This window comes from Luteibacter jiangsuensis (assembly GCF_011742555.1).
GTDB lineage: Bacteria > Pseudomonadota > Gammaproteobacteria > Xanthomonadales > Rhodanobacteraceae > Luteibacter > Luteibacter jiangsuensis.
This window is the reverse complement of record NZ_JAAQQR010000006.1, coordinates 56,184-111,457: the sequence shown is the minus strand read 5'-3', so window position 1 is coordinate 111,457 and position 55,274 is coordinate 56,184. Positions and strand designations below refer to the sequence as shown.

At 66.3% G+C, this 55,274-nt stretch carries 56 protein-coding genes and 1 tRNA gene (2 of these 57 cut by a window edge); 27 read left to right on the top strand and 30 right to left on the bottom strand.

Translation table 11 applies throughout. The annotated features are described in order from the left end of the window. The 3 genes in view from HBF26_RS13930 to adhP are tightly spaced (at most 45 nt apart) and all read left to right on the top strand, a layout consistent with a single transcriptional unit that may run on beyond the window. A protein-coding gene (locus tag HBF26_RS13930) for an NAD(P)(+) transhydrogenase (Re/Si-specific) subunit beta (protein ID WP_167127643.1) crosses the window boundary here: on the top strand, window positions 1-890 show its 3' portion. Its footprint begins 526 nt before the window's first position; the window shows 890 of its 1,416 coding nt (coding positions 527-1,416); the start codon falls outside the window, past its left edge; it ends in the stop codon at window positions 888-890. Between the two features lie 45 nt (window positions 891-935). Beyond that, on the top strand, window positions 936-2,327 hold the full coding sequence (locus HBF26_RS13925; protein WP_167127640.1) for an NAD-dependent succinate-semialdehyde dehydrogenase: 1,392 nt from the start codon (window positions 936-938) through the stop codon (window positions 2,325-2,327). Between the two features lie 15 nt (window positions 2,328-2,342). Further along, entirely contained in the window at window positions 2,343-3,371 is a 1,029-nt protein-coding gene (adhP, locus tag HBF26_RS13920) for an alcohol dehydrogenase AdhP (protein ID WP_167127637.1), read from the top strand. A gap of 85 nt (window positions 3,372-3,456) precedes the next feature. Here the strand turns inward: adhP and HBF26_RS13915 are convergent, their stop codons facing one another. After that, a complete protein-coding gene (locus HBF26_RS13915; RefSeq protein WP_167127634.1) occupies window positions 3,457-4,575 on the bottom strand; it encodes a ribonuclease D in 1,119 nt (372 codons plus the stop codon). Between the two features lie 108 nt (window positions 4,576-4,683). Between HBF26_RS13915 and HBF26_RS13910 the strand changes: the two genes are divergently transcribed. Both HBF26_RS13910 and HBF26_RS13905 read left to right on the top strand, forming a co-directional pair. After that, entirely contained in the window at window positions 4,684-6,639 is a 1,956-nt protein-coding gene (locus HBF26_RS13910; protein WP_167127631.1) for a formylglycine-generating enzyme family protein, read from the top strand. A 479-nt stretch (window positions 6,640-7,118) separates the two neighbouring features. Further along, window positions 7,119-10,172, top strand: a complete 3,054-nt coding sequence (locus HBF26_RS13905; RefSeq protein ID WP_240151359.1) for a TonB-dependent receptor — start codon at window positions 7,119-7,121, stop codon at window positions 10,170-10,172. 154 nt (window positions 10,173-10,326) lie between these two features. On the opposite strand, the gene HBF26_RS13900 is transcribed toward HBF26_RS13905, so the two are convergent. Next, on the bottom strand, window positions 10,327-10,782 hold the full coding sequence (locus tag HBF26_RS13900; RefSeq protein ID WP_167127628.1) for a carboxymuconolactone decarboxylase family protein: 456 nt from the start codon (window positions 10,780-10,782) through the stop codon (window positions 10,327-10,329). A gap of 124 nt (window positions 10,783-10,906) precedes the next feature. Then, complete coding sequence (locus tag HBF26_RS13895; protein ID WP_167127625.1) at window positions 10,907-11,254, bottom strand: hypothetical protein; 348 nt, start codon at window positions 11,252-11,254, stop codon at window positions 10,907-10,909. Between the two features lie 79 nt (window positions 11,255-11,333). Between HBF26_RS13895 and HBF26_RS13890 the strand changes: the two genes are divergently transcribed. Together HBF26_RS13890 and HBF26_RS13885 are read left to right on the top strand one after the other, a co-directional pair. Beyond that, window positions 11,334-11,618 (top strand): hypothetical protein, encoded by a 285-nt coding sequence (locus HBF26_RS13890; RefSeq protein WP_167127623.1) that lies wholly within the window; start codon window positions 11,334-11,336, stop codon window positions 11,616-11,618. Window positions 11,619-11,788: 170 nt separating this feature from the next. Continuing rightward, entirely contained in the window at window positions 11,789-12,652 is an 864-nt protein-coding gene (locus HBF26_RS13885) for an aspartyl protease family protein (RefSeq protein ID WP_205287652.1), read from the top strand. Between the two features lie 18 nt (window positions 12,653-12,670). Here the strand turns inward: HBF26_RS13885 and HBF26_RS13880 are convergent, their stop codons facing one another. From HBF26_RS13880 to ccmA, 13 genes are all read right to left on the bottom strand, one after another. After that, window positions 12,671-14,197: a serine hydrolase domain-containing protein gene (locus tag HBF26_RS13880; RefSeq protein WP_167127620.1), complete on the bottom strand. Its 1,527-nt coding sequence runs from the start codon at window positions 14,195-14,197 to the stop codon at window positions 12,671-12,673. 132 nt (window positions 14,198-14,329) lie between these two features. Then, window positions 14,330-14,416 (bottom strand) — tRNA-Leu (locus tag HBF26_RS13875). Between the two features lie 24 nt (window positions 14,417-14,440). Continuing rightward, window positions 14,441-15,019 (bottom strand): cysteine dioxygenase family protein, encoded by a 579-nt coding sequence (locus HBF26_RS13870; protein ID WP_167127617.1) that lies wholly within the window; start codon window positions 15,017-15,019, stop codon window positions 14,441-14,443. A 104-nt stretch (window positions 15,020-15,123) separates the two neighbouring features. Next, window positions 15,124-16,227, bottom strand: coding sequence for a homoserine O-acetyltransferase MetX (gene metX, locus HBF26_RS13865; protein ID WP_167127614.1), 1,104 nt, complete (start codon window positions 16,225-16,227; stop codon window positions 15,124-15,126). 11 nt (window positions 16,228-16,238) lie between these two features. After that, window positions 16,239-16,940, bottom strand: a complete 702-nt coding sequence (locus HBF26_RS13860; protein WP_167127611.1) for a TPR domain-containing protein — start codon at window positions 16,938-16,940, stop codon at window positions 16,239-16,241. Continuing rightward, window positions 16,937-17,374 carry a cytochrome c-type biogenesis protein gene (locus HBF26_RS13855; RefSeq protein ID WP_167127608.1) on the bottom strand — a complete coding sequence of 146 codons (438 nt, stop codon included), beginning with the start codon at window positions 17,372-17,374 and terminating at the stop codon, window positions 16,937-16,939. The genes HBF26_RS13860 and HBF26_RS13855 overlap by 4 nt, the downstream gene beginning before the upstream one ends. After that, entirely contained in the window at window positions 17,374-17,916 is a 543-nt protein-coding gene (locus tag HBF26_RS13850) for a DsbE family thiol:disulfide interchange protein (RefSeq protein ID WP_167127605.1), read from the bottom strand. Before HBF26_RS13850 ends, HBF26_RS13855 begins: the two co-directional genes overlap by 1 nt. Beyond that, complete coding sequence (locus HBF26_RS13845; protein ID WP_167127602.1) at window positions 17,913-19,901, bottom strand: heme lyase CcmF/NrfE family subunit; 1,989 nt, start codon at window positions 19,899-19,901, stop codon at window positions 17,913-17,915. The genes HBF26_RS13850 and HBF26_RS13845 overlap by 4 nt, the downstream gene beginning before the upstream one ends. Beyond that, entirely contained in the window at window positions 19,898-20,365 is a 468-nt protein-coding gene (gene ccmE / locus HBF26_RS13840; RefSeq protein WP_167023888.1) for a cytochrome c maturation protein CcmE, read from the bottom strand. Before ccmE ends, HBF26_RS13845 begins: the two co-directional genes overlap by 4 nt. Then, window positions 20,349-20,549, bottom strand: coding sequence for a heme exporter protein CcmD (gene ccmD, locus HBF26_RS13835; protein WP_167127599.1), 201 nt, complete (start codon window positions 20,547-20,549; stop codon window positions 20,349-20,351). Before ccmD ends, ccmE begins: the two co-directional genes overlap by 17 nt. Next, window positions 20,546-21,310, bottom strand: coding sequence for a heme ABC transporter permease (locus HBF26_RS13830; RefSeq protein WP_167127597.1), 765 nt, complete (start codon window positions 21,308-21,310; stop codon window positions 20,546-20,548). The genes ccmD and HBF26_RS13830 overlap by 4 nt, the downstream gene beginning before the upstream one ends. 67 nt (window positions 21,311-21,377) lie before the next feature. Continuing rightward, window positions 21,378-22,064 carry a heme exporter protein CcmB gene (ccmB, locus tag HBF26_RS13825; protein WP_167127594.1) on the bottom strand — a complete coding sequence of 229 codons (687 nt, stop codon included), beginning with the start codon at window positions 22,062-22,064 and terminating at the stop codon, window positions 21,378-21,380. Further along, a complete protein-coding gene (gene ccmA, locus HBF26_RS13820) occupies window positions 22,061-22,696 on the bottom strand; it encodes a cytochrome c biogenesis heme-transporting ATPase CcmA (RefSeq protein WP_167127591.1) in 636 nt (211 codons plus the stop codon). Before ccmA ends, ccmB begins: the two co-directional genes overlap by 4 nt. Window positions 22,697-23,291: 595 nt before the next feature. Between ccmA and HBF26_RS13815 the strand changes: the two genes are divergently transcribed. Beyond that, the gene (locus HBF26_RS13815) at window positions 23,292-24,242 is read left to right on the top strand and encodes an IS110 family RNA-guided transposase (protein WP_167127588.1); all 951 of its coding nucleotides are present in this window, start codon (window positions 23,292-23,294) and stop codon (window positions 24,240-24,242) included. A gap of 174 nt (window positions 24,243-24,416) precedes the next feature. Here HBF26_RS13815 and HBF26_RS13810 read toward each other — a convergent pair whose 3' ends face one another. The 7 genes from HBF26_RS13810 to HBF26_RS13780 all read right to left on the bottom strand — a co-directional run bounded on the left by HBF26_RS13810 (window position 24,417) and on the right by HBF26_RS13780 (window position 32,061). Next, entirely contained in the window at window positions 24,417-25,784 is a 1,368-nt protein-coding gene (locus HBF26_RS13810) for an FAD-dependent oxidoreductase (RefSeq protein WP_167127585.1), read from the bottom strand. Between the two features lie 85 nt (window positions 25,785-25,869). After that, complete coding sequence (gene phaR, locus HBF26_RS13805; RefSeq protein ID WP_167127582.1) at window positions 25,870-26,370, bottom strand: polyhydroxyalkanoate synthesis repressor PhaR; 501 nt, start codon at window positions 26,368-26,370, stop codon at window positions 25,870-25,872. Between the two features lie 107 nt (window positions 26,371-26,477). Continuing rightward, window positions 26,478-28,046: a DHA2 family efflux MFS transporter permease subunit gene (locus tag HBF26_RS13800; RefSeq protein ID WP_240151358.1), complete on the bottom strand. Its 1,569-nt coding sequence runs from the start codon at window positions 28,044-28,046 to the stop codon at window positions 26,478-26,480. Beyond that, the gene (locus HBF26_RS13795) at window positions 28,043-29,242 is read right to left on the bottom strand and encodes an HlyD family secretion protein (protein ID WP_167127579.1); all 1,200 of its coding nucleotides are present in this window, start codon (window positions 29,240-29,242) and stop codon (window positions 28,043-28,045) included. Before HBF26_RS13795 ends, HBF26_RS13800 begins: the two co-directional genes overlap by 4 nt. After that, complete coding sequence (locus tag HBF26_RS13790) at window positions 29,239-30,699, bottom strand: efflux transporter outer membrane subunit (protein ID WP_167127575.1); 1,461 nt, start codon at window positions 30,697-30,699, stop codon at window positions 29,239-29,241. Before HBF26_RS13790 ends, HBF26_RS13795 begins: the two co-directional genes overlap by 4 nt. Beyond that, on the bottom strand, window positions 30,696-31,223 hold the full coding sequence (locus HBF26_RS13785; RefSeq protein ID WP_167127571.1) for a MarR family winged helix-turn-helix transcriptional regulator: 528 nt from the start codon (window positions 31,221-31,223) through the stop codon (window positions 30,696-30,698). The genes HBF26_RS13790 and HBF26_RS13785 overlap by 4 nt, the downstream gene beginning before the upstream one ends. 73 nt (window positions 31,224-31,296) lie before the next feature. Then, a complete protein-coding gene (locus tag HBF26_RS13780; RefSeq protein WP_167127568.1) occupies window positions 31,297-32,061 on the bottom strand; it encodes a TatD family hydrolase in 765 nt (254 codons plus the stop codon). 140 nt (window positions 32,062-32,201) lie between these two features. Here HBF26_RS13780 and HBF26_RS13775 point away from each other — a divergent pair, with 140 nt between their 5' ends. After that, window positions 32,202-32,798, top strand: a complete 597-nt coding sequence (locus tag HBF26_RS13775; protein ID WP_167127565.1) for a glycine zipper 2TM domain-containing protein — start codon at window positions 32,202-32,204, stop codon at window positions 32,796-32,798. Between the two features lie 32 nt (window positions 32,799-32,830). Further along, window positions 32,831-33,298, top strand: coding sequence for an outer membrane lipoprotein (locus tag HBF26_RS19790; RefSeq protein ID WP_167023925.1), 468 nt, complete (start codon window positions 32,831-32,833; stop codon window positions 33,296-33,298). Window positions 33,299-33,445: 147 nt separating this feature from the next. Here HBF26_RS19790 and HBF26_RS13765 read toward each other — a convergent pair whose 3' ends face one another. Continuing rightward, a complete protein-coding gene (locus HBF26_RS13765) occupies window positions 33,446-33,880 on the bottom strand; it encodes a cell wall hydrolase (RefSeq protein WP_167127561.1) in 435 nt (144 codons plus the stop codon). Window positions 33,881-34,312: 432 nt separating this feature from the next. Continuing rightward, window positions 34,313-35,104, bottom strand: coding sequence for a CAF17-like 4Fe-4S cluster assembly/insertion protein YgfZ (gene ygfZ, locus HBF26_RS13760; RefSeq protein ID WP_167127558.1), 792 nt, complete (start codon window positions 35,102-35,104; stop codon window positions 34,313-34,315). A gap of 127 nt (window positions 35,105-35,231) precedes the next feature. Here ygfZ and HBF26_RS13755 point away from each other — a divergent pair, with 127 nt between their 5' ends. The 9 genes from HBF26_RS13755 (at window position 35,232) to lolD (ending at window position 41,789) form a co-directional block, all read left to right on the top strand. Then, complete coding sequence (locus HBF26_RS13755) at window positions 35,232-35,399, top strand: DUF1674 domain-containing protein (RefSeq protein WP_167023934.1); 168 nt, start codon at window positions 35,232-35,234, stop codon at window positions 35,397-35,399. A 60-nt stretch (window positions 35,400-35,459) separates the two neighbouring features. After that, window positions 35,460-35,852, top strand: a complete 393-nt coding sequence (sdhC, locus tag HBF26_RS13750) for a succinate dehydrogenase, cytochrome b556 subunit (RefSeq protein WP_167127555.1) — start codon at window positions 35,460-35,462, stop codon at window positions 35,850-35,852. After that, window positions 35,849-36,235: a succinate dehydrogenase, hydrophobic membrane anchor protein gene (gene sdhD, locus HBF26_RS13745; protein ID WP_167127552.1), complete on the top strand. Its 387-nt coding sequence runs from the start codon at window positions 35,849-35,851 to the stop codon at window positions 36,233-36,235. Before sdhC ends, sdhD begins: the two co-directional genes overlap by 4 nt. Before the next feature lie 3 nt (window positions 36,236-36,238). Continuing rightward, window positions 36,239-38,023 carry a succinate dehydrogenase flavoprotein subunit gene (gene sdhA / locus HBF26_RS13740; RefSeq protein WP_167127549.1) on the top strand — a complete coding sequence of 595 codons (1,785 nt, stop codon included), beginning with the start codon at window positions 36,239-36,241 and terminating at the stop codon, window positions 38,021-38,023. 21 nt (window positions 38,024-38,044) lie between these two features. Continuing rightward, on the top strand, window positions 38,045-38,830 hold the full coding sequence (locus tag HBF26_RS13735; RefSeq protein WP_167023946.1) for a succinate dehydrogenase iron-sulfur subunit: 786 nt from the start codon (window positions 38,045-38,047) through the stop codon (window positions 38,828-38,830). Window positions 38,831-38,974: 144 nt separating this feature from the next. Further along, window positions 38,975-39,223, top strand: a complete 249-nt coding sequence (locus HBF26_RS13730; protein ID WP_167127546.1) for an FAD assembly factor SdhE — start codon at window positions 38,975-38,977, stop codon at window positions 39,221-39,223. Continuing rightward, window positions 39,195-39,608: a hypothetical protein gene (locus tag HBF26_RS13725; RefSeq protein ID WP_167127542.1), complete on the top strand. Its 414-nt coding sequence runs from the start codon at window positions 39,195-39,197 to the stop codon at window positions 39,606-39,608. The genes HBF26_RS13730 and HBF26_RS13725 overlap by 29 nt, the downstream gene beginning before the upstream one ends. Before the next feature lie 251 nt (window positions 39,609-39,859). Then, on the top strand, window positions 39,860-41,101 hold the full coding sequence (locus tag HBF26_RS13720; protein WP_167127539.1) for a lipoprotein-releasing ABC transporter permease subunit: 1,242 nt from the start codon (window positions 39,860-39,862) through the stop codon (window positions 41,099-41,101). After that, window positions 41,094-41,789 (top strand): lipoprotein-releasing ABC transporter ATP-binding protein LolD, encoded by a 696-nt coding sequence (lolD, locus tag HBF26_RS13715; RefSeq protein ID WP_167127536.1) that lies wholly within the window; start codon window positions 41,094-41,096, stop codon window positions 41,787-41,789. The genes HBF26_RS13720 and lolD overlap by 8 nt, the downstream gene beginning before the upstream one ends. A 154-nt stretch (window positions 41,790-41,943) precedes the next feature. Here the strand turns inward: lolD and HBF26_RS13710 are convergent, their stop codons facing one another. After that, window positions 41,944-42,690 carry an anti-sigma factor family protein gene (locus HBF26_RS13710; RefSeq protein ID WP_167127533.1) on the bottom strand — a complete coding sequence of 249 codons (747 nt, stop codon included), beginning with the start codon at window positions 42,688-42,690 and terminating at the stop codon, window positions 41,944-41,946. After that, window positions 42,687-43,199: an RNA polymerase sigma factor gene (locus HBF26_RS13705; protein WP_167127530.1), complete on the bottom strand. Its 513-nt coding sequence runs from the start codon at window positions 43,197-43,199 to the stop codon at window positions 42,687-42,689. The genes HBF26_RS13710 and HBF26_RS13705 overlap by 4 nt, the downstream gene beginning before the upstream one ends. Before the next feature lie 126 nt (window positions 43,200-43,325). Between HBF26_RS13705 and HBF26_RS13700 the strand changes: the two genes are divergently transcribed. Genes HBF26_RS13700 through HBF26_RS13690 form a run of 3 tightly spaced genes read left to right on the top strand, consistent with a single transcriptional unit; the run spans window position 43,326 to window position 46,077 of the window. Continuing rightward, a complete protein-coding gene (locus HBF26_RS13700; protein WP_167127527.1) occupies window positions 43,326-44,414 on the top strand; it encodes a catalase family peroxidase in 1,089 nt (362 codons plus the stop codon). After that, window positions 44,411-44,953, top strand: coding sequence for a cytochrome b (locus tag HBF26_RS13695; RefSeq protein ID WP_167127524.1), 543 nt, complete (start codon window positions 44,411-44,413; stop codon window positions 44,951-44,953). The genes HBF26_RS13700 and HBF26_RS13695 overlap by 4 nt, the downstream gene beginning before the upstream one ends. A 20-nt stretch (window positions 44,954-44,973) precedes the next feature. Then, on the top strand, window positions 44,974-46,077 hold the full coding sequence (locus HBF26_RS13690) for an aminopeptidase (protein WP_167127521.1): 1,104 nt from the start codon (window positions 44,974-44,976) through the stop codon (window positions 46,075-46,077). A gap of 147 nt (window positions 46,078-46,224) precedes the next feature. On the opposite strand, the gene HBF26_RS13685 is transcribed toward HBF26_RS13690, so the two are convergent. Then, window positions 46,225-47,034, bottom strand: coding sequence for a c-type cytochrome (locus HBF26_RS13685; RefSeq protein WP_167127518.1), 810 nt, complete (start codon window positions 47,032-47,034; stop codon window positions 46,225-46,227). Between the two features lie 82 nt (window positions 47,035-47,116). On the opposite strand from HBF26_RS13685, the gene HBF26_RS13680 reads away from it, so the two are divergent. Next, window positions 47,117-47,500 (top strand): thioredoxin family protein, encoded by a 384-nt coding sequence (locus tag HBF26_RS13680; protein WP_167023978.1) that lies wholly within the window; start codon window positions 47,117-47,119, stop codon window positions 47,498-47,500. Next, the gene (pncB, locus tag HBF26_RS13675; RefSeq protein WP_167127515.1) at window positions 47,497-48,678 is read left to right on the top strand and encodes a nicotinate phosphoribosyltransferase; all 1,182 of its coding nucleotides are present in this window, start codon (window positions 47,497-47,499) and stop codon (window positions 48,676-48,678) included. Before HBF26_RS13680 ends, pncB begins: the two co-directional genes overlap by 4 nt. Before the next feature lie 96 nt (window positions 48,679-48,774). Here the strand turns inward: pncB and HBF26_RS13670 are convergent, their stop codons facing one another. Next, window positions 48,775-49,224 (bottom strand): glycine zipper 2TM domain-containing protein, encoded by a 450-nt coding sequence (locus HBF26_RS13670; protein WP_167127512.1) that lies wholly within the window; start codon window positions 49,222-49,224, stop codon window positions 48,775-48,777. Window positions 49,225-49,340: 116 nt separating this feature from the next. Here HBF26_RS13670 and HBF26_RS13665 point away from each other — a divergent pair, with 116 nt between their 5' ends. Continuing rightward, entirely contained in the window at window positions 49,341-50,789 is a 1,449-nt protein-coding gene (locus HBF26_RS13665; RefSeq protein ID WP_167127509.1) for a cryptochrome/photolyase family protein, read from the top strand. 25 nt (window positions 50,790-50,814) lie between these two features. Here HBF26_RS13665 and HBF26_RS13660 read toward each other — a convergent pair whose 3' ends face one another. Further along, on the bottom strand, window positions 50,815-52,287 hold the full coding sequence (locus HBF26_RS13660) for an MFS transporter (RefSeq protein WP_167127506.1): 1,473 nt from the start codon (window positions 52,285-52,287) through the stop codon (window positions 50,815-50,817). A gap of 100 nt (window positions 52,288-52,387) precedes the next feature. On the opposite strand from HBF26_RS13660, the gene ligA reads away from it, so the two are divergent. Then, the gene (ligA, locus tag HBF26_RS13655) at window positions 52,388-54,778 is read left to right on the top strand and encodes an NAD-dependent DNA ligase LigA (RefSeq protein WP_167127503.1); all 2,391 of its coding nucleotides are present in this window, start codon (window positions 52,388-52,390) and stop codon (window positions 54,776-54,778) included. Then, window positions 54,775-55,274 carry the 5' portion of an EF-P lysine aminoacylase EpmA gene (epmA, locus tag HBF26_RS13650; RefSeq protein WP_167127500.1) on the top strand. 451 nt of this gene lie beyond the right edge of the window, so 500 of the gene's 951 nt are visible here — the first part of the coding sequence; its start codon is at window positions 54,775-54,777; its stop codon lies off the right edge, out of view. The genes ligA and epmA overlap by 4 nt, the downstream gene beginning before the upstream one ends.

Sequence of the window (55,274 nt, the reverse complement as noted above, 5' to 3'; positions counted from 1 at the left end):
CGGTCCTCTTGGGCATCGCGCTCGTTGTGTCTTCAGGCAGCCCGCATTTCGCACTGTTGGCGATCCTGTTCTTCGCTGGCGCCCTGGCGTTCGGTGTCATGATGACCTTGCCCATCGGCGGCGCCGACATGCCGGTGGTGATCTCGCTGTACAACGCGTTCACCGGTCTGGCCGTGGGCCTCGAAGGCTTCGCGCTGCAGAATCCGGCGCTGATGATCGCGGGCATGGTGGTGGGTTCGGCGGGCACGCTGCTGACCCTGCTGATGGCGAAGGCGATGAACCGCTCGCTCGCCAATGTGCTGTTCTCCAACTTCGGCGATGGCGCCGCCCACGGTGGCAGCGAAGCGCACGGGGAGATGAAGAGCGCCGATGCCAGCGATGCCGCCGTCGCCATGCGGTATGCGTCGTCCGTCATCATCATTCCCGGCTATGGCCTTGCCGTGGCTCAGGCGCAGCAGAAGCTCTACGAGTTCGTGAAGCTGTTGCAGGCCGCGGGCGTAACCGTGAAGTTCGCGATCCATCCGGTGGCGGGTCGCATGCCCGGCCACATGAACGTGCTGCTTGCCGAAGCCGGCGTGCCGTACGACATCATCTTCGACATGGAAGATATCAACGCCGAGTTCCCCGCGACCGACGTCGCGCTGGTCATCGGCGCCAACGATGTCGTGAATCCGGCCGCACGTACCGACACATCGTCGCCGATCTATGGCATGCCGATCCTCGATGCCGACAAAGCCCATCAGGTCTATGTCGTCAAGCGCGGCCAGGGCAAGGGCTACTCGGGCGTCGAGAACCTCCTTTTCTTCGAAGACAACTGCAGCATGGTTTACGGCGATGCCCAGGCCGTGCTGACGCAAATGGTTCAGGCAGTGAAGGATCTGGCGGCCTGACCGCTCTCGAGATCGCAGCTCCCTACTCACAAAGGACAAAGTCAGATGGCCTATGCAACCACCAATCCGTATACCGGCGAAACCATTGCGACATTTCCCGATGCAACGGACACCGAAGTCCGCACCGCTCTGGACAAGGCGGATGCGGCGTTCCAAAAGTGGCGGGACACGTCGTTCGCCGAGCGCGGGCGCATCCTGCAGAATGCCGCGAACATCCTGCGCCGCGACAGCGACGCCTTCGCGAAACTGCTGACGCTGGAAATGGGCAAGCTCGTTGCCGAGGCGAAGGCCGAAGTGGAACTGTCCGCGAAGATCTTCGAGTACTACGTGCAGCACGCGGAGGAACTGCTGAAGCCGGAGAAGCTGCCCGTGCTCGACCCCGCGGAAGGGGATGCGATGCTCGTGCACGAACCGCTGGGCGTTCTGCTGGCGATCGAACCCTGGAACTTCCCGTATTACCAGATCGCACGCATCCTGGCGCCGCAGCTTTCGGCGGGCAACACGCTGATCCTCAAGCATGCGTCGAACGTTCCGCAAAGCGCGGCCGCGTTCGAGAAGCTGATGGCCGAAGCGGGCCTTCCGGACGGTGCGTTCAAGAACCTCTATGCCACCCGTGAGCAGATCAACCTGATCATCAACGATCCCCGTGTCCACGGGGTGGCGCTGACGGGCTCGGAAGCCGCCGGTGCCGTGGTCGCCTCCGAGGCCGGCAAGGCGCTGAAGAAGTCGACGATGGAACTGGGCGGCGCCGACGCCTTCGTCGTCCTGGCCGATGCGGATATGCCCAAGACGATCGACTGGGCGGTGTTCGGTCGCCACTGGAATGGCGGCCAGGTATGCGTTTCTTCCAAGCGCATGATCGTCGTCGACAAGGTCTACGACGCCTTCCTCGACGCCTATCGCAAGGGGGTGGCGAAGCTGGTGGCCGGCGACCCGTCCGATCCGAAGACCACGCTTGCTCCGCTGTCGTCGCAGAAGGCGGCCGACGACATCAAGGAACAGATCCGCAAGGCGGTCGAACTGGGCGCGAAAGCGGAAGAGGTCGGTCCGCCCGTGCCGAGCCAGGGCGCCTTCGTGCAGCCGACCATCCTGACCGACGTCGGCGAAGACAATCCGGCACGTTATTGGGAGTTCTTTGGCCCGGTGTCCATGCTGTTCCGCGCGAAGGACGAAGAGGATGCAGTGCGCATCGCCAACGATTCGCCGTTCGGCCTGGGCGGCTCCGTCTTCACGTCCGACACGAAGCACGGCGTGGAAGTGGCGAAGCGCATTTCCACCGGCATGGTGTTCGTCAACCACCCGACGAAAGTGGAAGCCGATTTGCCGTTCGGCGGCGTCCGCCGCTCCGGTTATGGCCGCGAACTTCTCGGCCTGGGGCTGAAAGAGTTCGTCAACCACAAGCTGATCGACGTCGTCGATATCGACGCGCACTTCTAAAGCGAGGAACAAGCCATGGACAGAACGATGAAAGCCGCGGTCGTCCGCGAATTCGGAAAGCCGCTCGTAATGGAAGAGGTGGTCGTGCCACGGCCCGGCACGGGGCAGATCCTCGTGAAGATCGCCGCCACGGGCGTTTGCCATACCGACCTGCACGCCGCGGAAGGCGACTGGCCGGTGAAGCCCAATCCGCCCTTCATCCCCGGCCATGAGGGTGTGGGCCATGTGGTCGCGGTCGGTGCCGGCGTCACGCACGTCAAGGAAGGCGACCGCGTGGGTGTGCCGTGGCTCTACGACGCCTGCGGCCATTGCGTCCATTGCCTGGGCGGCTGGGAAACCCTCTGCGAGCAGCAGCACAACACCGGTTACTCGGTCAACGGCAGCTTCGCCGAATACGTGGTCGCCGACCCCAACTACGTGGGACACCTGCCCGACAACGTGTCGTTCATCGACATCGCGCCGATCCTGTGCGCTGGCGTCACGGTCTACAAAGGACTCAAGGTGACGGACACCAAACCCGGTGACTGGGTGGTCATCTCCGGCATCGGCGGGTTGGGGCACCTTGCCGTCCAGTACGCGAAGGCCATGGGCCGAAACGTCATTGCGGTGGATGTCGACGACCGGAAGCTCGAGCTCGCCAGGTCGCTCGGCGCGTCGCTCGCGGTGAACGCGCGCAACGAAGACCCGATGGCGTTCGTGAAGAAGCACGTGGGCGGTGCCAAGGGCGTGTTGGTCACCGCGGTATCGCCCAAGGCCTTCGAGCAGGCGATGGGCATGGTGGGCCGCGGGGGCACGGTGTCGCTGAACGGTTTGCCGCCGGGCGATTTCCCGCTGCCGATCTTCGACACGGTGCTGAACGGCGTGACGGTGCGCGGATCGATCGTCGGCACGCGGCTCGACCTGCAGGAAGCGTTGAACTTTGCGGGCGAGGGCAAGGTGAAGGCCACGATCTCGACCGACAGGCTCGAAAACATCAACGACATCTTTGCGCGCATGCACAAGGGCGACATCCAGGGGCGCGTCGTGATCGATTTCGAGCACTAGCCGGCGGATTGGCCGTCGGGTCGTCTTCGTCGACGGTCCGGCGGCCCCGGAAGCGAATTCCCGCCCGCCCGTGGGCGGGGATGCTTCAGCCCGGCAACAGCGGCGCAAGCCGCTCGTGAAGCACGCCGCGGCGCCAGCCTTCGAGGGCTTCCGGCCACGTGCCCGTCATCACGTACTCTTCCATCGAGCGGCGTGCGCAGAGCAGGCCGGGCGGGATGTCGAGTTGCACGGCCAGGGTGTCCACCGCGCTGCGCATTTCGTTGATGGCACGCTTGGCGTCGCCCACGGGGTGCCCGACGACCGGTGCCGTTGCCTCTATTTCTTCGGCGTCCAGCGGGCGGCGGAGCAGTTCGAACAGTTCCTGGCGCTGAGCCGAGCGCAGGGCCCGCGTGCCGCGGGTGCGCTCGTCGAACCTGGCCGGCGCATCGGGCACATTACCCACGAGATCCAGCGCCTGCACGTCTTCGAGCAGCCACGACCGTGGTTTGTCGAGTTCGCGGGCCGTGACCTCGCGCCAGCGCAGCACGCGGCGGAGCAGGGCCTGCTTCTCGCGCGGCCATTCGCTGGCCGCCTTGAAGCCGCGTTGCGGCTGCGGGTCGCCCTCGCGATGGCTGGCGCGGCGCTTCATGCGGGCGCAGTCTTCCGCGTGCCATGCCGTGCGGCCGCGCTCCGCCAGCCGTTCGGCCAGGATCGCGTGCACGGGGTGAAGGTGAACCACGTCCAGCGTGGCGTAGAGCTTCTGCGAGTCCGTGAGCGGGCGCTGCAGCCAGTCGCTGCGTGTTTCGCCCTTGTCGAGCTCCGCGCCGACCAGCTCCGCGACCAGCGCCCGATAACTGATGCCCAGGCCCATGCCCACGAAGGCGGCTGCGATCTGCGTGTCGAACAAGGTGTGCGGGCCGTCCGGCAGGTTGGGCGCCAGGGCTTCCAGGTCCTCGCCGGCGCTGTGCATCACGGTGACCACGGGTTGCGCGGCGAACACGGGCTCCAGCGCTTCGCGCAGGGGAACGGCGAGCGGGTCGATGAGCGCATAGCGTTCGTCGTGGGCGAGCTGGAGCAGGGCCAGCTGCGGGTAGAACGTGTTCCGTCGCATGAATTCCGTGTCGAGGCCGACGATGGCGTGCGGCCCTATCGGGGCCAGCCAGGCGTCCAGTGCCTCGCGGCGTTCGATCCAGGGGGCGTCGGGGGCGACGTCGCTCGATGTCATGCGGATTCCTCGAAATTCCGGGCCGCGTCGACGCCTCGTGTTGCCCTGCCGCGCGCGATTCCCTAAGGTGGCAGCGCACGATAGCAGGCCAGCACGGAACCGCCCACCATGCCGAATACCGAGACCGTCCGCCGACAGCGCGCCATAGGTGGGGCGCTCGGTGTCGCCGTGCTCGCGTTCGCGCTGTTTTATCACTTCTTCCCGCAGGCGCTGCATGTGCAGCGCACGCAGAACACGCCACGCTCCGCCCTGCGTGGTCAGCCGGCGGTCATGGGCTTCGACCAGCGTCCGCAGGCGGCGCCCCCGTCCGTCGCATCCGAGATCGATGCAGGTCCGCCCATCATGTTGGCGCCCGCCGCCGTGATCGCCGCGCGGCATCGCGAGAAGAGCACCGATATCCAGTTGCCCGCGCAGAAGACGCCCGACTCGCCCGAACTGGCCGCCTTGCTCGACCGGGGCGACAAGGCGCTGGCGGCCGACCGGCTCGTGGGGGGCAAGGACAGCGCCGCGGCGCTCTTCGCCAGCGCGCTCAAGCAGCAGGCGGACAGTCACCGGGCCCTTGCCGGCATGGACGAGGTGCGTGCGCGGCTGGCCGCCGGTATCGAGCAGGACATCGCGCTCGGGGACGCCGACGCCGCCAGGGAATCCCTGGCGGCGCTGAAGGCCCTGCCGTCGTCGGCACCCGTCGCCGCGCCGTTGCAGCAGAAGCTCGAGGTGCTCGACAAGGTACGGCCGCTGCTGGGTCAGGCCGCGGCACAGCTGCAGGCAGGAAAAACCACGCAACCGCGGGGCGACAGCGCCCTCGATACCTACCGCACGGTGCTTGAGCTGGATCCGGAAAACGCGGTGGCGGAGCAGGGTATCAACACCGTGCAGCGCTCCGTGCTCGACAAGGCTCTGGCCGCCGTCGCGCAGAACGATTTCGCCGCCGCGGACGCCGCACTGGCGGAAGCGGCGACGATCCTGCCCGAATCGCAGGCGCTGCAGGACACGCGGGGGCGCATCGAGGGCATGCGGCGGCAGAACGCCACCACCATGCTTGCCCAGGCGCGCTCGGCGCTGGATGCCGGCAACATCGATCTTGCCGCACAGCTTGCCGCCAAGGCGCAGCAGATCAGCCCCGACCTCGCCGGCATCGACGACTTCAACGAGCGGATGACCAACGCACGCCTGTATGCGAGCTACAAACCGGGGCAGGTGTTCGCCGACCGCTTCCTGGACACCGCGGGCCAGGCGCCCGCGATGGTCGTCGTGCCGACGGGCACCTTCACCATGGGCTCGCCTGAAAGCGAGAACGGCCACGACGCCAACGAGGCGCCGGCGCACGAAGTGCAGGTAAGCAAGGGCTTCGCCATGGCGCGCAGCGCCGTCACCATCGGCCAGTTCCGCGACTTCGTCAGGTCGTCGGGCTATGTGCCACAGTCGCAGAGTCTCGGCGGCGGCAGCGTCTACGACGAGCAGAGCGGCGGCCTGCGCGACGACGCCTCCGCCACCTGGCAGGACGACTACGCGGGCAAGCCGGGGCAGGATCGCCTGCCGGTCATCAACGTCTCCTGGAACGACGCCAAGGCCTACGCCGACTGGCTGTCCAAACGCAGCGGCAAAACCTATCGCCTGCCCAGCGAGGCGGAATTCGAATACGCCCTGCGCGCCGGCAGCACCACGCGCTACTGGTGGGGCGACGGCAATCCCACGTCCCGTGTGGAAAACCTCACGGGCGGCAACGACCGTTCCGGCTCGGGCCGCCGCTGGAGCAACGCGTTCACCGGTTACAAGGACGGCTACTGGGGTCCGGCACCGGTCATGAGCTTCGCACCCAATCCGTTCGGCCTGTACGACATGGGCGGCAACGTGTCCGAATGGGTGGCCGACTGCTGGCACGACAACTACGTGCGCGCGCCGCGCACCGCCGAGGCCTGGGTGAACCCGGGTTGCGCGCGCCGCGTGATCCGCGGCGGTTCCTGGGGCAGCGCACCGAACATGGTGCGCTCGGCGTATCGGCAAGGCGCATCGGCGGACTTGCGCAATGCGCGCGTAGGATTTCGCGTGGTGCGGGAACTCTGACGGGTCGCAGCCCTTACTCTCGGTTCATCGCGTATTTCCGGGGTGCGTGGCGTGACCGCACCGACGGCTGCCGGTTTTTCGACCACGTACGAGAGCCGCGCGATCCGCGGTAGCTCCTGGCGCAGCGCAAAGAGCATGGTGCGCCCGGCCTGTCGCCAGGGCACCCGCGCCGACTTGCGCAATGCGCGTAGGATTTTGCGTCGTGTGTGATCGCCCACCATGCGATTTCGCAAGTTATTGCCGACGTTAAAAATTACTTCTGAAATCTATTGACTTGTCATCATATGGACGCCTAGTCTCGCCCTCGGCCCGCAAACGATTTGGACGTCCGAATAGTTTGCTTGGTTAACCGATACCTCTGTTCGGCGCGATGAGACATCGTTGCTTGGGGAAGCAGTTGCGTCGCACTGACGGTATCGCCTGAAACGCGGGTGTAACCCAACTTTTTCATTTCGAATCACTTTCCTTTGGGGGAGAGCATGGAATTCTTTAGAAGCGAGCGGCGCACGATCGTGCGGCCGTCGGTGCTGGCTGTCGCGCTGGCACTGGGCATGGGGGCTACCTGCACGGTTTTTGCGCAGGCAACAACGGGTTCCATCTTCGGTCAGGCGCCGGCCGCGGCGGGCGAATCCGTCACCGTGACGAGCGACAGCGGTTTTACGCGCGATGTGCCGGTCGATGCGGATGGCCGTTACCGTGTCGGCAACCTGCCGCTGGGCAATTACACCGTCAGCCTGAAACGCGACGGTGCGGTGGTGGATTCGCGCAAGAACATCCAGATCAAGGTGGGTGGCGCCTCGGACGTCTCGTTTGCGAGCGCCGCGACTGCAGCGAATGCGCAGTCGCTGGAATCCGTCACCGTCTCCGCCAATACCTTGCCTCCCATCGATACCTCGACGGTCGATTCGCGCACCGTCGTGTCTGCCCAGACACTGGCTCGTTTGCCGTTGGGTCGTAACGCGGAAGCCATCGCGCTGCTCGCCCCAGGCGCCGTCGCCGGCCAGAGCACGCTCGGCAATGGCCGCTTCCGCACGGTGTCGTTCGGTGGTTCCGGTGCCTCGGAGAATGCGTACTACATCAACGGCTACAACACGACCGATCCTTACAAGGCCCTCGGCGGCGTCGGCCTGCCGTACGGTGCGATCGACCAGCAGGAAGTCTATACCGGCGGCTATTCGGCCAAGTACGGCCGTTCCGACGGTGGCGTGATTTCGCAGGTCGGCAAGCGCGGTACCAACGAGTGGCATTTCGGAGCGCAGATTCTCTGGGAGCCGAAGTTCGCCGCGTCCAATCCGGGCAGCGTCTATTACGGCAGCCGTCCTCTGCCGGCCGGCTACGGCTACCAGGACACCAGCAAGGTAGGCGCCATCTACCGCAACGGTGAAGACAATACCAAGTGGACGCAGACCTACAGCGCCTACGTCGGCGGTCCGCTCATCAAGGACAAGCTGTTCTTCTTCGTCGCGGCCGAGGCCGAAAAGTCGGAAGGCACCAGCACCTCGAATGTCGAGGCCAACCCGGTCGCGAACAACCACTATACGTACAACCTGCCGAAGATCTACGCGAAGATCGACTGGAACATCAACGACAGCAACATCCTCGAGTTGACGGGGATCCACTCGACCGACGAGCAGCGCGGCTACTACACCGGCTACGATTACGATACCCGTACCAGCACGGGTCGTACCGGCGCGGATGCGGATACATCGAAGATCACGTCGAAGTATGCGATCGCCAAGTACACGTCCTACATCACCGATGACGTCACGCTCACGGCGACCTATGCGAAGGGGTGGACGGACGATTACCTGCAAAACCCGACACCGGACATCGACCAGCAGCCGTACATCTACAACCCGGCGCTGCAGAATCCCGCGCTCAACGGCGGCACCCCCATCACGAACCTGAACTCGTCGCAGACCACCCAGGATCCGCGCGCGGGTAGCCGTACCCACGGTCTCCGCCTCGACCTCGAATGGCAGCTGGGCGATCACCACCTCGCCGGTGGTATCGACAACATGCATTACAAGGGTATCGACGAAGGTACGTTGACGAGCGGCCCGGGGTATTACTGGCGTTACTTCCACTCCGCCAATCCGGGCACTCCCATCAGTGTGGGGCAGGGTATCGGTGCGCCGGGCGGCGACGGCTATTACGTGCGCCGTGTAGTCTTCTCGAGCGTGACGAACATGTCGCTCGACCAGCGCGCGCAGTACCTCGAGGATCGCTGGCAGGTCAACGACAAGGTTCTGTTGAGCATCGGCTTGCGTAACGACGGCTTCAAGAACTTCAACGACAAGAACAAGCCGTACGTCAACAACCAGGCACAGTGGGCACCCCGCCTCGGTGCGTCGTGGGATGTGTTCGGCGACTCATCGCTGAAGATCTACGGCAACCTCGGCCGCTATTACCTGGCGTTGCCGAACAACGTCGCAGTGCGTGGTGCTTCGTCGTCGACCTATACGTACGAGTATTTCAACTACACCGGTATCGACCAGAATGGCCGCCCGACCGGTCTTACCCAGCTGGGTGGCCTCGTGTCGCCGGACGGCGAGTTTGGCCAGCCGATCGACGCCCAGTCGGTCGCGGCGCGCGACCTGAAGTCCCAGTACCAGGATGAAGCGATCCTGGGCTTCGACAAGACCCTGGGTTCCGACTGGGTCACCGGCGCCAAGGTCACGGTACGCAAGCTGCGTACGGCGATCGACGACGTCTGCGATACGGGCAAGATCGCCGACAAGATGACCCGCGAGGGTCTCGACCCGGATTCCGTGGTCATCCCGAACTGCGTCATCTTCAATCCGGGCGACACCAATACGTTCAGCCTGGCCAACGTCGATGGCTCCGGCCGCACCGACGTGAAGATGAACCAGGAAGACTGGGGCTTCACACAGAAGGCCAAGCGTTCCTATTACGCGCTGGACCTCTACCTGGAACATCCGTTCGACGGCAAGTGGCAGGGGCGCCTCGACTACACGTTCTCGCGTTCCTACGGCAACACGGAAGGCCAGACGAAGTCGGATATCGGCCAGACGGACATCTCGAAGACGCAGGATTGGGATTCCGCCGAGCTGATGCGTTATGCCAATGGTCTCCTGGCCAATGACCGTACGCACCAGATCAAGGCTTACGGTGCCTACCAGATCACGGACGAATGGCTGGTCTCGGGTAACCTCCGTCTTGCCTCCGGCGCGCCGAAGTCGTGCCTGGGCTTCGAGGACGGCGAGGCGGATCCGGATCCGATCGGTTACGGCTCGTCGTACCACAACTGCAACGGTATGCCGTCGCACCCGGGCGACAAGCGCAATCCCTGGTACCGCCAGCTCGACCTCGCGGTGACCTACCGTCCGTCGTACTTCGAAGGCAAGCTCGCCTTCGGCCTGTCGGTCTTCAATGTCACCAACGAGCGTAAGCCGCTCAACAGCTACGCGACGTATGAAGCGCTGCCGCAGACCGTGCTCAACAACTACGGTCTCGGTCAGTACTTCCAGAACCCGCGCTACGCCCGCCTGACGGCGACGTACGACTTCTAAGCGACGCTTCGCCCATAACTAGAAATGTCCCGTGAGGGTCATCGCGTGTTTCCCCAGTGCCGCCTGCTACCGCAGGCGGCCTTTTTATTGGGAAGCCGGCATCGGACGGTGAGCTGGTGTGTTGTGTAGTGCGTGGACGTCACGCACGCATCCGTCAGGCGTCGGGCTTGGCGCGAGGCTTCAAACGGAAGCTGATGCCCATGCGGTTGATGGCATTCATGGCCGCGATGGTCAGCGTGAGGTCGACGAGGTCCTTCTCCGTGAAAGCCGCAGCGGCCGCTGCGTACGCCTCGTCGGAGGCATGCGTTTCACTGACGCGCGTGACCTCCTCGGCCCAGGCCAGGGCAGCGCGCTCCTGGTCCGAAAAGAGATAAGCCGCCTCATGCCACACCGGCACTAGTACCACGGTATCGATCGACATGCCGGCCTTGATGAGATCGCGGGTGTGGATATCGATGCAGTGTGCGCATCCGTTGATCTGCGACACGCGCAGGAACACCAGGTGAATCAGCTTGGGCGGCAGCGCCGTTCCCGTCGTCACGAAGTGATGCAGCGCCCCGATGGCCTTGGCGCCTTCGGGGGAAGCAGTAAACCAGTTTGCGCGATTCATGAAGAGACTCCTCGGTGGGGACGTTGGCGCCCGGCACGGTGCCAGGCGTACGTCACCTAGACGATTGAGCGAGGGCGTCTGTGACATGCGCATGCGCTGCGTATGTCTGTTGCTCCCGAAAGTGCTATGAACCCGGAAAGGGCACGGGCTTCACCCGTGACCCAAGATCGAGCCTCAACTCCGCGAGGAGGTAATCGATATCGGCCTTGCGATCCGGCCACGCCTCCAGAAGATACTTGAGGCGATATGCCTTGCCTGCGGCCGGAAGGTTGTTCAGGGCCATGGCCAGGCCGGCCACGATGACAAGTCCCGTGGAGGCCGCGGCGAACTCGCCGCCGCAGACCGCACGTTCAACCTGATCGAGCGCGCCCGTGACTACGTCATCCGGCGGGAAAATGTGATCGAGGTGCGAGCTATTGCTTTCAAGATCCGACATTGGCGGCAACCCCATGTGCAGGAACGGAGAACCCATCTGTCATACGAAATTTCCAGTGCTTTGGATGCGGTAGGCGACCGCCCGCGGGGGCGTTAACATCCACGGGATGAGAGCGATGATGGATTGCGTGGACAACTGTCTTGACGGCGTCACGCGTGAGGCCGCAGCGGCCACCGACGCGGCGCTTGGGCAGGATTTCGAAGAGGCACGATTCCGTGCCGGTGCCGTGGCGACACGCGCAGATGCGTTGGGCTTCGCTGGGATCGCTGCTGCGGCAGCGGCGCTGTTCGAGTATCTGGGACCGCCAGGCGGATCCCCCCGGGCTGGCTACACGGCAGCCATCCTGAATCTCGCGCTCGAACTGGAAGCTGCTAACTCGCCCCTTTTGTGGTCAAGCTGATCGTCCACCCGAATGGGGACCGATCATGACTGCATCGCGCTCGCCATGGGTTACGCGCATTGTTACGCCTCGGTGCGTTCCTGCCATCCGTTGGGTCGAAGGTACCGCCGAGGTGGGTTACGTTCGACCTTCAACCGGGGGAGAACGATGAAATGACGAGCTCATGGCCCATGACCTTGGTGGCTTGCCTGGCGATGACCGCCTTCGCCAGCGCCCCCGTGCGGGGAAAGGACGCTTGCTCCGTGGTACGCGCACCGGATGCCCGCGCAATTGCCGTTCCCTTCTCGGTGGTTGACGGTCGCATCTACGTCCAGGCGAAGGTCAACGGTAAAGGTCCCTTCCGGTTTGCCGTGGATACGGGTGCAAGTGGCGTCGGCCGGCTCGATGCGAGTCTTCTTCCGAAGCTAGGCCTGGAATCCAGCGGCACGGCCGCAACGTCGGACGGGGTGGCCACCGCCGAGGTCGAGACGACGGCTGTCGAGTCCTTGTCCGTCGGATCGATCGAGCGCAAGGACCTGAGCCTTATCACCCGCGACTACCGCAAGCATGTGAGCGGCGAGGCGGCCTTCGATGGCATTCTCGGGAGGGCGTTCTTCGCCGATGGATTGCTCGTCATCGACTATGGCGCCAGGAAACTTTCTTTCAGCAAGTCCAGTGGCCTTTCCCGCAACGACAAGGGTGTCCTGCCGTACGAGCGCGCATTTCGGGTGCCGATAACCATTGGCGACAAGTCCTTCGAAGCCAACCTCGATTCCGGCGCCAACGTCGCCATGGTAGTTCCGGCGCGCCTGTGGCCCGAGGTGTCGGGTTCATCGTTGGAAAAGGCGGCATCGGGCCAGCTTACCAACGGCAAGATCGAGACATCCAAAGGCGTCGTGCCGGGCCCGGTGAAAGCAGGCGCTATGCGTTGGTTCGACGTGGACGCCAAGGTCTCGGAACGCTTTCCTGAGATTCTCATTGGCGCGCACGCGCTGTCTTCTTCCGTTCTTGCGATAGATCAGCGTTCCCGCTCGATCGCGCTGTGTCCGAATTGATCTGCATTCGAGGCACTTTTACTTTCGGATGTTGGGACCTGACTTCATCGTCGCCGGCACCTTATCCACGACGCGAACCAGCTTCATAGGCGGCGCACCTTCGATCATGGTGAAGAAAGAGAAGTCCGGCGCGAATTCCACGGTCGTGCTCAATGACATGGAGCGGAAGCGCCTGGGCGAGAGCGGGATCAGGCGTTCGGCATAGGAAGGTGGGGCCCCGACCAGTAGTGCGTACAACCCGTCCGGTTTCACTTCGAGGTTGAGGTCCAGGCCGCCGCCCTTGAAATGCCCGGCGGCCTTGGAAAGCTCGCTCATCGACAGCGTTTTTTCTTCCATGGCCGCGGGTGCCATGCCGGTCCAGCCATAGTCGGTGGCGATGGCGCGAGTCACTTCGTCCATGAGCTGGCGTGACCCGTCGCCGTTGGCCATGACAACGATGCCGTTGCCCTTTTCGTCGGCGATCATGAAGGACAGGTAGCCATTGTTGACGCCGTCATGGCCGAAGCGCTTCGGGCCATCCGGATAGACGGCGACGCCAAGACCCCAGTTGTCCTTGACGGGGGTGAGCATGTCGCGTGTCATGGCGGGCGACAGCAGGTGTCCCTTCTTGCCCGCGGCCGATGCCTGAATGTCGATCAGCAAGCGGGCGAGGTCGGCAGGCGTGCTCCACAAGCCCCCCGGCGCCAGTTGTGGCAGCACTTCGTAGTTCCCGGGGATGGGCGCGCCGTGGCTGTGGCCGAACGCCACGTTGTCGAGGACGGCCCGCGAGGGCGGTTGCGCGAAGCTGCTGCGCTTCATGCCAAGAGGGCGTAGCACCTCGCGCTCGGCGAGATCAGCAAATGGAATGCCGCTGACGTCGGCGAGGGCGAGTTCAGTCACCAGATAGCCGCCACCGGAGTACTCGAACTGCGCACCTGCTGGAAGGATGCTGCGGACCGGGCCGGCCTTGCTGGGCGGAAGCCCGTCGAGCATCTGGGCTTCTGTCGGAAGCGCGTCTCCGGGTGCAAAGCCGTTGAAACCGTGGACGCCGAGACCAGCCGTGTGGCTCAGCAGTTGGCGAAGCGTCACGCCTTGCGGTGCCAGATGCGAATCGACCGGCAGCTTCCAGGACTTGAGCGCATCGTTGATGTTGCGATCCAACCCGATCTTCCCTTGCTCGACCGTGCGCAAGGCCAGCACGGCCGTCACCGTCTTGCTGATGGAAGCGGCCTGGAAATCCGTATCCGGCGTGACGGGCTTGCAGCTCCTGGTATCGCGAACACCCCAGCCACGCGCCCATGCCAGCTTGCCACCTTGGATGACGGCGACGCTGATACCGGGAACGGCCGACTCGCGCATGCGGTCGGCCAGGGTAGACGGTTTTTCGCCTGGTTTGATAACCGACGGGAGTAGGTGGGTTTCGACGTATTGGGTGTGGGCGTTCGTGGGGCCGCCTGCGGATTCGGCCGGGGTCGGGCAGGCGGCTTGAGTTGCGAAGGCGGGGATGACGACCACGCTGGCGAAGACCGCCGCGCTGCGCGAAGTGAGCTTTCGAGTCCGCTGCATGGATTGCCTCCCGCTTATCTACTATAGAAGTAGTAGATATAGGTGCTGGGGCGTCGAACTGTCAACTATAAATATAGTTCTGTGCGGGCGAACCAAAAAAACCCGCCTTGTGGGCGGGTTCCTGAACGTCTTTGGTGCCGAAAGTGGGACTCGAACCCACACTGTATTTCTACAAACAGATTTTGAGTCTGCCGCGTCTACCGGTTCCGCCATTTCGGCATGGGGAGGCGAATTATGCTGGATTCAGTGCACCCGGTCGAGGCCCAGTTGGCGCTCGGTGCGCTGGTACCAGTCGTCGCCCTCGGGCTTGAACACGGCGCACTGGGTCATGCGGCCCGAATAGATATGCAGGCTGACGGCCACGGCATCGTCGCTGGGGTTGCGGATGGTGTGGTACTCGTGCGGCGGAATGAGGCTGCCGGCGGAGCCGGGGCCGGCCTGGATCGAGCCCACGGGGCGGAAGTGGTAGCGCTCTGCCTCGTGGCCGAGCAGTTCGTACTGGACGATCTCCAGGGCGCCGTTCCAGACCCCCTCCACGCACCACATGCCGCAATGGTCGTGGATCAGGGTGCCCTGGCCGGGGCCCCAGGTCATGGCGACCACGCTGTAGCCGTGCTCTTCGCTGCGATAGAGCTCGCGCCGGGCGTAATGGTCGCCGGCGGTCTCGAACACGCAGCTGGGCAGTTCCACTTCCCGCGAACGGATCAGCCGGCACAGCGCATTGCGCAGGTTGTCGGTGATGGCAGGCGTGCTCGGCTGGGTCACCGACGCGTCGATGGCCTCGATGAGCTTGCGGCTGCCGGGGAAGTCGACCGTGATCATGGGGGAACCTCTGGATACGTGGCGCGGGCGGGCGCCGGTCGGCCCCGATGATAGCAAATGGGCTGGCCCCGCCTTGCAAATAGCGGAGGCGGCGGTGCCGACCGTCAGATCTTTCGAAGGAATCCGCCAATGGCGCGGCTGTAGTTCTCGATGTCCACCAGGAAGGCGTCGTGCCCCTGCGGGGAGTCCAGGGCCACGAAATCGACGCCGGCGCCGGCAGCTTCCAGGCCCTTCGCGATGGTTTCCTGCTGTTCCAGGGGGAACAGGATGTCGGTGCTCACGCCGATGACCAGCGCGCGGTCGACATGGATGCGCGCCAGGCCGCGCATCACGTCGCCCTCGCCGTATTCGGCCACGTCGAACCAGTCGCTGGCGCGGGACAGGTAGAGGTAGCTGTTCGGATCGAACTGCCGGTTGAAACGGCGCGCATGGCCTTCCAGGTACGACTCCACCTGGAATTCGAAGCCGAAAGGCGCGTTCTCGTCGCGTTCGTCCGGATCGAGGCGGATGCGTGCGAAACGGCCGTTCCATTCCATCGCAGAGCGATAGGTGATGACACCCAGCTTACGCGCGATGCTCATGCCGTGTTCCGGCCACTCGTCGCCTTTGTATTGACCATGGCGCCAGTTCGGGTCGAGACGGATGGCCTCGCGTTGCAGCGAGCGGATGGCGATGGCGAAGGGCTGCGCCTGGGGCGCCGTGTCCACGCTGATGTGCGTCCGCACGCTGCCCGGATGCAGCAGCATGTACGCGAGCGCGCTCATGCCTCCCATGGAACATCCGACGAGACAGGCCAGCCGGTCGATACCCAGCCCGGTAACGGCCTCGTGGGCGGCGTTGGCGACGTCCTCGAGCGACAGTTCGGGGAAGGTGAGCCGATAGGGTTCGCCCGTGGCCGGGTCGATGGATGCGGGGCAGGTGGAACCCTTGTCGCTGCCCAGCGAGTTGACGCAGATGACGAAGAAGCGATCGGTGTCGAAGGCGCGGCCGGGGCCGATCATGTCGTCCCACCAGCCGCGTGTGGGGTCTTCGGCATTCGCCGCGGCATGGGCGCTGGGCGAGAGCCCCGTAAGGATCAGGATGGCGTTGTCCCGCGCCGGCGCGAGCGTGCCCCAGGTTTCGAAAGCCACGCGGGCGCCGTGCAGTTCGCCGCCGCGCTTCATGCGGAACGGCGAGGAAAGCGAGTGGTAGCGGCGCGCGTCGCCCATGTGTGGTTCCTTCACGGTTTGCCGTCGATGGTGCCACGCGCCGCGTCGGGCTGTCCCGCGGCGGCGCGTTTCTCCGCCACGGCGATCTGCTGGGCGACGGCATGGGCCACGTTGGAATCCGGATCGAGCAGGGGCTGCAGCTTGCGCCAGGTGCCGGCTGCCTCTGTGTAACGCTCCTGCTGGAACTGCGCGATGCCCAGCAGCCACAGCGCGCGCTGGCTGTCGGGTTCGAGGGCGATCGCGCCCTGCAGCAGGTCGAGGGCGCGCCCCTCGATGCGATGGTCCGGACGCACCAGCGAATCCGCTTCCGCCCAGCCGACCATGGCGGCGACGTTCTTGGCGTCGGCCTTCAGCGCATGGTCGTACGCGCTGCGCGCGTCGGCGGGCTGCTTGAGCATGGCGTACGTCTTGCCCAGCAGCACCCAGGCTTCGGCGTCGTCCGGATGATCCTTCACGCGCGCCAGCAACTGGTCGATGGCTTCGCCGACCGTCATTTCCCTGGCCGGCTCCACGCCGCCCAGCGTCGAAGGAGTGCCCACGAGCAGATAGATGCCGACGCTGGCGAGCGGCACGACGATCGCGATGACCACGGCCAGGCCGAAGACGGCACGCGATCGCCCATGGCGCCGGCCCTGGCGAACGAGGGGAACGAGCAGCAGGGCGAGCGCGAGGGCGAGCATGGCCCCCGCGACGAGATAGAACGCGAGAGTCACCAGTCGTCCTCGGTATCGTTGGCGGGCGTGGACACCGGCGCCTGTCGGGCGCGACGGCGCACCTGGATGGCGACGACGAGGGCACCGGCGGCCAGAAGCACGGCCGGTCCGAACCACAGCAGCCACGTGGAGGGTTCCACCGGCGGCTTGTACAGCACGAATTGCGAATAGCGGTCGACGAGGTAGGTCTTGATCTCGTCGTCGCTCTTGCCTGCCTGGATCATCTCGAACACCTGCCGGCGCAGGTCGTGCGCGATCGGGGCATTCGAATCGGCCAGGGTTTCGTTCTGGCACATCGGGCAGCGCAGTTCGGCGCTCAGTTTCTGGAAGCGCACTTCCTCCGCACGGTCGCGGAACGGCAGTGGCTGGATCGCCTGCGCGAACGCCAGCACCGGCAGAAGGCAGAGGATGAGCCAGACGAGAGCACGGCGCATCACGGCGCTTCCTTCGCCAGGGCCGCGAGCGCCGGCCGGATTTCCTTGTCCAGCACCTCGGGGGTGATGGGGCCGATTCGCTTGTAGCGGATCACGCCCTTGGCATCCACCAGGAAGGTTTCCGGCGCGGCATACACGCCGAAGTCGATGCCGGTGCGGCCGTCGCGGTCGGCGACGATCACGTCGAACGGATTGCCGTGCTCCGCCAGCCATGCCGTGGCGGCCTGCGGATCGTCCTTGTAGTTGAACCCGACGATGGGAAGGCCGAGTTGCTTCACGTCGGTCATCAGCATGGGATGCTCATGCACGCACTCGATGCACCAGCTGGCGAACACGTTGAGGAAATAGGGCTTGCCAAGCAGCGAGGCCTTGTCCACCGTGCGCGTCGGTTCGCCGAGCACCGGCAGCGAGAATGCGGGCGCGGGCTTGTCGATCAGCGGCGACACGATCTCGTGCTGGTCGTGCTGCGTGTTCCACCAGATGCCGAAGCCGAACAGGCCGACGAGCAGCAGGAACGCGAACAGGGGCAGGAGGCGACTCATGCCGGCGACTCTCCCGTCTTCAATGCCGGGCTGGCGGACTTCGCAGCGGCCGTTTCCGCGGCAATCTTCTTCGCCCGGAAGCGCCGCTCGCACGCGGCGAGGAATCCGCCGGCCATCATGAAGAGGCCGCCGAGCCAGATCCAGCGCACGAAGGGCTTGTGATAGAGGCGAACGGCCCAGGCGCCGGATGCGTCGTTGGCGTCCATGGGTTCGCCCAACGCCACGTAGATGTCGCGGAAGAGGCCGGCGTCGATCGCGGATTCCGTCTGCACCTGCCCACGCGAATACGTGCGCTTCTGCGGATGCATGGTGCCCACCGTGTCGCCGTTGCGCAGGATGGTGACGATGCCTTCGTCGGCGCGCCAGTTCGGACCCTCGGTTTCTTCCACGCCATCGAACCGGAAGTCGTACCCACCGACGGATGCCACCTCACCGGGGGCGAGGCGCACGTCGCGCTCAACGCTGAGCGACTCGGACAGCATGACGCCGATGAGGAAGATGGCGACGCCGGCATGGGCGATCAGCATGCCGCCCATTTCAGCGGGGAAACGGCGGCCGCGCGGCATCTCGCGCCAGCGCTTCACGACATAGGCAAGCGTGCCCGCGCCCACCCACACCGCACCCGCGACGCCGGCGATGGCGCGAAGGTGCCCCTGCGCGAAGAATGCGGCGGCGATGGCGCATACCACGGCCGCCACGCCAGCGCGCAGCGCCATGGCCGTCAGCTGGCGGCCTTCCGCGCGGCCCCAACGCAGATACGGACCGAACGGCAGCAGCAGCACGGCGGGCGCCATCAGCAGCACGAAGAGAAAGCCGAAGTAGGGCGGCCCGACCGACACGCGGCCGAGGTTCAGCGCGTCGCCGATCAGCGGAAACAGCGTGCCGAGCAGCACCATGGCGGCGGCCGTGGTGAACAGCAGGTTCGCGATCATGATGCCGGTCTCGCGCGACAGCGGCGCAAAGGGCTTGCCGGTGGCGACCTTGGGCGCGCGGATGGCGTAGAGCAGCAGGGAGCCACCGATCACGACGACCAGGAAGCCGAGGATGTACAGGCCGCGGCGCGGATCGGACGCGAAGGCATGCACCGAGGTGAGCACGCCGGAGCGCACGAGGAAGGTGCCCAGCAGCGACAGCGAAAAGGCGAACAGCGAGAGCAGCACCGTCCACGCGGGCAGGGAGCCGCGCTTTTCGGTCACCGCCTGAGCGTGGATCAGCGCCACGCCTACCAGCCACGGCATGAACGAGGCATTCTCCACCGGGTCCCAGAACCACCAGCCGCCCCAGCCGAGTTCCGCATAGGCCCACCAGCTGCCGGCCACGATGCCGAGGGTGAGGAACGCCCAGGCCACGTTTGTCCAGGGGCGCGCCCAGCGTACCCAGGCCTGCTCCATGCCACCGCCCAGCAGTGCGGCGATGGAAAAGGCGAAGGCCACGGAGAAACCCACGTAACCCATGTAGAGCACGGGCGGGTGGAAGGTCATGCCCGGGTCCTGCAGCACGGGGTTCAGATCGCCGCCGTCCGCCGGCATGGGCAGCTCGCGCAGGAACGGATTCGAGGTGAACAGGATGAAGGCGAGGAAGCCCACACCGATGAGCCCGAGCACGCCGAGCACGCGTGCCACGAAGGCATCCGGCAGATGCCGGCTGAAGGCGGCCAGCGCCAGCGACCAGACGTTGAGGATGAACACCCACAGCAGCATCGAACCCTCGTGCGCGCCCCATACCGCGGTGACGCGGTAATACCAGGGCAGGGCGAGGTTCGAGTTGTCGGCCACGTACGCCACCGAGAAGTCGTAGCTCAGGAACGCGTAGATCAGGATCGCCATGGCGGCGAACACGAACACGGCCTGACCGGCGGCCGTGGGACGCGCCGTGGCGATGAGCGCGGCATTGCCGCGCCAGGCGCCCACGATGGGCAGCACGCCCTGGGCCAGCGCGAGGAGCAGCGCCAGGACGAGGGCGAACTGGCCAAGCTCGGGGATCATGGCTGCGGATCCTTCATGGCCTTGTCGTCGATCTTGCGGTTCTCGTGCGCCTTGGCCATGGCGTCCTTGAGTTCCTTCGGCATGTAGTTCTCGTCGTGTTTCGCAAGCACTTCGCTGGCGATGAACCGGCCGCTGTCCATGCGCCCGGTGGCGATCACGGACTGGTTGTCGCGGAACAGGTCGGGAAGGATGCCCGTGTACTCCACCGGCATGGCACCCGCGTCGTCCACCACGATGAAACTCACCTTAAGGGAGTCGGCGGCGCGCTGGATGGAACCGGCCTTCACCATGCCGCCCAGACGGAAAGTGGGGTATTGCGTGGCCTGGCCTTCCTGCACCTGGCTGGGGGTGAAGAGGTAATTCATGTTCCGCTGCAGTGCGAACACGATGAGCCCGACCGCCACGACGGCGGCGACCACGACCGAGACCACGATGGCGAGACGGCGTTTACGCGTTGGATTCATTGCTTGGAGGGGTTCCCGGCCGGCGGCGGTTTTCCTGGCGCGCGATCCGCGCGCGCAATTCGCGCAGGTTGCGGCGGCGCCTGGCCAACGGGGCCAGCGTGTCGATGAGAAGGACGATGAAGAAGACGGCGACGGACGACCATACATAGAAGCCGTACGCGCCCATGGCGAGGGAGGCGTTCATGCAGCGTCTCCATCACGGCCCGCGAGCAGTTCGCGCACCCAGCCCTTGCCGCCTTCGGAGGCGATGAGGTCGGCACGCACGCGGGCGAAGAGGCTGGCGACGTAGTAGAGCTTGGTGGCGGCCATCATGGTGAGCAGTGGCCAGAGCATGCTGGTTTCGATGTGCGAAGGTCCGAGCAGGCGTACCGTGGAGCCCTGGTGCAGCGTGTTCCACCAGTTCACGGAGAAATGCACGATGGGTACGTTCACCGCGCCCACGAGCACCAGGAACGAGGCCGCGCGGGCACCCTGGCGACGGTCCTCGAAGGAATGGTAGAGCCCGATCACGCCGAGATAGATGAAAAGCAGCACCAGTTCGGACGTGAGCCGCGCATCCCAGGTCCACCAGGTGCCCCACATCGGCTTGCCCCAGAGCGAACCGGTGACGAGGGTGATGAAGGTAAACGCGGCGCCCACCGGCGCGGATTCCATGGCCACCACCTCGGCGATCTTGATCCGCCATACCAGGCCGACGAAGGCGGCGACGGCCATGGCCCCGTAGATGAAGAGGCTCATCCACGCACTGGGCACGTGCAGGAAGATAATGCGGTACGCGTCGCCCTGCTGGTAATCCGCAGGCGCGACGAAGAGGCCACCGTAGAGGGCGACGCCCGCCAGCACGATGGCAAGGCCGAGCGCCCAGGGCCTGACGGCTCCGGCGAAACGGTAGAACACCGGCGGCGAGCCGAGGCGGTGAAGCCAGAGCGGAACCCAGTTAGCCATCGATCCTCGTCGCAAGTTCGTTCAAACACCATGTGTCCCCCTTTCGGGCCACAGGGTTGCTTCGCGTTCATGTGTCCATGGCAATGCGGAGCGCGGCGGCGCAGGCGAGGGGCGCCAGTACCACCGCCATCGCGAGCCCGGCGCCCAGCCAGGCGATCGGCGCGATCCACGGGAGCCCTTCCTGCGCGGCGGCCACGGCCCCGGCGGCGAAAATCACGACCGGCACGCACAACGGCAGCAACATGAGCGCCAGAAGCATACCAGAGCGCCTCGACCCCGCCGTCAGCGCGACCAGCACGGCGCCGAGGAGGCTGAGCAGCGGTGTCGCGAGCACGAGCGCGAACACCAGCACGGGCGTGGCCGGGGCGGGAAGCTTCAGCATGCCGGCAAGGAGCGGCGCCACGACGATCAGCGGCAGCGAGGAGGTGATCCAGTGCGCGAGGATCTTCATGCCCACCAGCAAGGCCAGCGGCTGCGGCGCGAGCATCAGTTGCTCCATCGAGCCGTCTTCGATGTCCGCGCGGAAGAGGTTGTCGAGGGAGAGCAGCACGGCCAGCAGCACCGTGACGAACACCACGCCACCGGCGATGCGCGCGAGGAGGGCGGGTTCCGGGCCGAGCGCGAACGGGAAAAGCGTGGCGACGATCAGCGCGTATAGCACCGGCATGGCGATGTCGCCGCGGCGCCGCCAGGCCAGGGTGAGATCGCGCCGCAGCAGTGCGGCGCACGCGGCGGACGTGCTACCGGGCGTCATGCGTGCAACCGGATGCGTCGGGGTTCGCCCCCGGCGAAACTTACGGCACCATGGCTCGTGACGAGGGCGGCGCCGCCACGCCCGGCGTGGCCTTCCAGCAGCCGGTTCACGAGCGCGATGCCTTCGCGGTCGAGGTTGGCATACGGCTCGTCGAGCAGCCACACGCGCGCCGGCAGCAACAGCAGTCGTGCCAGAGCGGCACGCTTCTTCTGGCCTGCCGAGAGACGACGCACCGGTTCGTCCTCGAAACCGGCCAGGCCCACCTCGGCGAGCGCGGCGTCGGCGCTCGTGCCCTCGCGCTGGCCGTAAAGGCCGACGCTTACGCGCAGGTTCTCGCGCGCGGAGAGATCCAGCTTGAGGCCGAGGTGGTGGCCGAGGAACACCACCGCACCGGCCATCGTGTCGAGCGAGAAGGCAGCCCCGTCCAGCCGGACCTCGCCTTCGCCCGGACGCAGCATGCCCGTGAGCACACGCATCAACGTGGTCTTGCCGCTCCCGTTGTCGCCTTCCACCAGCGCGACCTCACCGGCGCGCAGCGCGAAATCCAAAGGCCCGAACACCGGCTCGTCCTGGCGCAGGAACGCAAGCGCGCGCGCTTCGAGCAGTGGAGCGGGTTCGGGGGCGAAAGTCATCCGGCGATTGTTGCGGTCATGGCGGGAGTTGTCCACGTTTCGCCTTGTGTGGGAGCCGGTTCAGCGGCGATGGGTGCTTGCTGCGAGTGTGCCCGCTGCCGCGGGATCGCCGGCATAGCCGGCTCCCACACAAAGCGGGTCGACTCCCATAAAAGAGCGGGTCCGCTTCTGTGGGAGCCGCTTCAGCGGCGATGGGTGCTTGCCGCAAGCCTGCCCGCTGCCGCGGGATCGCCGGCATAGCCGGCTCCCACACAAAGCGGGTCGACTCCCATAAAGGAGCGGGTCCGCTTCTGTGGGAGCCGCTTCAGCGGCGATGGGTGCTTGCCGCAAGCCTGCCCGCTGCCGCGGGATCGCCGGCATAGCCGGCTTGTATGTTGTGACCGCCCCTTTCTCCCCGCCGATGGCTGAGAGATAAGGGGCTGGGGTGAGGGACATAGCTGGTATCGGCTCGTATGAGGAGACCGACCGTGGGAGACATCCCTATCCCATCGTGAGCGTCGATGAAGGATCTGGCGATCCGATCGCCGATGAACAAGCTAACGCCTGATGGGACTTCACCCCAGCCGTCCTTGAGACTACGAGGAGTTGGGTCGCCATGCCACTACAGCATTTCGGAATCGATATCGACAAAGCCGCCCTGACGGTGGCCTGTCATGAGGTGCCCGGCCGTACCGAGCGGGTGAGCAACGACGCCGCGTCGATCGACGCCTGGTTACGCCGATTGCCTGCCCACAGTGTGCTCGCGGTGGAGGCCACCGGGGCCTGCCATCAGGCCCTGCTACAGGGCGCCGTCCGCCACGACCTGCCGATCTACCTGCTCAACCCCCGCGACGTCCGTCACTACGCCGAAAGTCTGCGCCGACGGACCAAGACCGACCGGGTCGATGCCCAGGTCATCGCCCGTTATGTCGCCCACGAGAAGGGCAACCTGCGCCGTTATCTGCCCGCGCCGGCCAGCGCGGCGCGCCTGGAGCAGCTGCTGCGACGACGCGCCCTGCTGGCACAGACACAGGCGCAGCTCCGACTCGGCTGTAGCGATCTGGCGCTGCCGGCGATGGATCACCTGCATGCCAGTTTCAAGGCGACCCTGGCCGCGCTGGACGAGCAGCTCGATGCGCTGGTCGCCCAGGACGAGCAACGTGCCCGTCAGCGTGAGCAACTGCGCTCCATTCCCGGCGTCGGGCCCTTGAACAGCCTCGCCCTGGTCAGCTTGTTCTGGCGCCTGCCCAGCATCACGGCCGACGGCTTGATTGCTTTTGTCGGCTTCGATCCGCGCCCGCGCGAATCGGGTAACTATCGCGGGCAACGAAGGATCTCCAAGCGAGGGGACGCCGAGACCCGGCGTCTCGGCTACCTCGCCGCCCAGGCCTTCGCCCGGCACCCCGTCGGCAGGCCTCTCTACGACCGCTATCGTCAGCGAGGCCTCAGCGCCACAGCGACCTACGTCATCCTCGCCAGGAAGATTCTTCGTCTGGCCCATGCGCTCATCAGCCAGGGCACGACCTTCGACCCTCAACGCTTCGCGGCCGCTTGCGCGGGAACATAGGATCTCCCACACAAAGCGGGTCGACTCCCATAAAAGAGCGGGTCCGCTTCTGTGGGAGCCGCTTCAGCGGCGATGGGTGCTTGCCGCGAGCCTGCCCGCTGCCGCGGGATCGCCGGCAAAGCCGGCACCCACACAGAGCAGGTCGGCTCCCACAGAAAGCGGAGGCCTGACCCGTTACAGCAGCGAGGGCAGAGGAGGCAACGTGGCCTCGAGGGTTCGTACTGCGGCATCCAGATCCACCGACGCCACGGCATCGTGGCCCTTCAGCAGCTGCTCCACCAGCACGTCCTGCGCGCGACCGCGCTCCAGCGCATAGGCGTAGGGCAGGTGGGTGAAGGTGACCATGCGATAACGCGGCAGGTAGTGCCTGGGCGAACGTTCCGCCAGCAGGGCGCCGAGTTCGCGCTTGCGCAGGTAGTGCGGGTCCGCGACGGAATCGCGCATTTCCACGTAGTTTTCCAGCGCCATCTTCGCGATGGCGTCCGCGTTCGGCTTGCGTTTCGCTTCGAAGGCCGCGAACACGGCCGCGGCGTCGTCGGGTTGCGCGGCGAAGAGATCCGCCAGCTCGGCGGCATCCTCGAAGCCGCAGTTCATGCCTTGCCCGTGGAACGGCACGATGGCGTGCGCCGCGTCGCCGATCAACAATGCGCGTCCGCCAATATGCCAGCGGTCGAGGTAGAGCGTGCCCAGGGTGCCCACCGGATGCGCCGCCCAGTCGGCCGCGAAATCGGGCATCAGTGCGAGCGCATCGGGGAATTCGGTCCGGAAGAACGCTTCGGCGGCGCCCGTTCCGGCAATGCTGCGGAAGCTGGGATGCGGCCCGTCGTTCGGCAGGAACAGCGTCACGGTGAAGCTGCCTTCGCGATTCGGCAGGGCGATGCACATGTAGTGGCCGCGTGGCCAGATATGCAGCGCGTTGCGCTCGATCGCGAACGGGGCGGACGGATCGTGGCCGGGCGGGATCTCCAGCTCCTTGTAACCGTGGCCCAGTTCTTCCACGCGTTCGCCGAGCGGCGAATGCGCGTGCATGGCGGCGCGCAGGGCCGACCCGGCACCGTCGGCTCCGATCACCACCGGCGCATCGACCGTGCGCTCGTTGCCGGCGCTGTCGCGCAGGCGCAGCGTTCCGGCTTCCAGATCCGCACCGGCCAGGCCCTGGTCGAAGTGCACCGTGGCGCCCGCCGCCTCGGCGGCGTCCAGCATTAGGGTATTGAGTCCGCCGCGCGACACCGACCAGATCACTTCGGTGTCGTCCACGCCATAGCGCTGGAGCCCGCTATGGCCGGCAGGGTCGTGCACCATTCGCCCGCGCATCATCACGGCCTGCTCGAGCACGCGGTCCGCCAGCCCGGTGGCGCGCAGGGCGTGCAGACCGCGCTCCGCGAGCGCGAGATTGATCGAGCGCCCCCCGAGAAAGCCGGCCTTGCGCGGGTCCGGACGCTTTTCGTAGACGGTGACGCGAAAGCCGCGTTGGGTCAGCAGGGTGGCCACCATGGCGCCGACCAATCCGGCGCCGACCACGGTGATGTCGTTACGGGGCATGGCGACCTTCGTCCGGACGCGATATTGCGGGGCAGCGCATCGTGCGCCGCAGCGCCGCCGGGGGCAAGAGGGCCAGGGGCGCCGGTCAGCCCGCCTTCTTGCCGGTGCGCGTGGCGGGGCGCACGGGCTCCGCCGGCTTGGCGGTGGCCGCATCGAGGAACCCGCGCTGCATCGACTTCCATACGTCGAGGTTGCGCTCGGTCATCTCGTTGAGCATGGACCACGGCGTCTGGCCCATCAGGCTGTTCAGCTGGTTGCGGAACTGCTGCTGCTGGTCGAGGAAGACCTGCAGGCTGCGCTCCAGGTACGGACCCATGAAGCCCTGCAGCGAATCGCCGTAGAAGCGGATGATGTGCGACAGCAGTTGCGGCGAGAGCATCGGCTGGCCGTGCTCCTCGTGCTCCGCAATGATCTGCAGCAACACCGATCGGGTCAGGTCCTCGCCGGACTTGGCGTCGCGAACCTCGAAGGTTTCCCCATCGAGCACCAGCTGGCGGACCTCTTCCAGCGTGATGTAACTCGAGATTTCCGTATCGTAGAGACGACGGTTCGGATACTTCTTAATGATGCGTAGGGTTTGTGCCATGCGGCGAAAGCTACCACGAGGTATTGCGCCGCACCAGTTGTCCTAAGTCACGGTAATCGTTTTCAGATTTCACAAGTGGTATTTGGATCGATTTAGGTAACGCCCATTTAATGTGCGGCTGCACCACCGGCATTCCCGAACGGCGGCTTCGCAAGCCAGAGGATGGGGATGAGCGACAGGAACAGGATGGCGCAGCCCCAGAACACGTCGTTGACCGCCAGCGTGGCGGCTTCTCGGGTGACCAGCTGGTCCACCACGGCGAGCCCCGGCTTGCCCGGAATGCCCAGCGCGGTGAGCTTCTGGGTGAACGCCGTCGTGGCGGGCGAGGCGTGCGTCACATATTCGGTGAGCGACGCATGGTGAGAGTCAGTGCGGTGCTGCCACAGCGTCACCGTGATGGCGGTGGACACGCTGGAGGCCAGCGTGCGGCAGAAATTCGCCAGGCCCGACGCGCCCGCGATCTGGTCCGGATTGAGGCCGGAGAGGAAGATCTGGTTGAGCGGAATGAAAAAGCAGGCAATGGCGATGCCCATGATGAAGCGCGGCAGCACCAGCGCGGCGTACGACGCACCGCTGTTGAACCCGGCGAACCAGAACGACGTGAACGCGAACACCAGGAAGGCGAAGGTGACCACCGCGCGCAGTTCCAGGCGCTGGATGTTCTTGCCGATGAAGGGCGAGACGAGGAAGGCCAGGATGCCCACCGGCGCGGTCGCGAGGCCCGCCCATGTCGCGGTGTAGCCCAGGGTGGTCTGCAACCACAGCGGGAACACCACGTTGATGCCGAAGAAGGCGAGCATGCCAAGTGACAGCGCGGTCACGCCGATGGCGAAGTTGCGGCGGGCGAACAGCGAGAGGTCGACCACCGGATGCTTGGCCGTGAGTTCCCAGATGACGAGGAACACCAGCGCCACCAGCGCGATGAGGCCCAGCGTGAGGATCATCGGCGACGCGAACCAGTCGTGGTCGTTGCCGTTGTCCAGCATGAACTGCAGCGAGCCTACGCCGACGATGAGCAGCGCGAGGCCCACCGAATCGATCGGCGCCTTCACGATCTTCGTTTCGCGGTGGCGCAGGATGGCCCAGGTGACGAAACCCGCGGCGGCGCCGACCGGCACGTTGATGTAGAAGATCCAAGGCCAGGAGAAATTGTCGGTGAGGTAACCACCGAGGATCGGGCCGAAGATGGGCGCCACGACCACCGTCATGGCCCACATCGCCAGGGCGATACCTTGTTTGGTCTTCGGGTAGCTGGCCAGGAGCAGCGACAGCGACAGGGCCACCATCGGTCCGGAACCCGCGCCCTGCATCAGCCGGAAGATCACCAGCATCGGCATGTTCGTGGCGAGGCCGCAAAGCATCGAGAACGCCACGAACAGGCCTACGGAGACGCAGAAGGTGCGCACTTCGCCGAAGCGCTTCGCCAGCCAGCCGGTGAGGGGCTGCATGATGGCGCTGGCGAGGGCATAGGAGCTGATGGCCCAGGTGCCTTCGCTCGAACTCACGCCGAGACTGCCCGCGATGTGCGGAACGGCCACGTTGACGATCGTCATGTCGAGGATCTCCATGAAAGTGGAGAACGCGACGGCGATCGTCAGCAGGACCAGCGGCCCGCCATGCAGCGGCTTGGGGCCGTCGGCGGCGGGCGCGTCGGGGAGGGCGGTGTCGTCGCTCAAGGCACGCCGGCTCCGAGGTTGGCGCGCACGATGGCGTCGGCGGCGGCGTCGGCCTTGGCAGCCACGTCGTCGTAGACGCGCGTCTGCGCCACGGGAACGTTCGAGGGCTGGCTGGGCAACACGTCGCCCTTGTCGTCCGTGATGTCCACCGTCACGGCGGTGGAAAGGCCGATGCGCAGCGGGTGCTTGTCGAGATCCTTGGGATCGAGCGCGATGCGAACGGGCACGCGCTGCACCACCTTGATCCAGTTGCCGGTGGCGTTCTGCGCGGGCAGCAGTGAGAAGGCGCTGCCGGTGCCGGCACCGAGGCCGATCACCTTGCCGTGGTATTCCACGCCGCCGCCGTAGATGTCGGCCTCCACCTTTGCAGGCTGCCCGATGCGCACGTGGCGCAGCTGGCCTTCCTTGAAGTTGGCATCCACCCACAGATCGTGCAACGGCACCACGGTCATCAGTTGCTGGCCGGGCTGCACGCTGTTGCCCACCTGCACGCCGCGCAGGGCGACATAGCCGTCGATGGGCGCGACGATGGCGTTTCGCTGCGCGGCCACCCATGCCTGACGGAAGTTGGCACGTGCCTGGGCTACGGCGGGATTGTCCTCGACGTTGCTGCCGTCCACGAGCGCACGGGCCGCGTCCGCCTGCCGCTGGGCCGCGTCCAGCGCCGACTGCGCGCTGGTCACCGCGTCGCGGGCGTGCTGCACTTCCTCGGGCGCCACGGCCTTCTCGGCAAGCAGCGGGAGGCGGCGCTTCAGGTCGTCCTGCGCGCGCTTCAGGTCCTGTCGGCGAGCCACGAGCGCCGCGTCGGCGCTTGCGGCCGACTGCGTCTGCTGGCGCACCTGGCGTACGGCCTGCGCGAGCGCGCTGCCGGCCTTGCGCAGCGCCACGTCGGCATCCGTCGGATCGAGGCGCACGAGCACCTGGCCGGCGTTCACGCGCTGGGTGTCGTCCGCGTAGACGCCGACGACGATGCCCGGCACCTGCGCCGAGATGGCCACCTGGTTGCCGCCCACGTAGGCGTCGTCGGTGGTCTCGCGGGTGGAGAACACGAACAGCCAGAGCAGGAGCCAGATCACGCCCGCGAGGACGAAGACCAAAAGCGCGATCAGCAGCGCGCGGCCGCGCTTGCGCTTGTCCTTGGGCGCGTTGCCGCTTTCGTCCTGCGCGGCCTGCGTATCGTTGGGAGAAGCGCTCATGGGCTCGTGGTTCCGTGGGTGCTGGTAGTGGAGGGGGATGCGACGGGCTCGGCGCGGTAACCGCCGCCGAGCGCCTTGATGAGTGCGATGTCGGTGGACAGCGCCTGTGCGTGCAGATCGGTGTCCGCGTCCTGCTGCTGGATCAGCGCCGCTTCCGTTGCGAGGGACTCGCGGTCGTCGCGTACGCCACGCGCCGCGCGTGCCCGTGCGCTGGCAAGCAGCGCGTCGGCCGCGTCGATCTGGGCGGCCTGCTGTGTTCGTCGGTTCGCGAGCTGCTGCGCGCCCAGCGCCTGCGTGGCGACGTCGCGTGCCGCGGACGTCACCGTGGCGTTGTATTGGGCCACGGCGGCGTCGAGCTGTGCCCGGGTCACCCCGTGGTTCGCCTCGAGCGCACCGCCTTCGAAGATCGGCAGGTGAATCGCGGGTGTCAGGGAGAACACCCGGCTGTCGGCCGAGAAGACCTTGTCCATGTCGATACTCGACAGTCCGGCCATCGCGCTGAGGCTGACGTCGGGGAAGAACTGCGCGCGCGCCGCATCTGTCTGGCGCAGTGCGGCCTCGACCTGCCACCGGCTGGCAGCGATGTCGGGGCGGCGCGCCATGAGATCGGTGCCCGCATCGGACGGCAGGCCCGGCGTCACCGGGGGCAGCGGACGCGGCGTCAGTGCGGGAAGCTCGGCGGGCGACACGCCGACCAGCGTGGCGATCGAGACGCGGCGGATATTCGCGGAGCCTTGCAAGGCCACACGCTGCTGGCGCGCGCCGGCCAGTTCCGCGCGAGCCTGCTGGGCGGTGTCGGGCACGTCGACGCCTTGCTTCACGCGTAGCTCGGCGATGCGCAAGGCGCGTTCGCGTGCGGCGACGAGCCTGTCGGCGAGAACCACGCGGGCCTCGTCCGCAAGCCAGCCGAAATACGTATCGGCCACCATCGCCTGGATGCCCAGCGACGCCGCCGAACGTTCGGCTTCCGCCGCCCGGGCGCTGTCGATGGCGGATTCGATGGCGAATCGCTTCTTGCCCCACCAGTCGAAGTCGTAGCGCACCTGGATGCCGAGGTCGGCCTGGTTGTACCAGGTGAACCCGAGGAACTGCGAGGGAATGAGGCCGTGTTCGCTCATCCGCTGGCGGGCGACCTGCGCGCTGCCATCCACGCGGAGGCCGGCCTGCGCCGCGGCCACACGGATGTTCTGCTCGGCCGACGCCACGCGGGCGCGCGCTTGCGCGAGATCGGGCGCGCCGCGCAGCGCCATGTCCATCAACGTGTCGAGTTGCGGATCGCCGTACACCTTCCACCACTGGGCATCGGGCCATCCCGCGCGCTGGGTGGTGTTCAGGCCGGCCAGGGGCGCTTCGTCGCGAAGCGCGGGTCGGTCGATTTTCGCCGGCACGTGGCAGGCGGCCAGCAACGTGGCGACCGCGCAGGCGAGCAGGGCGGGGCGGAGCGGGGCAAGGGTCATGATGTGGCGTCCGGGTCCACCAGGGGATCGATGTGCAGCGCGAGCTTCTTCAGCAGGCGCTCGAAGGTCTTGCGTTCGGCCGCGCTGAAGCAGGCGAAGGATTCCACCAGCGACGGAAACATGGGGGGCAGCATCTTCGCCACGAAACGGCGTCCCGCCGGCGTGATGCGAAGCACGACCTGACGCCGGTCGTGCGTGGCGTGCGAGCGCGAGATGAGATCGCGCTTGGCGAGCGCATTGGCGATGCGCGTCATGTTCGTGGGCTTCTGATCGGCAAGCAGGCAGAGTTCGCCCGGGGTCCCGGTGCCGTCCTCGCTGCTGTACAGCATCATGAGCGTGCGGAAGTCGCTGTCGTTGAGGCCGTAGGGCTTGAGCTTGTCCTCGAACTCGCGCAGCAGCGCACCGGCGGTCAGCATCAGCAACCGAACGAGCAGTACCTCCGACACCGGCAGGCCCGGTATGCGGCTGTTAACCCTGCCGACACCCTCGTAAATGGCCTCGACGCACGTCTTGATCCTGGGCATTTCGCTGGCTAATAGTTCGCTGGTGAAATATCAGGCTAGCAAGAATTGCCTGACGCGAGCAATAGGCTGTTGCTTACAAGTGAAACAGCGCCGTGGCGTTGGCCGTGGTCTGCGCGGCCACGTCCGCTTCCGACTCCCCGCGCAGGTCCGCCACCGTGCGCAGCACCTCCCGCATATAGGCGGGCTCGTTGCGCTCCCCCCGGTGCTGCGAGCACGGCTGGTCGGGGGCGTCGGTTTCGAGGAGCAGCCGGTCGAGGGGCATGGTGGCCACGACGCGGTGGATGCGGTGGGCGCGCTCGTAAGTGACCGGGCCGCCGATGCCGATGTGGAAGCCGAGGTCGAACAGCTGCCGCGCCTGCTCCTCGCTGCCCGAGAAACTGTGCACCACGCCACGCAATCCGCCTGTGCGGCGCAAGGTGTGGATCACTTCCTCGAACGCTCGCCGGGCGTGCACGATGACCGGCAGGTCGTGTTCCCGGGCTATCGCCAGTTGCCGATGGAACAGATCGCGCTGGCGTTCCGGGTCGAGCCCGTCGACGTAGAAGTCCAGGCCGATCTCGCCCACCGCCACGGCGCCGTGGCGTTCGAGCCAGGCGGGGAGTTCGTCCAGATGCTCGTCCCGATGGTTCGTCAGGAAGAGGGGATGCAGGCCATAGGCGACGGAAACGCCTTCGCGCGACGCGGCAAGGCGTTCGATCCGCTCCCAGTTGCCGCGGTCGATCGCGGGAACGACCCAGCGCCGCACGCCTGCCTCGCGCGAACGCTCGAACATGGCATCGCCGTCGACATCGAACGAGGCGTCGTCCAGGTGCGCGTGGGTGTCTACGAGGTCGAGCATGTGGGTGTGATGCCTGAATGAACGTAAGAGGGAGTCTAAGGCGTCGTTCAGTTTAACGACTGTCAAATGGCGACCGAGGCGGCTTTGGGTGATGGGGCTCAGGCACTGTCGGACCGCCGATACACAGTGGAGATTAGGGTATGAGCAGGTTGAAGATTTCCGTCCTGAACGCCGCTTTGGGCGCGGCCCTGGTATTTGGCCTGTCCGCCTGCAACCGCGACGCGAATGCCGATGTGGCGAACGCGCCGGCCCCAGGAGCGGCGCCCGCTGCCGAGCCGATCGCACCGGCGCCTGCCGGTCCGAAGTATGCCCGTGTGGTCAGTGTCGACCCGGTTCGCGAAACCACCGAAGGCCGCCGCGAGTGCCACGACGAGGTGGTGACCCGCCGGGCTCCGGTGAAGGACCAGCACCAGATCGCGGGTACCGCCATCGGTGCGGTCGCGGGCGGTCTGCTCGGCAACCAGATCGGTGGCGGCAAGGGCCGCACGCTGGCGACGGTGGCCGGCGCGGTGGGCGGCGGTTACGCCGGTCACGAGATCCAGGAGCGCCGTCAGGAAACCAATACCGTCACCAGCACGGTGCGCAAGTGCAACTCGGTGCCGGGCAGCGACAAGATCGTGGCTTACGACGTCCGCTACGAATACAACGGCGTGACCCGTTCGGTGCGCATGGACCACGACCCGGGCGACCGTGTCGAGGTGCAGGAAGGCGTCGTCGCGGTCTCTGACGCGCGCTGATCCACAAATCCCTTTCCAAAGGAGTACACCCCATGCACAGCATCGTTCGGAAGGCCGGTCTCGTTGCCGCGGCTCTGGCCACATTGTCTTTGACGGCCTGCTATGAGCAGCCGCGTCGGGTTTATCGGGACGATCGCGTCGTGTATTCCGGTGCACCGCGCGGTTGCGAGCAGTGCGGCGTGGTGGAGGATGTCGAGCAGGTGTACGTGGAGAAGGATTCTTCCCCGCTTGGCGCCGTGATCGGCGCCGTGGCGGGCGGTCTGCTCGGCAACACCATCGGCAAGGGTGATGGCCGCTCGGCGGCGACCGTCGGCGGCGCGGTGGTCGGCGGTGTCGTCGGCAACCAGGTAGGCAAGCGCAACGGCGCGAACGATGTGGCGTTCCGTGTGCGTATCCGCCTCGACGACGGCCGTTGGGCCACTGTCACGCAGCGGGAAGATCCGCAACTGCGTCGCGGCGATTACGTCGAGGTGCGCGGGGATCACGTGTATCGTCGTTGAGACGTATAGACGTCCAAAGCTGAGAAGGGTCCGCGCAAGCGGGCCCTTTTCTTTGCGCAAAAAAAAGACCCTCGTCCGAGGGCCCCTTTTTCCCGGAGATCCCAAGCTGCCCGCCTGGATCCCTTTTCCCCGCAAGTTGTTAGCGCGTCAGTTGACGGCGTAGAACGCGTGGTCGCCGATCTTGCGAACGACGCGGCTGGCAGACCAGCTCGGCGAAACCGCGACGGTGGCGAAATGATCCGCCTGCGGAACATAAACGAGGCGTTCGCTCTTCGGCAGGCTCCAGTTGTTGAGGGAGTCGCCGGCGATTTTCCATGCCTTGTTCCACGCCACGAGATCGTTGATCTCGAAATCCTTCGGTGTGGTGGTGATGGCGAACTGGCGCGGCGCCTTGACGACGTCGCAGACATTGCTGCCGCCCATGCGGCGATCGCGTCGCCTCAGGGCCACTTCCGCCACGGCGTACTGGCCGATGGTGGGTTCGCTGCGTGCCTCGAGGTAAACCGTCGTCGCCAGGCACGTCTGGTCGGCGAGGTGGCTCGGGAGGACGGACGCCATCCAGAGCAAAGCGGAGAGTTTCATGTGTATCTGCCTCCAACGAGCTTTTCCGTCACTTGCGGCTGGAGGGCCATGGGAGACGTATGAGCGGTAGACGGGCGGGCAGGCCGTTACTACCTGGACCAACCGATGGCACCCGTTGAATCTGATAAGCACGGATGACTCGGGCGTCACACACTGTGACTGTACTGGGCGGCTGTCCGGAGCCGTCCGGTATGGGGTTTTCGGCTCGCGCGGAAACGGTGCGCGTCGCTCGTTCTCCGGTGGGGACCGGGTCGCGCCAGAACCGTCATCTTCGACGGTTCGTCGCGGGTGTAACCGTGTCGAAACACCACGGCCACGTGAAATGGATCGGCGGAGCCTAGTGGCGCTTCGCCGTTTGCGCAAGTGCAGAGGGCGCTTGGTTCAGCTTCGACTCACACACATGCGCGAACAGTTTTTTCGAAACAGCGCGCGTTATTCTGCGAATGTCGAGATGAGATGAAGGCGCGCATCGTCGATATCAAGAGTCTCCTCCTGTGTCGCCGTATCGTCGAGTACGACAAGAGTCGTAGGCGAATTGCTGATGTGCACGTGCATCAACACCACGCCTGCATCCTTGCCGTGAATGCGCAGCGCTTGGCCGTTCGCGAGATTCGTTTCGCCTTCCACGCGTGCCGCATGCAGATGACGCTTGTGGCCGCCGAGGAAATGCAGGCGCGCTGCAATTTCCTGACCGGGAAAACATCCCTTGTCGAATGCGACGGCACCCAGCCGTTCCATGGACAGTGCCGGTGGAAGCAACGTGCCGAGAGCAGCATCCGGCAACCATGCAAAACCTTTCGCGATGTGGCGCGCAATCCACGCGTCGTCGCCTTCGCTCGCACCGATGCGCAACGATGCATCGCCTTCACCGAGCGTCAACACGCCATCGTCGGTTTCCCTCGCTTCGCCGTCGGCAAGCGCGTCGCCATCGGCGGTATGACGTTCCTGCGATACCTCGATCTTCACCTTGGCGCGGAACACGAAGCGCGCCAGGTCCTGTGCGAGCGCCTGCGCGTCGCCACCCCGCGGCACCGCCACGAACCGCTCTTCCGAAACCCGCGCTACCTGGAGCAGGGCACGTACGCGTCCCTTGGGGTCCAGCCAGCCGCTCCACTGCCATCGGCCGGGGGCGAGCGACAGGATGTCGCTGCTGAACTGGGCATTGGCGAAGCCCGCGGCGTCCGGGCCGGTGAGGGTTATCGTACGAGTGGTAGTGCTCGGCATGGGGGAGGCGGAGGAGGGAGGGGAGGGGTAAGATATACGGTCCGGCCGGGGCCTTCCCAAGGTCCGACGCATTCGTCAAGGTTGTGCTGCCGTGGCACAGGTATTACGCTTTCAGGGCTTTATAACCATGTCCGACAATCCCTCCGAACCCAAGGGCACGAACGATTCCGCTCCGGCGAAGCCGCTCGTTCCGCCGGTCGTCCCCACGAACGGCGAAGCAGGGGTCGAGAAAGCGCCATTGGACCCAACGCGTTACGGCGACTGGGAAAAGAACGGACGCTGCATCGACTTCTGAGAACCGGAAGGCGAAGAGAGAAACCGTCGGGCACCAGCGATTCCAATCAGGATAGCCGCCATGGCACAAACGGGACGCCCGCTCTCACCGCATCTCCAGGTCTACAAGTGGCAAGTGCAGATGGTGACCTCCATCCTGCATCGTGCCACCGGCATCGTTCTCGCCGTCGGTAGCCTGCTCCTCGTCTGGGGTCTCGCGGCCGTCGCCGCCGGCCCGGAGGCCTTCGCCACCTTCACCGACTGCGCCGGCAGCCCGCTGGGCATGGTGGTGCTGTTCGGCTGGACCCTGGCCTTCTTCTACCACCTGGCCAACGGCATCCGTCACCTGGTGCAGGACACCGGCACCGGTTACTCCATTCCCGCGTTCGTCCGCAGCAGCTGGCTGTCGATCATCGTCTCGATCGTGCTCACCGTTGCCGTCTGGGCGTATGTGCTCGCCGGAGGTCACGCATGAGCCGCGACCTGCGCAATCCGCTGGCCCGCGCTCGCGGCCTGGGTTCGGCGAAGGAAGGTGTCAGCCACTGGATGCTCCAGCGCGTCACCGCCCTTGGCCTGGTGTTCCTCACCGTCTGGTTCGTGGTCACCGTTCTGGGCCTCATGCACTCCGACTACGCCACCGCGCGCGCCACGCTGGCGAAGCCGTGGAACGCGGTGCTGCTCGCCGCCCTGCTGATCACCATGTTCCGCCATGCGGTGCTGGGCCTGCAGGTCGTGATCGAAGACTACGTCCACACGCGCTGGCTCGAAGTGGTCTCGCTGGTGCTCATCAAGTTCATCGCCGTACTCGCCGCGCTCGCGGGCGTACTGGCCGTGCTGCGCGTCGCGCTCGGAAGCTGATCGATGGAAGCCTACAAGGTTCAACAACATAAGTACGACGTGATCGTGGTGGGTGCCGGTGGCGCCGGCCTGCGCGCGACCTTCGGCCTGGCCGAGAAGGGCCTCAAGGCCGCCTGCATCACCAAGGTGTTCCCGACGCGCTCGCACACCGTGGCTGCGCAGGGCGGTATCTCGGCCGCGCTCGGCAACATGGGCGAGGACGACTGGCGCTTCCACTTCTACGACACGATCAAGGGTTCCGACTGGCTCGGCGACCAGGACGCCATCGAGTACATGTGCCGCGAGGCCATCCCGGCCATCATCGAACTCGAACACTACGGCGTGCCGTTCTCGCGTACCGAGGAAGGCAAGATCTACCAGCGCCCGTTCGGCGGCATGACCACGCATTACGGTCAGGGCACCGCGCAGCGTACCTGCGCCGCGGCCGATCGTACCGGCCACGCCATCCTGCACACGCTGTACCAGCAGGCGCTGGCGCACGACGCCACGTTCTTCATCGAGTACTTCGCCATCGACCTCATCTTCGAGGAAGGCAAGTGCGTGGGCGTGCTGGCGCTCGACATGAACGAGGGCACGCTGCACCTGTTCCGCGGCCACGCCGTGGTGATGGCCACCGGCGGCTACGGCCGCGCCTACTTCAGCGCCACCTCGGCGCACACCTGCACGGGAGACGGCGGCGGCATGGTGCTGCGTGCCGGCCTGCCGCTGCAGGACATGGAATTCGTGCAGTTCCATCCCACGGGGATCTACGGCGCCGGCTGCCTCATCACCGAGGGCGTGCGCGGCGAAGGCGGCTATCTCACGAACTCCGAGGGCGAGCGCTTCATGGAGCGCTATGCCCCGAACGCGAAGGACCTCGCCTCGCGCGACGTCGTCAGCCGCGCGATGACCATCGAGATCCGCGAAGGCCGTGGCGTGGGCCCTAACAAGGACCACATCCACCTCAATCTGATGCACCTTGGCCCCGAGGTCATCCACGAGCGCCTGCCGGGCATCGCCGAATCCGCGCGCATCTTCGCGGGCGTCGACGTCACGAAGGAGCCGATTCCCGTGCTGCCGACCGTCCACTACAACATGGGCGGCATCCCCACCAACTACCACGGCGAAGTCGTCACCAAGCTGGGCGACGATCCGGATGCCGTGGTGCCGGGCCTGTTCGCCATCGGCGAAGCCGCGTGCGTGTCCGTGCACGGCGCGAACCGCCTCGGTTCGAACTCGCTGCTCGACCTCGTGGTGTTCGGCCGCGCGGTGGCGAACCGTTGCGCCGAGATCGTCAAGCCGGGCGCCCCGCACCGCGACCTGCCGGCGAACGCGCTGGACAAGGTGCTCGGACGCTTCGACGCACTGCGCTATGCCAACGGCGGCACGCCCACGGCACAGATCCGCGCCGACATGCAGAAGACCATGCAGTCCGACGCCGCCGTGTTCCGCACGGGGGAGACGCTGAAGGAAGGTTCGCAGAAGATCTCCGAGGTGTACTCGAAGTTCCAGGACGTGAAGGTCACCGATCGTTCGTTGGTGTGGAACTCCGACCTCATCGAAACGCTGGAGTTGTCGAACCTGCTCGCGCAGGCCGTGGCCACCATGCATTCGGCCGAGCAGCGCCCTGAAAGCCGCGGCGCCCATGCCCGCGAGGATTTCCCGGACCGCGACGACCACGAGTGGCAGAAGCACACGCTGGTGTGGATCGACGAGGCCGGCAAGTCCCGCTTCGACTTCCGCCCGGTGCATATGTACACCTTGACGGACGACGTCGAAGTCGTGCCGCCGAAGAAGCGCGTTTACTGATACCGGACCGGAGAGGCCATCGTGGCAGAGTTCACGCTACCCAAGAATTCCAAGATCCAGGCCGGCAAGCATTTCCCGGCGAAGGGCGCGAAGAACGTGCGCACCTTCAAGGTGTACCGCTGGACGCCGGATGACGGCCAGAACCCCCGCACCGACACGTACGAGGTCGATCTCGACACGTGCGGTCCGATGGTTCTCGACGCCCTGCTGAAGATCAAGAACGAGATCGATTCCACGCTCTCGCTGCGCCGTTCGTGCCGCGAAGGCATCTGCGGCTCGTGCGCCATGAACATCGCCGGCACGAACACGCTGGCATGCACCAAGGCCATCGAGGACTGCGGCAGCGGCACGGTCAACATCTATCCCTTGCCGCACATGCCGGTGGTGAAGGACCTGGTGCCCGACCTCACGCACTTCTATGCGCAGTTCGCCTCCATCAAGCCGTGGATGCGCACGCAGAGCCCGGCGCCGGCCGACAAGGAGCGCCTGCAGTCGCCGGAAGACCGCAAGAAGCTCGACGGTCTTTACGAGTGCATCCTCTGCGCGTGCTGCTCCACGTCGTGCCCCAGCTACTGGTGGAACGGCGACCGCTACCTCGGTCCGGCCATCCTTCTCCAGGCCTATCGCTGGATCGTGGACAGCCGCGACGAGGACACCGGCAACCGCCTGGACGACCTCGAAGACCCGTTCAAGCTCTACCGCTGCCATACGATCATGAACTGCGCGCGCACCTGCCCGAAGGGTCTGAACCCGGCGAAGGCGATCGCGGAGATCAAGAAGCTGATCGTGGAGCGTCGTTCGGCCTGACTTCGGCAGCTTCTGGTCATGCCATACCTTGTGGGAGCCGGCTATGTCGGCGATCCCGCGGCAGCGGGCAAGCCTGTCGCGAGCACCCATCGCCGCTGAAGCGGCTCCCACACAAGGCATCGTAGCTGCAGGAGTCGATTCAGGATGGACGAAGCCCGCCTCAAACGCCTGCGCTGGCGCACCCGTCGCGGTACGCGCGAACTGGACCGTCTTTTCGGCGGCTGGCTCGACGAGCGCTTCGCCGACGCCGACGAGGCCGCGCGGCTGGCGTTCGACGAACTGCTGGACGTGCAGGATCCCGATCTCTGGGATTGGGTGATGGGCCATGCCCGCGCCCCGCGCGACGACTGGCAGGCAATCATCGATGACATCCGCACGAGGCATCGGCTTTGATTACCGGCCTTCGGCCACGCTGACAACTCTCGTGGCAACGGTGCTGCTCCTGGCGACCGCAGCCCCGTTCTTTACCTCGCTGCCTTGGTATCTCCGCCCGGTGCTCGCGGCCATCGTCGCGGGGTACGGCTTTCGACGCCTTGGCGCGTTCCGCGAGCCACCCGTCGTCGCGGTATCGCTATCGCAGGCAGGCTTGTGGACCATTACGCTCCGCACCGGTCGCACGGTGCCGGCCGAATTGCGCCATGCCCGCGTGTTCTCCGGCGCGGTGTTCCTGCACCTCGGCTGGCGGAAGGGCGCGGTACAGCTGGCCCTCCTGCCAGACAACGTGCCGCCCGACGACCTGCGCCTTCTGCGCGCCCGCATCCGATCGCACGGAATCTGACTCGCCCTGTTGCTACATGGCCCGATAAACCCTTGTGGGAGCCGCTTCAGCGGCGATAGGGTGCTTGCCGCAAGCTTGCCCGCTGCCGCGGGATCGCTGCTGAAGCAGCTCCCACAGGGATTCGGTAAGTAAGAGGGAACGCCGGGCCCCCGCCAAGGGTCGGCTTGCCCCCGCGGGCCGCATCGGGCACTCTGCGGCGCGGTGCGTGTCTCAACTCGGCACCCCCTCATCCCAGGCAGTTGTCGACAGGTATGTTCAGACCCCTAGAGCTCTTCATCGGACTGCGATATACGCGGGCAAAGCGTCGCAACCAGTTCATTTCCTTCATTTCCACCGTGTCGATCGTGTGCATCGCGATCAGCGTCACCGCGCTCATCACGGTCATGTCGGTCATGAACGGCTTCGACAGCGAACTGCGCAACCGTATCCTGGGTGCCGTCTCGCACGTCACCGTGTCCGGCATCGACGAAACGGTGCAGAACTGGCAGAACGCGGTGAAGACCGCGGAAAGCACCAGGCACGTGCGTGGCGCGGCACCCTACGTGGAGATCCAGGCCTTCCTCCAGGCCCGGCGCCCCAGCGGTGCGCTCATCCGCGGCGTGCTGCCGTCGATGGAACCCAACGTGTCCGACATCGACCGGCACATGGTCGAAGGCAAGATGTCCGACCTGACCGACCGCAGCTGGAAGATCGTGCTCGGCCGGGAGCTCGCCCTTACGCTCGGCGTGCAGGTCGGCGACAAGGTCACCGTGGTGGTGCCCCAGTTCACGGCCACGCCCATGGGGGCGGTGCCGAAACTGCGAAGCTTCACCGTCAGCGGTATCTTCGAACTGGGCATGCAGGAATACGACGCCAACCTGGCGCTCATCTCCATGCAGGACGCCGAACGCCTGAACGGCTTCGACGGCCCCACGGGCATCCGCCTGAAGCTGGACGACATGCGCGAGGCATGGCCGGTGGCGCAGGAATTGGTGAACAAGCTTGGCCAGTCCTATCGCGTGGAAACGTGGATGGATACGCACGCCAACTTCTTCCGTGCCATCGACATGGAAAAGAAGGTGATGTTCATCATCCTCTCGCTGATCATCCTCGTGGCCGTCATCAACCTCATTTCCATGCTGATGATGCTGGTCACCGACAAGCAGGCGGACATCGCCATCCTGCGCACGCTGGGCTCGACGCCGCGCAGCATCATGGGCATGTTCATGGTGCAGGGCGTGCTGGTGGGCGTGGTGGGCATCGCTTTCGGCGTGCTGCTCGGCGCCGTGCTGTCGCTGAACCTGCCGGCGCTCGTGAAGTGGATCGAGCACATCACCGGCCAGACGTTCCTTTCGCCGGACGTGTACTACATCAGCGAGCTGCCGAGTCAGTTGCTCTGGTCGGACGTGGGCTGGGTGGTACTGGTGACGTTCGCCTTCTCTCTGCTGGCCACCCTGTATCCGGCGTGGCGCGCTTCGCGCACGCAGCCCGCCCAGGCGCTTCGCTATGAATAAGCCAAACGACGACATCGTTCTGCGCGCCACCGGCGTCGCCAAGGTCTATGAGGAGGGCGACCTGCGCACGGGCGTCCTTTCCAACGTGAACTTCGCGCTGCGTCGTGGCGAGACCATGGCCATCGTCGGTGCGTCGGGTTCCGGCAAGTCCACGCTGCTGCACATCATCGGCGGCCTCGACACGCTCACCGCAGGCAAGGTGGAGGTGAACGGCAGGGTACTTTCCGAGCTGTCGGATGCCGAGCGCGGCCGTGAGCGCAACCGCTCGCTCGGCTTCATCTACCAGTTCCACCACCTGCTGCCGGAATTCACGGCGCTCGAGAACGTGTGCATGCCGCTGCTCATCCGCGGCGTGTCGATCGGGCAGGCCGAAAAGGAAGCGACGGCGTTGCTGGAGCGCGTGGGGCTCTCCGCGCGCCTGCGCCATCGTCCGGCGGAGATGTCCGGCGGCGAACGTCAGCGCTGCGCCGTGGCCCGCGCGCTGGTCACGCGTCCCGCGTGCGTGCTGGGTGACGAGCCCACCGGCAACCTCGACGAGGCCAATGCCGCGCACGTGTACGAGTTGATGCTGGAACTCAACCGCGAGATCGGGACGAGCTTCGTGCTCGTCACGCACGACTCGCGGCTGGCCGGCCGCATGGACCGCACGCTGGAACTGCACTCCGGCGAACTGCACGAGCGCACGTAGGAGCGCGCCCTGCGCGTTTATGCCCGCGTCGGGTACGACATGTTTTGAGGCCGTGCCCCGGAGCTGGGGCGCAAGGTTGGGAACTGGCGCGAAAACATGTCGCGCGCAGGGCGCGCTCCTACGAGGTGCCGCGGCCCGTCCCGTTGTGGCGCCGTCAGATCGCCTTGCCGGTGACGCGCTCCGCCGCCTGCCGGCCGGCGGCATCGGCCACCGCCACCACGGCGTAGTTGTGGCCGCCTTCCGACCAGTAGTTCGCCAGCAGACCGTCGTCCTCGCGGGTGCCGCGCGGCAGGAAATGCCGCGCCGGCCCCGGCGGCCGGACATAGAAGCTCACCGTATGCCCGCTGCCGTCGTCGTAAAGCACCATGGCCGCCGGTCCCTCGTTCGTCGCGAACAGGCGGCCGCCGATGGGCCGGAAGCCGGCATCGGCGAGGTCCGGCAGGCGCACGTCCTGTCCCACGCGGCCGGAGAGCCAGGAGCGCAGGTCGTTCTCGTTGCCGGTGGTGATGTCCATGCCGACGCCACGATCCAGCGCGAGCAGCCGGTAGGCCTGCATCGCGTCCGCCATCGGCGCATCGCCGGAACCGATGCCGCGGGCGGCCCAGCCCGCGATACCGCCGACGAAGAGGCACAGGACGATGCCGGCGGCCATGCCCAGGCGCGCGAAGCGCCGTTGCCGTGCGCGCTCGCGCACGCGCGACGGGTCCAGCGCCGGCGCCGGCGCCAGGTCGCCCGCCAGCAGGGCCCGCAACTGCTGCGCATCCTGGCGCCAGGCGTGGACCTCGTCGGCCTGTTCCGCATGGCGCGACAGGTAGCGCTCCACCTCGCCCCGGCGCGGGTCGTCCAGGTGGCCGTCCACGTAGGCGTGGATATCGTGTTCGCTCGGAGGCGTGAGGTTCATTTCAACAGTCGCAGGGAAGGGGATTGGGGGTCGCCTTCGCCAAGCTGGCGCAAGGCGCGGCGCGCGCGGGAGAGGCGGGACATGACGGTGCCGATCGGTACGTCGAGGATGTCGGCCACCTCCTGGTAGCTCAGGCCCTCGACCGAGACCCAGATCAGCAGGCTGCGCTGTTCCGGCGGCAGCGCGGCGAAAGCGGCCAGCGTGGAGTGCGCCACGGCCACGCGTTCCGCCGAGGGCCATGTGGGCTCTTCTTCCGACAGCGATCCGATCAGCAGCGCATAGCGACTGGCGCGGCGTTTTCCATCAAGAAAAAGTCGGTAGAGGATCGAAAAGAGCCAGGCGCGCAGGCTATGTTCCTCCCGTCGCGTCTTCCAGCGCGACAGCGCGCGTTCGATTGTGGACTGCACGAGATCGTCCGCGGCATGGACATCCCGGGCGAGCCAAAGCGCGAAGCGCCGCAGGCGCGGCAGCATCGTGCGCAGTTCGTCGTCAATGTTCGGGGTGGGCATGCCGGGCCTCCGCCGGGCGGTCGTCGGACGTATGACGTCCCGTGCCGTGGATTATTCCCGGGGGAGGGAATAAAAGTCCCTGACGTACGTCCCACCCTGGAACGACCACCTGGACAGGATGCAGACATGACAGACGAAACCGGGCCACGCTCCCGCCCTCCGACCCATACGGCCTGGCGCTGGGCCTTGATCGGCCTGGCCGTGGCCGGGTCCGCGGCCGCCTTCGGCTATGTGGCGGGCTGGCTCGCGCCGGACCGGCTCACGCCGCACCGCCTGGTGAACGCCGTGGCGGCGAACGGCGGCGAGCACGCGGGGTTCCGGCGCAACCATGCCAAGGGCGTCTGTGTCGCCGGCCGCTTCGAAGCCAATGGCGCCCTGGCGGGCTTTTCCACCGCCCCGCTTTTCGCCGCGGGTACCTCCACCCCCGTGGTGGGCCGCTTCGCGCTCCCGGGCAGCAATCCCTATGCGGCCGACAGCAGCGTGCCCATCCGCAGCCTCGCGCTGCGTTTCGACCTGCCCGACGGCGAGCAGTGGCGCACCGGCATGAACGCCATGGCGGTGTTCCCGGTGTCCACGCCGCAGGCCTTCTACGCGCTGCAGATGGCCACGCATGCCGACCCGGCAACGGGCAAACCCGATCCCGCCAAGACGAAGGCGTTCTTCACCAGCCATCCGGAAACCGCGCGATTCCTCGCCTGGGTGAAGACCGCGAAGCCGTCGGCCAGCTACGCCACCGAGACCTATCGCAGCATCAACGCCTTCTATCTGCGCGATGCGGCGGGCGACCGCCATGCCGTGCGCTGGGCGATGGTGCCGGAACAGCCGGCGGAAGGAGACGGCGGCCCGGCCGCCGGCGACACCGACTACCTCGCCGCGGACATCGGGAAGCGCCTCACCGCGGGCCCACTGCGCTGGCACCTGCAAATGGTCTTCGCCGCACCCGGCGACGCCGTGGACGACGCGACGATCGCGTGGCCCGACGACCGCAGAACGGTGGACGCCGGCACGCTCGTGCTCACTTCTTCGCAGCCGCAGGCCGACGGCCCGTGCCGTGACGTGAACTACGATCCGACGATCCTGCCGCGCGGCATCGAGACGTCCGACGATCCGCTGCTCGCCGCACGCTCGGCCACCTATGCGGACTCGTACCTCCGCCGTACGAGCGAGGAAGCCCACGTGCCGGGCACGAAGCATCCGGGGGAGGACAAGCGATGAGCCGTTCCGACACGTTCCATCCCTTCGCGCGGGTGCTGCATTGGTTGATGGCGCTGATGATCCTGACCATGCTCTTCGTCGGCGCCGGCATGGTGAGCACCGTGGAGACGAAGCACGACTGGCTTCTGGCGATCCACAAGCCGCTGGGCATCACCATCTTCGTGCTGGCGCTCATTCGCCTGGGCTTCCGCCTGACGCATCCGGCGCCGCCGCTGCCGGCGGACATGCCGTTGTGGCAAAAGCTGGCCGCCCATGCGTCGCACTGGCTGCTCTACGCCTTGATGATCGCGCTGCCGCTGATCGGGTGGGGCATGCTCTCGGCCGGCAATTACCCGGTGACGCTGGGCGGCGGCCTGCTGTTGCCACCCATCCTGCCGAGCGATCCCCTCGTGTTCGCCTGGCTGCGCGAGGCACATCGCTACCTCGCGTGGCTGTTCTTCCTCACCTTCCTGGCGCACATGGGCGCGGCGCTGATGCACGGGCTCATTCGCAGGGACGGCGTGCTGCAATCGATGACCGGGGGGCGCACGCCGGATTGAAGGTACGGCACAATGGCGCGATGCGCATCGCCATCGCCGCCATCCTCGTGCTCCTGGTCTCGGGGTGCCGCTCCATCGGTTACTACGCCCACGTGGCCCATGGGCAGGCGGCGCTTCTCCACGAACGCCGCCCGATCGCGAAGGTGCTTGCGGACCCGAAGGTTCCGCAAGCCACCCGTCGCCGGCTCGAACTGGCCATTGAGGCCCGGCGCTTCGCGTCCTCGCAGCTGGATCTGCCGGACAATCGCAGCTACACGTATTACGTGCAGCTCGATCGTCCATGGGGTGCCTGGAACGTGTTCGCCACGCCGGCGCTCTCCGTGTCGCCGGTGACGCATTGTTTTCCTATCGCCGGTTGTGTCGCCTACCGCGGTTATTTCGATCAGGACCTCGCCCGGCGCGAGGCCGCGCGTGAGAAGGCTCTGGGCCACGACGTCGCCATCGGCGAAGTGCCGGCGTACTCCACGCTGGGATGGTTTGCCGATCCGATACTGAGCAGCATGCTGCGCTGGGACGACGACGAACTCGCCGGCACAATCTTCCACGAGCTTGCGCACCAGAAGATCTACGTGAAGGACGACTCGTCGTTCAACGAGTCGTTCGCCAGCTTCGTGGAGCGCGAAGGCCTGCGCGAATGGCGTTCCGCGCGGAACCTGCCGCAGCCCGACGAAAAGGGCGACGCGCTGGAGCGTGCATTCACGCAGCAGGTGCTGGCCTTGCGGGAGCGCCTGAAAGCCCTCTATGCCGAGCCCTGGACCGACGAAGCGAAGCGCGTGGCCAAGGCGGAGGAGTTCGAGGACTTCCGTGGGCGCTACCTCGTGTGGCGCGACGGCGAGGCCGACGGCGATCACCGCTACGACCGTTGGATGTCGCGATCCCTCAACAACGCAATGCTGTTGCCGTTCGGCCTTTACGACACCTGGGTGCCGTCGTTCGCGGCACTGTTCGAAGAAACCGGCCGCTCGTGGCCGGCGTTCTTTGCGCGGGTGAGAGTGCTGGCGAAGCTGTCTCCGGCGGCACGTACCCAGGAACTCGAACGCTTGTCGCGCGCTACTGTGGGAGCCGGCTATGCCGGCGATCCCGCGGCAGCGGGCCATCTTGCCGCGAGCACCCATCGCCGCTGAAGCGGCTCCCACAGAAAGCAGGCCGCTCTTTTGTGGGAGCCGACCTGCTCATTGTGGGAGCCGGCTATGCCGGCGATCCCGCGGCAGCGGGCAACCTTGCCGCGAGCACCCATCGCCGCTGAAGCGGCTCCCACAGAATCTCCGGCGTTACGGCGAGGCTTTCCGCTTACGCGTCGCCATGTGCTTCAGATACGCCACCAGGTCGTCCAGATCCGCATCCGAAAGCACTTTCCTGTCGAAGCCCGGCATCTTCGCTTGCGGCCAGTGCCGGAGATCCTGCGGGTTGCGCACGAGCGTGCGGAACATGTCGTCGCGGAGGTATTCGGTGGGGCTATGCGGCAGGTTGAGGTCCGGCCCGAGCTTCGCGTCGCCCTGGCCGTTGAGGGTGTGGCAGCTGAGGCAGTTGCGCTGGAACACGGCGAAGCCGCGCCGGGCTGGGGCGTCCGGCGGCAGCGACGCTGCCGGCTGCATGGCCGGGAAGCGCGCCGCGGGCGGGGCCAGCACACGGATCGAGGCTACCTGGTAAGGCCATTGTTCGGGCCCCACGTGCGCCGCTTCCGGATGCAGCCACACGAGATAGAAGGGCCCGGCGCTGGGCTTGCCCTCGCCCAGCGGAGGCCACCCGGCGGCCGGCTCGATGGCGAGCCAGGCTTCCGCGCCGCGGCCTCCCAGCGCCAGTGACGCCGGCACCTCGGCCGCGAAGCCATCGAGCGCCACGAACTGCAGGTGCGCGTCCGCCGGCACGCCCGGCAGGAGGGCGCGCAACGGTATGGCACGGTAACGGGCCGTGCGGTGGTACGAGACGTCTCCGGGTACCTCGATGTCCCGGGTGTCGGGCCGCGCCAGCAGCTGTTCCGTGGTGAACGTGCGGGGCCCCGCGCCCGTGTCGACGACGAGGTTGGCCGCCATGGCCGGAGCTGCACAGAGCAGGAGCAGACAGGCGAGAAAGGTGCGCACGGAAAATCCCTGGTGGAGGTACCCTCGGATTATCGCCGCACCGACCCCATGTGGGCTGTTCGACCCGATCACGGATTTTCCCATGTCCGATACCAGCGTTCCCGAGTTCTTCCAGCGCTTTCCGATGGAACGCATCGTCGACCGCGAACTCGACGCCAATCTGGCCGCCGACGACAACCGCATCGCCATCCTCTTCCTGTGGGGGCGCGACTGTCCCAACTGCGATATCGCCAAGCGCCAGATCCTGCTCACGCCGGAACGCTTCGCGTGGCCGGAGGTGCGCTGGCTGCACGACAACGTGTACGACGATCCCACCATGGCTACGCGTTTCGGACTGCACGGCATTCCCGCCTTCTTCCTTTTCCACCGGGGCAAGAAGCTCGGCCGCATCACCTCCTGGCCCGGCACGCAGCCGTTCGTGGACGCGGTGAACCGGCAGATCGCCGCCACGGGCGCCAGCGCATGATTGTGCAATCGCTGCTCGACACCGACCTCTACAAGTTCACGATGATGCAGGTGGTGCTGCACCAGTACCCGGCCGCGCAGGTCGAGTACCGGTTCCGCTGCCGCACCCCCGGCGTGAACCTCGTGCCGCTGATCGACAGCATCCGCGAGGAACTGAAGGCACTGTGCAGCCTGCGCTTCACCGAGGAGGAGCTGGCCTACCTGGGCAGCCTTCGCTTCATCGACAGCGACTTCGTCGATTTCCTCGGCCTGTTCCAGCTCAACGCGAAGTACGTGACGATCCAACCGTCGACGAAAGCGGAAGGCGAGATCGAGATCGTGATCGCCGGCCCGTGGCTGCACACCATCATGTTCGAGGTGCCGCTGCTCGCCATCGTGAACGAACTGTATTTCCGGGCGACCTGTCCGGACATCGATCTGGACGAGGGCAGGGCGCGCCTGCGCGCGAAGATCGCGCTGCTGCGCGACACGCCAGGGTACGAAAGCGTGCGCATCGCCGATTACGGCACACGCCGCCGCTTTTCGCGCGATTGGCATGAAGAGATGCTCGGCATCCTGCGCAACGAACTGGGCCCGCAGCTGGCCGGCACCAGCAACGTCTGGCTGGCGATGCGCCAGGGGCTGGTACCCATCGGCAGCATGGCGCACGAGTACCTGCAGGCCTTCCAGTCGCTGGGCCCGCGCCTGCGCGATTCGCAGACCGCAGCGCTGGAAGCCTGGGCGCGCGAGTACCGGGGAGACCTGGGCATCGCGCTGTCCGACGTCTACGGCCTGGATGCGTTCCTGCGCGATTTCGACATGTACTTCTGCAAGCTGTTCGACGGCGCGCGGCACGATTCCGGCGACCCCATCGTGTGGGGCGACCGGGTGATCGCGCATTACGAGAAGAACCGGGTGGACCCGCGCACAAAGACGCTGGTTTTCAGCGACAGCCTGGACATACCGCGCGTCATGGAGCTCTACCGGCATTTCGCCGGGCGGTGCCTGCTTTCGTTCGGCGTGGGCACCAATCTCACCAACGACGTGGGGCCGACGCCCATCAACATCGTCATCAAGATGACCCGCTGCAACGGTCAGCCCGTGGCGAAGCTGTCGGATTCGCCGGGGAAGAGCATGGGTGGGGAAGATCCCGACTACATCGCCTACCTGCGCAGGGTGTTCGAACTGCCGGCCGCGTAATTTTTGTCTGTGTGGGAGCCGCTTCAGCGGCGATCCCGCGGCAGCGGGCAAGCACCTATCGCCGCTGAAGCGGCTCCCACATTTCTTCCTGGCGGCTTACTGCACGCGCGACACGTTGCCCTGGTCGTCCACGACCACGATGTCGCCTTCGCGGATGGCCGAAGCGTCCTTCACCTGGACATTGGTGTAGCCACCGGTGCCCATCTTCAGGCGCAGCGTGTAGCTGTCGCTGCCGCCGCCCTTGCCGATGGCGTTGCCGGCGAAGCCGCCGCCCACCGCGCCGCCGACCGTGGCGAGGGTGCGGCCCTTGCCCTTGCCGACCTGGTTGCCGAGGACGCCGCCGGCGATGGCGCCGATCACCGCGCCGGCGGTGCCATGCTCGCGTCCGGCGGTGACGTTGTGTTCGATGCTCTGCACCACGCCACACTGGTCGCAGCGCACGTAGATGCCGTCGCTGCGCGTCAGCACGGCCGCCGATGCGGGGGCGGCCATCGCCGTGGCGAGCAGGGCGGCCAGGGGGAGGCCGAGGACGGTCTTGATATTCATGGAGGCTCCTTGGGGACGACCTTGAAGGTGGCCGTCTGCCGACACAGTCTAAGCCCGTTCACTGAACGCAGATGGAGCGCGATTCTCATTTCACGCGCTTTGTGGATACTTTGCCGATGAGTACAGCCATCGTCTGGTTCCGTCGCGACCTTCGTCTTGCCGACCATCCCGCCCTTCATGCCGCGGCGGCAGCGCACGATCGTATCGTCGCCCTTTACGTGCATGCACCCGAAGAAGAGGGGCAGGGGGCTCCCGGCGCTGCCGGGCGCTGGTGGCTCCACCACTCGCTGGCCGCGCTGGACGCCTCGCTTCGCGCCAGGGGTGGGCAACTGACGGTGGTTGCCGGGTCCAGCCTCGACGCCCTGCGCGCGCTGATCGCGGCCACGGGCGCCGAGGCGGTGTATCTCAACCGGATTTACGAACCACACCTCGTCCGGCGCGATGCGAAGGTGCGGAAGGCACTGGAAGCCGAAGGCATCGCGGTGCAATCGTTCAACGGATCGCTATGGTCCGAACCGGATGCGATCGTCACGAAGCAGGGCGGCCCGTACAAGGTGTTCACGCCGTTCTGGCGCGTGCTGCGCACGCACGTGGAAGACCGCGCGCCATGGGAGGTGCCGCGACTTTCCCTGTACCCGGTGAGTGATGACCTTCCCGGACTCGTGCCGATCGACTCGCTGGCACTCCTGCCCACGCTGGATTGGGCGAAAGGCTTCGCCGAATGGACACCCGGCGAACGTGGCGCGCGCGGGATGCTGGAACTGTTCGCCGACGACGCGCTGGCGCACTACACGGAAGGGCGCGACCTGCCCGCGCGGCATGGCACCTCGCGCCTGTCGCCCCACCTGCATTGGGGCGAGATCTCGCCCATTCAGATCGCCGCGTTCCTGCGCGAACGCGCCGCGAAGCGGCGGAACGGTGCCGATCCGGAGCCCTTTCTGCGCCAGTTGGGCTGGCGGGAATTCTCGCAATACCTGCTCTATCACTTCCCGACGACCACCCGGAAAAACTTCAACCCCGCGTTCGACGCGTTCCGCTGGGCCCGTCGCGACGCCCACGCGTTGCGGCGATGGAAGGAGGGACGCACCGGCATTCCCATCGTGGACGCCGGCATGCGCGAACTGTGGGCCACGGGGTGGATGCACAATCGCGTGCGCATGCTGGTGGCCAGCCTCCTCACCAAGAACCTGCGGCAGCACTGGACGCTGGGCGAGCGCTGGTTCCGCGACACGCTGGTGGATGCCGATCTGGCGAACAACGTGATGGGCTGGCAGTGGGTGGCGGGAAGCGGCGCGGACGCCGCGCCGTATTTCCGGATATTCAACCCCGTATCGCAGTCGGAGAAGTTCGACCCCGACGGCGCGTACATCCGCCGCTGGGTGCCCGAGCTGGCCGACGCGCCGGGCCGCCTGGTGCACGCGCCCTGGGAAGATCCCGCCTTCCTGAAAGCGTCGGGCTACCCGCTGCCCCTTGTGGACCTCAAGACGTCGCGCGAGGCGGCTCTTACGGCGTACCGGAACCTGCGCCACGCACCTGCAGAAACGGCGGGGGAACCGGCGGCGTGACCATGGCTGTGAATGGGCGGGCCGTTCAGGCCGGGGAGTCGGCCACCCGCGAGCGTGGATCGCGAAGGCGGCCGAATATCCAGCTGGCCGCCAGCGTGACCATGCCCAGCACGATCACGGACCAGCGGAAGGCCCAGACATAGCTGTGGGCATCGTGCGAGCCGAGGAATCCTGCCATGAGCAGCGATGCGAGCGCGATGCCGAAGCTCATTGCCAGGTATTGCGCCGTGGAGGCCATCGACGACGCCATGGAAGCGTGCTTCACGTCGAGGTCGACGTACGCCAGCGTGTTCATCGACGTGTACTGAAGCGACATGACCGCGCCGTAGACGAAGACGAAGCCGGCAACGATCCAGGGTGGCGTGCCCGGCGAAAGCAGCGCGAACGCGCAGAGCACCGCCGACACGGCAATGGTGTTGCCGAGCAACAGCTTGCGGTAGCCGAAGTGCGTGAGCAGCCGGTCGATGAACGGCTTCACCGTAATGGAGCCGATGGCTTGCGGCACCATCATCAGGCCGGCGGCCAGGGGCGACCAGCCACAGCCGATCTGCAGGAACAGCACCAGCAGCAGGTACATGCCCGACACGCCGAGGCGCGTGAACAGGTTTCCCGCCAGCGCCACCCATAGACTGCGCACCTTCAACAGCGACAGGTCGGTGACCGGATGATCCGTGCGCCGGCTGTGCCGCACGTAGAGCGCCGCCAGCGCCAGGGCGCCCAGCGCATAGCCTGCAACGGTGACCGCATGGCCCTTCGCGCCCACCGATTCCGCGGCCAGAAGGCACAGCGCGGAAGCGCCGGCGAAGAGGAGGAAGCCGAAGGTGTCGAAACGATGCGCGTGGTCGAGCCGGTAGTCGGGCATTTCGCGCCGGTTGAGGAGCAACCCGACGAGGCCCACCGGCACGTTGATGAGGAAGATGAGGCGCCAGTTGGTGAACTCCACCAGCAGGCCGCCGAGCAGGGGGCCGAACACGGAGCCGAGCAGCCCGAAGGTAGCCACCGTGGTCATCGAGCTGACGAACTCCCGGCGGTCGATACTGCGCACCAGCACGTACCGGCCTACCGGCATGAGCGCGGCGCCGCCCAGGCCCTGAACGATGCGCGACACCACGAGCTGCGGCAGTGTCTGCGCCATGCCGCACAACAACGAGCCGAGCGCGAACACGAGGATCGCGCCGGCGAACACGCGGCGTGTGCCGAAGCGGTCGCAGAGCCATGGGCTCATGGGAATGAACACCGCCAGCGTCAGCACGTAGCTCGTGAGCGCCGTGCGCATGCTGAGCGGCGTGACGTCGAGCGCGCCCGCGATGGCGGGCACGGCCGTGTTCACGATCGTCGAATCCAGCGCCTGCATGAAGAATGCGGCCGAAACCAGCCAGATGAGGCCGCGGTAGCGCGCCTTGCTGGAGGGCTCCGCGGGCGCGAGGGCCGGTCGGTCGGATGGAAGGGCTGGGACGTCGATGGGGTCGGTACGGCTGCTGACGTCTTGTAAAGGCATAGCCTGGTGATTGTAGCGGATAGGGACCTTGCTTTTGCGGCGCCTTCGGCCGACAGTTCAGGGTCGCGTCGGTCGAGCCACACCATCACGGACCCTGCACATGCCCCAAGCCATCGCCCCCGCCGAAGCCGTCGAGCGCGCGCAGGCCCTGCGTCGACTGATCGAAGACGCCAATTACCGCTACCACGTGCTGGACGATCCGGACATCGCCGATGCCGAGTACGACCGGCTGATGCGCGAGCTGGAAGCACTGGAGAACCAATACGCCGATCTGGCCAGCGACGATTCGCCCACCCGCCGGGTGGGTGCCCGTGCCCAGGGTGGCTTCGCGGAAGTGGTACATGCGGTGCCGATGCTCTCGCTGGGGAACGCTTTCGAACAGGAGGGCGACACGGACCGTGAGAAATACCGTGAAGTGGCCGACTTCGAGCGCCGCATCGAGCACACCCTCGGTCGCAAGCAGCCGGTGTTCTCGGTGGAACCGAAGCTCGACGGGCTGGCCATCAGCCTGCGCTACGAAGATGGCCTGTTCGTGCAAGGCGCCACACGCGGCGACGGTGCCGTCGGCGAGGACGTCACGGCCAACTTGCGCACGGTGAAGGCCATTCCCTTGCGCCTGCGCGGCAACGACTGGCCGCGCGTGCTGGAAGTGCGCGGCGAGGTGATCATGCCGCGCGCCGCGTTCGAGGCCTTCAACGAGCGCGCCCGCGCCTCCGGCGAAAAGCCGCTGGCGAACCCGCGCAACGGCGCGGCCGGTTCGCTGCGTCAGCTGGATCCCGCGATCACCGCGAAACGGCCCCTGGCGTTCTTCGCTTATGCCGTGGGCCGCGTGGAGGACGGCGACCTGCCCGATACGCATTCGGCCACGCTGGCGAAGCTGCGCGAGTGGGGTTTCCCTGTGTCGCCGGAAGTGTCGACGGCGAAAGGCTTCGAGGGACTTATCGCGTACTACCGCCGCATCGGCGAGAAGCGCGACAGCCTTCCGTACGACATCGACGGCGTCGTCTACAAGCTCGACGACTACGAAGGCCAGGAAGAGATGGGTTTCGTGTCGCGTGCGCCGCGCTGGGCCATCGCGCACAAGTACCCCGCGCAGGAGCAGATGACCATCGTCGAGGACATCGAGATCCAGATCGGGCGCACGGGTGCCGCCACGCCCGTGGCGCGGCTTATGCCCGTGCAGGTGGGGGGCGTCACCGTCACCAATGCCACGTTGCACAACGCGGACCAGATCGCGCGCCTCGACGTGCGCATCGGCGACACCGTCATCGTCCGGCGTGCCGGCGACGTCATTCCCGAAGTGGCCCGCGTGGTGCCGGACAGACGCCCCGCAAACACCGTGCCGTGGCACATGCCCGCGACGTGCCCCGTGTGCGGCTCCGAGCTGCTGCGCGAGGAAGGCGCCGCGGCGTACCGCTGCTCGGGCGGCCTCATCTGCGCCGCGCAGCGCAAGGAAGCCCTGATCCACTTCGCGTCGCGCCGCGCCATGGACATCGACGGCCTGGGCGACCGCTTCGTGGACGCCCTCGTCGAGTTCGACATGGTGCATACGCCTGCCGACCTCTACGGGCTCACCGTGGAGAGCTTCGTGCGCATGAAGGCACTGGCCGACGAGCGCGACGGTTCCACCCCGGAAACGGTGAAGCAGGGCAAGGTGGCCACGAAGTGGGCCGAGAACCTCGTGGCATCCATCGAGGCCAGCAAGAGGAGCACGCTGCCGCGTTTCCTCTTCGCGCTGGGCATCATGCACATCGGCGAGAGCACGGCGAAGACGCTGGCGACGTGGCTGGGTTCCCTGGCTGTGGTCCGGCGCACGCCCGCGGCGGTACTGCGTGTGCTGCCCGACATCGGCGACGAGGTGGCCACCTCCATCGCCGCCTTCTTCGAGCAGGAAGGCAACGAGAAAGTGGTGGATGCGCTCCTCGAGGCCGGTATCACCTTCGCCGACGAAGGGGCGCCGTCGCCGAAGCTGCGCGACCGCCTCGGGCTCGACGTGCTGCTCGAAGCGGCCAAGGTGCCGAAGCTCGGTCCGAAGAGCACGGCCCTGCTGGCGAAAACGTACTCGAGCATGCAGGAACTGGTCTCCGCCGGTGAGCACAACTGGATCATCGCCGGCGTGCCATCCGCGGCGGCGGCCAATCTGTGGACATACATCAGCGATCCGACCAACTACCGAAAGCTCACCAACGATTACGTCGACATGGCCTGGCTGCTCGAGCAGTTGCCGGCGGCATCGGCAGCCGCGCTTCCGCTGGAAGGCCATACCTACGTGATCACCGGCACCATGGAGACGCTCAAACGCGATGACGCCACCGAGCGGCTGGAATCGCTCGGGGCGAAGGTCGCAGGCTCCGTGTCGAAGAAGACCACGGCCGTTTTCGCAGGCGAGGCCGCGGGCTCCAAGCTCGACAAGGCCAGGGAACTCGGCGTGCCGGTCCACACGGAAGCCGACCTGCTTGCCCTGCTGGCGAAACATGGGGCCGCGCCGTGAAGCACATCGGCCAACTGCGCCTCCGCGCGGCTACGTATGGGCGGATCCGCAGCTTCTTCGCCGCGCGCGGTGTGCTGGAGGTGGAAACGCCCATCCTTTCCGCCGCCGGCAACACCGACCCGAACATCCTGAGTTTCCATACGCGCTTCGGCGGCCACGTGGACGCCGGCTCACCGGACCGCTGGTTGCGCACCTCGCCGGAATTTCCGCTGAAACGCCTGCTCGCGGCCGGCGTCGGCGACTGCTACGAGCTGGGGCGTGTCTTCCGCGACGGCGAGGCCGGCGGCAGGCATAACCCCGAGTTCACGATGCTCGAGTGGTACCGCGTCGGCTGGGACGAGGCGAAGCTCGCGCGCGAGGTGGTCGATCTGCTGGAACACCTGCTGGTGGAGGCCGGGCGAACCTTCGGCGTGGTGGAAACCACCTACCGCAGCCTGTTCCACGACGCGCTGGGCATCGATCCGCTCGCCGATCCCGTGGAACGGCTCCGGGCACC

Bases quoted from the DNA above. Each gene is read 5' to 3' on its own strand.
- HBF26_RS13925 (WP_167127640.1), top strand. From the start codon at position 936: ATGGCCTATGCAACCACCAATCCGTATACCGGCGAAACCATTGCGACA.
- adhP (WP_167127637.1), top strand. From the start codon at position 2,343: ATGGACAGAACGATGAAAGCCGCGGTCGTCCGCGAATTCGGAAAGCCG.
- HBF26_RS13915 (WP_167127634.1), bottom strand. From the start codon at position 4,575: ATGACATCGAGCGACGTCGCCCCCGACGCCCCCTGGATCGAACGCCGC.
- HBF26_RS13910 (WP_167127631.1), top strand. From the start codon at position 4,684: ATGCCGAATACCGAGACCGTCCGCCGACAGCGCGCCATAGGTGGGGCG.
- HBF26_RS13905 (WP_240151359.1), top strand. From the start codon at position 7,119: ATGGAATTCTTTAGAAGCGAGCGGCGCACGATCGTGCGGCCGTCGGTG.
- HBF26_RS13900 (WP_167127628.1), bottom strand. From the start codon at position 10,782: ATGAATCGCGCAAACTGGTTTACTGCTTCCCCCGAAGGCGCCAAGGCC.
- HBF26_RS13895 (WP_167127625.1), bottom strand. From the start codon at position 11,254: ATGGGTTCTCCGTTCCTGCACATGGGGTTGCCGCCAATGTCGGATCTT.
- HBF26_RS13890 (WP_167127623.1), top strand. From the start codon at position 11,334: ATGATGGATTGCGTGGACAACTGTCTTGACGGCGTCACGCGTGAGGCC.
- HBF26_RS13885 (WP_205287652.1), top strand. From the start codon at position 11,789: ATGACCTTGGTGGCTTGCCTGGCGATGACCGCCTTCGCCAGCGCCCCC.
- HBF26_RS13880 (WP_167127620.1), bottom strand. From the start codon at position 14,197: ATGCAGCGGACTCGAAAGCTCACTTCGCGCAGCGCGGCGGTCTTCGCC.
- HBF26_RS13870 (WP_167127617.1), bottom strand. From the start codon at position 15,019: ATGATCACGGTCGACTTCCCCGGCAGCCGCAAGCTCATCGAGGCCATC.
- metX (WP_167127614.1), bottom strand. From the start codon at position 16,227: ATGGGCGACGCGCGCCGCTACCACTCGCTTTCCTCGCCGTTCCGCATG.
- HBF26_RS13855 (WP_167127608.1), bottom strand. From the start codon at position 17,374: ATGCGCCGTGCTCTCGTCTGGCTCATCCTCTGCCTTCTGCCGGTGCTG.
- HBF26_RS13850 (WP_167127605.1), bottom strand. From the start codon at position 17,916: ATGAGTCGCCTCCTGCCCCTGTTCGCGTTCCTGCTGCTCGTCGGCCTG.
- HBF26_RS13845 (WP_167127602.1), bottom strand. From the start codon at position 19,901: ATGATCCCCGAGCTTGGCCAGTTCGCCCTCGTCCTGGCGCTGCTCCTC.
- ccmE (WP_167023888.1), bottom strand. From the start codon at position 20,365: ATGAATCCAACGCGTAAACGCCGTCTCGCCATCGTGGTCTCGGTCGTG.
- ccmD (WP_167127599.1), bottom strand. From the start codon at position 20,549: ATGAACGCCTCCCTCGCCATGGGCGCGTACGGCTTCTATGTATGGTCG.
- HBF26_RS13830 (WP_167127597.1), bottom strand. From the start codon at position 21,310: ATGGCTAACTGGGTTCCGCTCTGGCTTCACCGCCTCGGCTCGCCGCCG.
- ccmB (WP_167127594.1), bottom strand. From the start codon at position 22,064: ATGACGCCCGGTAGCACGTCCGCCGCGTGCGCCGCACTGCTGCGGCGC.
- ccmA (WP_167127591.1), bottom strand. From the start codon at position 22,696: ATGACTTTCGCCCCCGAACCCGCTCCACTGCTCGAAGCGCGCGCGCTT.
- HBF26_RS13815 (WP_167127588.1), top strand. From the start codon at position 23,292: ATGCCACTACAGCATTTCGGAATCGATATCGACAAAGCCGCCCTGACG.
- HBF26_RS13810 (WP_167127585.1), bottom strand. From the start codon at position 25,784: ATGCCCCGTAACGACATCACCGTGGTCGGCGCCGGATTGGTCGGCGCC.
- phaR (WP_167127582.1), bottom strand. From the start codon at position 26,370: ATGGCACAAACCCTACGCATCATTAAGAAGTATCCGAACCGTCGTCTC.
- HBF26_RS13795 (WP_167127579.1), bottom strand. From the start codon at position 29,242: ATGAGCGCTTCTCCCAACGATACGCAGGCCGCGCAGGACGAAAGCGGC.
- HBF26_RS13790 (WP_167127575.1), bottom strand. From the start codon at position 30,699: ATGACCCTTGCCCCGCTCCGCCCCGCCCTGCTCGCCTGCGCGGTCGCC.
- HBF26_RS13785 (WP_167127571.1), bottom strand. From the start codon at position 31,223: ATGCCCAGGATCAAGACGTGCGTCGAGGCCATTTACGAGGGTGTCGGC.
- HBF26_RS13780 (WP_167127568.1), bottom strand. From the start codon at position 32,061: ATGCTCGACCTCGTAGACACCCACGCGCACCTGGACGACGCCTCGTTC.
- HBF26_RS13775 (WP_167127565.1), top strand. From the start codon at position 32,202: ATGAGCAGGTTGAAGATTTCCGTCCTGAACGCCGCTTTGGGCGCGGCC.
- HBF26_RS19790 (WP_167023925.1), top strand. From the start codon at position 32,831: ATGCACAGCATCGTTCGGAAGGCCGGTCTCGTTGCCGCGGCTCTGGCC.
- HBF26_RS13765 (WP_167127561.1), bottom strand. From the start codon at position 33,880: ATGAAACTCTCCGCTTTGCTCTGGATGGCGTCCGTCCTCCCGAGCCAC.
- ygfZ (WP_167127558.1), bottom strand. From the start codon at position 35,104: ATGCCGAGCACTACCACTCGTACGATAACCCTCACCGGCCCGGACGCC.
- HBF26_RS13755 (WP_167023934.1), top strand. From the start codon at position 35,232: ATGTCCGACAATCCCTCCGAACCCAAGGGCACGAACGATTCCGCTCCG.
- sdhC (WP_167127555.1), top strand. From the start codon at position 35,460: ATGGCACAAACGGGACGCCCGCTCTCACCGCATCTCCAGGTCTACAAG.
- sdhD (WP_167127552.1), top strand. From the start codon at position 35,849: ATGAGCCGCGACCTGCGCAATCCGCTGGCCCGCGCTCGCGGCCTGGGT.
- sdhA (WP_167127549.1), top strand. From the start codon at position 36,239: ATGGAAGCCTACAAGGTTCAACAACATAAGTACGACGTGATCGTGGTG.
- HBF26_RS13730 (WP_167127546.1), top strand. From the start codon at position 38,975: ATGGACGAAGCCCGCCTCAAACGCCTGCGCTGGCGCACCCGTCGCGGT.
- HBF26_RS13725 (WP_167127542.1), top strand. From the start codon at position 39,195: ATGACATCCGCACGAGGCATCGGCTTTGATTACCGGCCTTCGGCCACG.
- HBF26_RS13720 (WP_167127539.1), top strand. From the start codon at position 39,860: ATGTTCAGACCCCTAGAGCTCTTCATCGGACTGCGATATACGCGGGCA.
- lolD (WP_167127536.1), top strand. From the start codon at position 41,094: ATGAATAAGCCAAACGACGACATCGTTCTGCGCGCCACCGGCGTCGCC.
- HBF26_RS13710 (WP_167127533.1), bottom strand. From the start codon at position 42,690: ATGAACCTCACGCCTCCGAGCGAACACGATATCCACGCCTACGTGGAC.
- HBF26_RS13705 (WP_167127530.1), bottom strand. From the start codon at position 43,199: ATGCCCACCCCGAACATTGACGACGAACTGCGCACGATGCTGCCGCGC.
- HBF26_RS13700 (WP_167127527.1), top strand. From the start codon at position 43,326: ATGACAGACGAAACCGGGCCACGCTCCCGCCCTCCGACCCATACGGCC.
- HBF26_RS13695 (WP_167127524.1), top strand. From the start codon at position 44,411: ATGAGCCGTTCCGACACGTTCCATCCCTTCGCGCGGGTGCTGCATTGG.
- HBF26_RS13690 (WP_167127521.1), top strand. From the start codon at position 44,974: ATGCGCATCGCCATCGCCGCCATCCTCGTGCTCCTGGTCTCGGGGTGC.
- HBF26_RS13680 (WP_167023978.1), top strand. From the start codon at position 47,117: ATGTCCGATACCAGCGTTCCCGAGTTCTTCCAGCGCTTTCCGATGGAA.
- pncB (WP_167127515.1), top strand. From the start codon at position 47,497: ATGATTGTGCAATCGCTGCTCGACACCGACCTCTACAAGTTCACGATG.
- HBF26_RS13670 (WP_167127512.1), bottom strand. From the start codon at position 49,224: ATGAATATCAAGACCGTCCTCGGCCTCCCCCTGGCCGCCCTGCTCGCC.
- HBF26_RS13665 (WP_167127509.1), top strand. From the start codon at position 49,341: ATGAGTACAGCCATCGTCTGGTTCCGTCGCGACCTTCGTCTTGCCGAC.
- HBF26_RS13660 (WP_167127506.1), bottom strand. From the start codon at position 52,287: ATGCCTTTACAAGACGTCAGCAGCCGTACCGACCCCATCGACGTCCCA.
- ligA (WP_167127503.1), top strand. From the start codon at position 52,388: ATGCCCCAAGCCATCGCCCCCGCCGAAGCCGTCGAGCGCGCGCAGGCC.